This is a genomic window from Streptomyces sp. NPDC093984 (genome assembly GCF_044764595.1).
Taxonomy (GTDB): domain Bacteria; phylum Actinomycetota; class Actinomycetes; order Streptomycetales; family Streptomycetaceae; genus Streptomyces; species Streptomyces cynarae.
The window spans coordinates 57,143-101,010 of sequence record NZ_JBIWIM010000016.1 but is presented as its reverse complement, the minus strand read 5'-3'; the positions used below and the strand labels follow the sequence as shown (position 1 = coordinate 101,010).

The window sequence follows — 43,868 nt, the reverse complement described above, 5'->3', positions numbered from 1 at the left end:
GTCGGCGGGCTGGTCAGGTCCATGGCCACCGAGAGCGTGCCCCTGGCCTTCACCGCCGCGGGCAGCAGCTTCACCGCCTTCGCATCCGGCTTCACACCGACCGAGATGTCGTCGGTGTGCTCGGCCGACGAACCGGCACCCCCGCCCCGCGCCGTGCTCTTCGCCCCCACGCTCTGCGCGGTGCCGCCCGACCCGCACGCGGCGAGCGCGAGGGCCAAAGCCGTCGTGACGATCGAGACGCTCAAGTGTCTTGTGACTCGCATGAATGCTCCTTACTCAAGGGGAAAGCGCGCTGGGAGGCCGCTCAGATCCCGGATGGGTGGCTGTTTGGAACTGGGCTGGAGCGATCCGGAACTCGTCAGACTGGGCGTTCGTGCATCAGGGGATCCCGGATGCGGTCCAGCATCTCCAGGCCGTCCTGGTCCGCGGACTTGACGAGTTCCTTGTTCTAGGGGCGGGGATCCGCCTCGTCGGATCCGGCTCCCACGCCGGGCATCCGGAGGGTGTGCGTCGCCTGGTCGGGGTTCCGTGTGGTGGCGATGGCGGCCAGTTCGGCGCCGGTGGCGACGGTCAGACCGTGCATGCCGTAGACGACCCACCCGTCGGCCGGGGAGTAGACCTTGTGCTCCCGGCTGTCGGCTGGATCGATGATCCGGCCGAGGACCTCGCCCTCCGCCACGTTGTCACCGGCGGAGAACTCCGGGTACCACAGGCCGGCGGCCTCGGCCGTGACACCGGCGGCCCAGACCCATTCGCGGACGGTCGCCGGGGCCGGGTCGTCGGCGCCTGTCATCCCGTCCGGGTCCAGCACGCCCAGGTGGCGCAGCGCCCGGACGAGGCCGTCGACGCGGCGACGAGCCGTGGCCCCGTCACGCTGCCCGAGCGCGCCCACCTCGACGAGCACCGCCGAGATGCCCCGGCGGGCGGCGGCCGCGTGGCTGTTGCCGCCCTCGGGCGTCAGTCCGACGATGACGTCCTCGATACCGAAGGACCCTGCCAGCGCGGCGGTCGCCTTGTCGAGGTCCGGGTCACCGGTGAGGCGGTAGCCGACGAAGTCCCGCAGGACCTGGTCGATGCCGCCGCAGTGCAGGTCGACGAAGACGTCGGCGCCGTCGACGATGTGAGAGAAGAGCCAGGCGGCCAGCCGCTCGGTGGGGCTGCCGTCCGGGTCGCCGGGGAAGACACGGTTGATGTTCACACCGTCGAGCGGGGAGACGTTGAGCCGCCCCTGGTATACCGCCGGCGGGTTGGCGACGGGACAGATGATCACCTGCCCGCGCACCTCGCCGGCTTCCAGCAGGGTCGTCAGCCGCGCGGCGGCGTCGATGGGCGTGAACTCGCCGCCGTGCACCCCCGCGGTGATGACGACCCGGGGGCCGGGGCGGGTGCCGTTGACCAGGGTCAGCGGGATGTCCACGGTGAGGGTACCGAGGTCGGCCCGCACGGTGCCGCGCGCCTTGGTGCCGGGCTGGGCCTGAAGGGAGCCGACAGAGAGGGCTGTGTCGTTCATGCTCATGCCTCCGTGCGGCCGACGGTGGAGATGAAGTCGATGGGCTGCTCGGAGGTGCCGTCCAGCGCGAGGTCGGCCGCGATGTCTCCGAAGGCGGGCGATAGCTTGAAGCCGTGGCCGGAGAACCCGGCGAGGAGTACGACGTTGTCGGCGCCGGGCAGCGGGCCGACCAGCGGGCGGCTGCTCTCGGTATAGCCCTCCATGTAGACGGAGAGGCGGGTCGGGTCGGGGTGCAGATCCGGCATGTGACGCCCGATCAGCTCGGAGAAGATCTCCAGTTCCTGCGGCTGCACCGTACGGTCCAGCTGGTTGGGGTCGCCCGCGATCCGGTGCAGGGCGCGGGACAGGCCGAGCTTGACGGAGATGCCGTCCGGGGAGGGCAGGCCGTAGCAGTGCGTGGGGGCCGTACGGATGAAGGCGGGGCGCTCCTCGCCGAACCAGGCGTCGGGGGTGGTGGGCACGAACCAGGCGCTGACGAGGCGGCGGATCTCCACGTCCCACGGCAGATCGGGCAGCAGGTCGTTGACCCAGGGGCCGGGGGTGACGACGGCCGTGTCGAAGCACTCGCTGCCGGCGTCGGTGCGGATCTCGACACCGTTCGCGACGGGGACGATCTCGCGGACCGTGGTGTAGCGGTGGATCACGGCGCCCAGCTGCTCGGCGCGGCGGGCCGCGGTCTGGATCGTAAGCTCGGGACGGATGAAGCCGGCGCGGCGGTCGAGTACGGCCGCGTCGCCGTCCTCGATGCGGTACTGCGGGAAGCGCTTGGCGAGCGCCTCGGCATCGAGCACCTCGTGGTCGAGGTCGTGCTCCGCGATGGACTGAAGGACGGTGGCCATCTGCTGGTGCTCCGTGGGCCCCATCAGCAGGCATCCGGTCAGGCGGCGCAGCTCGCGGCCCGTTTCCTGCTGGAGCTGCTCCCACAGGGCGTCGGCGTGCTTGAGGAGCGGGACGTACCGGGAGTCCTCGAAGTGCGCACTGCGGAAGATGCGGGTCTCGCCGCCGGCGGCACTGCGGTCGTGGCCGGGGGCGAACCGGTCGTACCCGACGACCTCGGCGCCGCGGGCCGCCAGCCGCCAGGCGGCCTGGCTGCCCATCGTTCCGACGCCTACGACGGCGACGCGCTTCCTGGCAGCTGACACAGGACTTTCCTTTCGTATCGCCGGGGCGCATGCTGGGGCCCCTGGCGTGGGGCTGTTCGATTCCAGGTGGTTTGGACGGGGCCGGGCCCGGAGGAGGCCCGCGGCTCGCAGCCGCCCGTTGTCTCGGAGTTTCGGCTCGGGACCCCCAGAGCCGTGCCACATTGTGGAATGCTGTGCTAGAATCTGGCACAGAGAATGGCAGTGGCCCGGAGGGGAGTCAAGAGGGTGTCCAGCAGAAATTTCGAGGATTAACAGGGGGAAACCGGATGGAAATGAAGAGCGTCATCAGGTCGCTGCGGATCCTGGAAGCCGTGGCCCAGCATCAGCCGGTCACGGTCGGGGAGTTGACGAAGATCTTCGGCCTGCCGAAGTCGACGGTGCAGCGCACCCTGGTCACACTGGCGGAGGCCGGCTGGCTGCGCGCCAATCGCAAGGACACCACCCGCTGGGAGATCGGCGCCCGCGTCCTCGCCGTACGACCCGCCGCCCTGCAGGGCTCCAGCCTGTTCGCCGCCGCCCGCGAGCCCATGATCCGACTCCGGGACGCGCTGAACGAAACCATCCACCTGTCCGTGCCCGACACCCTGCAGTGCATGGTCGTCGTGGACCGCGTCGACTCCGACCACGCCGTACGGACCTTCCACAACGTGGGCGACACCTCTCCGCTGCACGCCACCGCTGTCGGGCGCGCCGTCCTCGCCCACCTTCCGAAGCAGGACGTCGAGGATCTCGTCGCGCGGGGACTGGAACGCTTCAGCGACACCACTCCCGCCGACCCCGAGGAACTGCGCGCCGAGCTGGACCGGATCCGCCGCGACGGCTACGCGGTCAACCGCAATCAGTACCGGCCAGGCGTCTGCGCCCTCGCCGCGCCCGTACTCAGCGAGGACGGAACACCGCTGGCCGCCGTGGCCATCTCCATGCCCGATTCCCGGTACGACGCGGACCGGGTGCCCGAGTGGGGACACCTCGTCGCCGGCACGGCCGCGGAGATCTCCGGGCGCCTGATGGCGGGCTGAACAGAAGGCGGTGACCCAAGAGCCCCACCGGTGAGGGCCGGCTCCACGCACCGACGTGGGAGCCGGCCCTCAGTGCATGCCGCGGCAGCGAGCACCTCGCGCCCGGCCCTTCCCTCGCCCCGGCGTGGGTCGACTGCACCACACATGCCGGAATGTGGAACACTGTGCTAACATCCGGCACGGCTCGGATCCAGGGCTCTGGGAGGGGGTCAAGAGGTGATCACACCAATCCACGCAACTGACGGGGGCACCGCATGGAGATGAAGAGCGTCACCAGGTCGCTGCGCATCCTGGAAGCCGTCGCCCAGCACCAGCCCGTCACCGTGGGAGAGCTGACAAAGCTGTTCGGCCTGCCCAAATCGACCGTGCAGCGGACCTTGGTCACACTCAACGAGGCGGGCTGGCTGCGCGCCAGCCGCAAGGACACCACCCGCTGGGAGATCGGCGCCCGCGTCCTCGCCGTACGACCCGCCGCCCTGCAGGGCTCCAGCCTGTTCGCCGCCGCCCGCGAGCCCATGATCCGACTCCGGGACGCGCTGAACGAGACCATCCACCTGTCGGTGCCCGACGCCCTGCATGGCATGGTCGTCGTCGACCGCGTCGACTGCGACCATGCCGTACGGACCTTCCACGCCATCGGCGACACCTCACCCCTGCACGCCACGGCCACCGGACACGCGGTCCTCGCTCATCTGCCGAAGTCCGAGATCGACGAGTTCACGGCGGGCACGCTCGAGGGTTACGGCGAGGAGACCATCACCGACCCGGTGGAGTTGCGCGCGGAGCTCGGCCGCGTGAGAGACCGTGGATACGCCGTCAACCACAACCAGTACCTCCAGGGTGTCTGTGCCATCGCAGCACCGGTCCTGGACGGTGACGGCGTACCGCTGGCCGCCGTGGCCGTGTCCCTGCCCGACTCCCGCTTCGAGCCCGGCCGACTCGCCGAGTTGGGGCAACTGGTGACCGACACCGCGGCGGAAATCACCGCCCGCCATCTGCGCTGAGGGCGGCGGACCCGGGCCGGACGACGGCCGCGTATTACCCGGGCAGGCCGATCCCCGTGCCGGCCTGGAGGACTGTTCGGCCGGGCACGGGGCGGCCCTCGCGGTGCGCGATGGGGCGTATGTCAGGGCAGGACCACCGCCCTCATCGCACGGGCACCGCGAGGTACTGGTACTCCAGGAACTCGTCGATACCGACCCTGCCGCCCTCGCGGCCGAGCCCGGACTGCTTGACGCCGCCGAACGGCGCGGCCGGGTTGGAGACGAGGCCGGTGTTGAGGCCGACCATGCCCACCTCCAGACGCTCGCTGACGCGCAGGGCGCGGTCCAGGCCCTCGGTGAAGACGTAGCCGACCAGGCCCCAGGGGGTGTCGTTGGCGTGGCGTACGACCTCGTCCTCGTCGTCGAAGGTGAGGATCGCGGCGACCGGGCCGAAGATCTCCGTGTCCATCAGGCGGCTGTCAGGGTCGACGTCGGTGAGCACGGTCGGCGGGTAGAAGCAGCCCGGGCCCTCGGGCGTACGGCCGCCGACGAGCACCCGGGCGCCGCGCCCCACCGCGTCGGCGACCAGTTCCTCCACTTTCGCGCGCCCGGCCCTGTCGATCAGCGGGCCGACATCGACCCCGTCCCGGGTGCCGGGGCCCACGACCAGCGCGCCCATGCGCTCGGCCAGGCGCCGCCCGAACTCCTCCGCCACCGAGTGGTGTACGAAGAAGCGGTTGGCGGCGGTGCACGCCTCGCCCATGTTGCGCATCTTGGCGACCATCGCACCGTCCACGGCCTTGTCCAGGTCGGCGTCGCCGAAGACGATGAACGGGGCGTTGCCGCCCAGCTCCATCGAGGTCCGTACGACCGTGTCGGCGCACTGGGCCAGCAGGAGCCGCCCGACCTGCGTGGAGCCGGTGAAGGAGAGCTTGCGTATACGCCCGCCGCGCAGGAGCGGTTCGCACACCTCGCCCGCACGGGAGGTGGTGACGACGTTCAGCACGCCGTCCGGCAGGCCGGCCTCCTTGAGGATCGCGGCGAGCGCCAGGCTGGACAGAGGGGTCTGCGGGGCCGGCTTGAGCACCATCGTGCAGCCTGCCGCGATGGCCGGGCCGATCTTGCGGGTGCCCATGGCGAGGGGGAAGTTCCACGGGGTGATCAGCAGGCACGGGCCGACCGGGCGGCGGGAGAGCAGCATGCGGTTGCGGCCGTCGGGCAGGGTGCCGTAGCCGCCGTCGATGCGGACGGCCTCCTCGGAGAACCAGCGGAAGAACTCGGCGGCGTACGCCACCTCTCCCCTGGCCTCGGCGAGCGGCTTGCCCATCTCGGCCGTCATCAGGTGCGCGAGTTCGTCGGTGCGCTCGAGGATGATCTCGTACGCGAGGCGCAGGATCTCGCTGCGTACCCGCGGTGCCGTACGGGCCCACTCCTCCTGGGCCTGCACGGCCGCGTCCTCCGCGAGCCGGGCGTCCTTGGGCCCGGCGTCGGCGACGTGGCAGAGGATCTCGCCGGTCGCGGGGTCGTCGACGGGCATGGTGGCGCCGTCCTCGGCGTCCACCCAGGCCCCGCCGATGAACAACTGTGTGGGTGTGTCGGTCATGAGGTCTCTCCTGGTCGGTCGGCGGCGGGGTCGAGAAGTTCCGCCAGGTGCAGGGCGCGGATGCCCCGGTCACCGGCGAGGTGGTCGATCTGGGTGGCGCAGCTGAAGCCGTCGGCCACGACGACAACGGGTGCGTCCTGGTCGATGCCGTCGAGGCGGGGTTTCAGGGCCAGGTCGGCGACGGCGATCGAGGTGTCGTAGTGCTGTTCCTCGAAGCCGAAGTTCCCGGCGAGTCCGCAGCAGCCCTCGGCCTCGTCGACCTTCCGTACGCCGAGGCGGCCGAGCAGGTCGCGAGGGTGGCGCCCCTTGAAGGTGGCGTACTCGTGGCAGTGGGTCTGCAGGACGACGCTCGTAGGCAGTTCCGGTGGGGTCCAGTCGGGAGCCGCCAGGTCGGTCAGGGCGCCGGTGAGGGTGTGGACGCGGGCGGCGACGCGGCGGGCGGCGCGGGTGCCGAGGAGTTCGGGCACGTCACGTTTGAGGGCGGCGGCGCAGCTGGGTTCGGCCACGACGATGGGGCGGTCGTCGCCGTTGTCCAGACGAGCCACCGTGCGGGCCATGATGCGGCGGGCGATGGACAACTGGCCGGTGCTGACCCAGGTCAGGCCGCAACACAGGTCGTCCTGCGCCGTGCAGGGGATTCCTGCGTCGACGAGAACACGGCTCGCGGCTCCTACCACCTCGGGGCGGAAGGCGCGGGTGAAGCTGTCGACGAAGAGCAGTGCCTTGGCAGGTTCGCCGGTCTGCGCGGCGCGCAGAACCTTGCGCAGCGTCCGCCGGGAGGCGAAGGCCGGGATCCTGCGCTTCGTGGTCACGCCTCCAAGGCGGGCCAGCAGCTTGCCGACCGGTCCGCGCAGCAGCGCGTTGACGGGGCGGGCGGCGTATCCGGCGAGGGCGGAGGTCAGGGGCAGCCAGCCCAGTGAGTAGTGGGAGCGGGGCCGGAGTCTGCCCTTGTAGTGCTGGTGCAGGAACTCCGCCTTGTAGGTGGCCATGTCGACGCCGACCGGGCAGTCACTGGAGCAAGCCTTGCAGGACAGGCACAGGTCCAGGGCGTCGCGGACCTCGGTCGAACGCCAGCCTTCCTGGACGGTCCCGCTCCGGACCATCTCCTGCAGGAGGCGGGCCCGGCCCCGGGTGGAGTCGTTCTCCTCCCCCGTGGCCCGGTAGCTGGGACACATCACACCGCCCGCGTCGCTGCGACATCGGCCGACACCGACGCAGCGGCGCACGGCACCCGCGAAGCCGTCCTCGTCGTGCGGGAAGGAGAAGAGCGTGTCGACGGGCAGCACGTCGGTGGGCGTGTGCAGCGCGAGGTCGGCGTCGAGCCGGGCCGGGGCCACGATGATGCCGGGGTTGAGCAGCCCCTCCGGGTCGAAGATCTCCTTGAAGGCGGCGAACGCCCGGATCATGCGATGGCTGTACATGACTTGAAGCAGCTCACCGCGCGCCCGCCCGTCCCCGTGCTCGCCCGACAGGGTTCCGCCGTGCTCGACGACCAGGGCGGCGGCTTCGGACAGGAAGCGGCGTGCGGCGGCCCGGCCGGTGTCCGTGGCCAGGTCGAAGTCGATGCGGACGTGGACGCAGCCGGCGCCGAAGTGTCCGTACAGCACGCCGGTCAACTCGTGGGCAGCGAGCAGCTCGCGGAAGTCGCGCAGGTATGCGGCCAGGTTCTCCGGTGCGACCGCCGCGTCCTCCCAGCCGGGCCAGGACTCCCCGCCGTCCACCAGGCGCGCGGCGAGACCGGCCCCGTCCTCGCGGACGCGCCACAGCGAGCGCCGCTCGGCCGCGTTCTCCACGACCCGCCCGCCGGTCATGCGGCCCTGGGCCTTGAGCACGTCGAGCAGTGCGGCGGCGCGGGCATTCACCGCGGCTTCGTCGTCGCCATCGAGCTCGACGTACAACCAGGCACGCCCCTCGGGCAGGCCGGTGACGGAGTCCGGGCCGCGGCGGGCACGCATGGTGGCGACGATCGCCTCGTCCATGCCCTCCACGGCGGTCGGATTCCAGCGCAGGATCTCCGGGACGTCCTCGGCCGCGTCGACGACGTCGTCGTAGCCGAGAGTGAGAAGGGCCGTAACCTGTGCGGTCGCCACCAGGCGGACCGTCGCTGCGGTGACGACCGCACAGGAGCCCTCCGTGCCCACCAGGGCGCGGGCCATGTCGAAGCCGTGCTCGGGCAGCAGGTGATGCAGCTGGTAGCCGGAGACCTGTCGGGGTATCCGGCCGAGCTCGGTGCGGATCGGAGCCAGGTTGGCGTCGATCAGACGCCGTACGTCCGCCTCCAGCCGGGCGACACGCTGGACCGCGTCCGTGTCGTTCGGGTCGGCGGCGCGCAGGCCGGTGCGGTCGGCGACGGCCCGCACGCCGTCGGCCGTCACGATCTCCAGCGCTTCGATATGGCCACTGGTGCGTCCGTGCCGCACCGACCGGTTGCCGCACGCGTCATTGCCGATCATCCCGCCGAGGGTGCAGCGGCTGTGCGAGGACGGGTCGGGGCCGAAGGTGAGCCCGTGCGGGGCGGTGGCGGACCGAAGCGCGTCCAGGATCACCCCGGCCTCGACACGCGCCGTACGCGACTGAACGTCGATGTCCAGGATCCGGTTCATGTACCGGGAGAAGTCCAGGACCGCGCCGGGCCCGACCGCGTTCCCCGCCATGCTCGTCCCGCCACCACGCGCGGTGACCGGCACGCCCGCTTCGCGGCAGGCACGCAGCACCGCGCACACGTCGTCGGCGTTACGGGGGAAGACCACGGCCCGCGGAGGGACCCGGTAGTTGGAGGCGTCGTAGGCATAGAGGCCGGTGGGACCCGGGCCGGTCTCCACCCGCAGGCCGGGAGCGGTCTCGGCGAGCCTCGCGACCACCGGCTCCAGGGCCGTGGTGGTGTCGGTCATCGCCGTGCCGCTCCGGATGTGCCGACCTCCACCGCGGTCGCCCACGCCTGAAGGCCCTCGTCCACCGCCGTTTCGTCGATCACGAGCGCCGGGATCATGCGCACGACCTGGTTCCAGGCCCCGCACAGCAGCAGGAGCAGGCCCTCATCCACGGCGGCGCGCTGCACCCGGGCGGCGGTCTCGGGGTCGGGGCTGCCGTCCTCGGTGACGAACTCGGTGGCCAGCATCAGCCCGAGCCCCCGCACGTCCCCGATGCCCGGCGTCCGGTCCGCCACCGCCTCCAGACCGTGGCGCAGCCGCTTGCCCATCGCCTCGGCGTTCTCGACGAGCTTCTCGTCGCGTACGACGTCGAGGGTGGCGCAGGCCGCGGCGCAGGCGACGGCGTTGGCGCCGTACGTACCGCCCTGCGAGCCCGGCCACGCCTTGGTCATCAGCTCCTCGGAGGCGGCAATCCCCGACAGCGGGAAACCGCTGGCCAGACCCTTGGCGGTGATCAGGATGTCCGGGGTGACACCGAAGTGCTCGTGCCCCCAGAACCGGCCGGTGCGGCCGACGCCCGTCTGTACCTCGTCCAGGATCAGCAGGAAGCCGTGCCGGTCCGCCCGCTCCCGCAGCCCTTCCAGGAAGGCCCGGGTCGCGGGCACATACCCGCCCTCGCCGAGCACCGGCTCGACGATGATCGCCGCCGTGTCGGCCGGAGAGGAGATCGTCTGGAGCGTGTAGTCCAGCTCCTTCAGGGCGAAGCGGGTCGCGGTCTCCTCGTCCCAGCCGTAGCGGAAGGCCGACGGGAACGGAGTGACGACCACACCGCTCATCAGCGGGGAGAAACCCGACCGGAAGCGGGTGCCGGAGGTGGTCATGGAGGCGGCGGCCACGGTACGGCCGTGGAAACCGCCGTGACAGACGATGACATTGGGGCGGCCGGTGGCCTGCCGGGCCAGCCGCAGCGCGGCCTCCACCGCCTCACTTCCGGAGTTGGTGAAGAACAGGCTGTCCAGGCCGGCCGGCAGTACCTCGCCCAGCTTCTCGACCAGCCGCCGCAGCGGCTGGTGCATGACGGTCGTGTACTGGCCGTGGACCAGCGTGCCCACCTGCTCCTGCGCGGCCGCCACGACCTTGGGGTGGCAGTGTCCGGTGCTGGTGACGCCGATGCCGGCGGTGAAGTCCAGATAGCGGCGGCCGTCCTCACCATAGAGGTGGACGCCCTCGCCCCGGGCCGCCACCACGGGCGTGGCCTGGCGAAGGTGCGGCGACAGTGCGGTCATGTTCGGCTCCCGGCCTCGGTCGTCGGTATGCGTCGGTCTCCCCGAGCATCTCCGCAGACCAGGGCTGCGCCAACGCGCGATCTGTCCAGCCGGAACGCGGTAACCGGACGTTGTGTCAACCGCATCGGGGCGTGCCGGGTGCCGGTGCCCGCCGGACGGCTCTTGCGCAGGTCAGCGACGCTTGTCACAGTGGCCGGGCACTCCCCGGAGCTCTGGGCTCCGCTCGAGCAGGGGACCCTGATGGAGACACCGTGAACGACAACAACCCCGCCGCCCAGGAGCCCATCCGTCCGCTCACCGTGGCCGACGTCCTGGCCCTTCCCGTGGTGGCCGCCGGGCAGCCCCAGGTCGTCACCGGCGTGCCCCACCTGGACCGGCCGGTGAAGTGGGTCCACATCACCGAACTGACCGACCCCGCGTCCTTCCTCAAGGGCGGCGAACTCGTCTTCACCACGGGCATGCCGCTTCCGGAGGACGCCGCCGGCGTGCGCCGGTACGTGGACGAACTCGCCGACGTCGGGGCCGCGGCGCTGGTCATCGAACTCGTCCGCCGCTACCACCGCCCGCCGGACGTGCTCGTCGATGCCTGCCGCGTGCGCGGCCTCCCTCTCGTCACTCTGGCCAAGGACGTCAACTTCCTGGAGGTCACCCAGGTCGTGCACGCGCTCCTGCTCGGCAACCAGGCGGACACGATGCGCCGCACCCAGCGCATCCACGAGGCGTTCACCGCCCTCACCCTGCGCGGCGCCGGACCTGAGGACGTGGTGCGCGCGGCGGCGGAGATGAGCGGCCGAACGGTCGTTCTGGAGAACCTGGTCCACCAGGCACTGATCTGCGAACCGTCCGGAAGCACGGTGGAGGAGGCACTCACCGACTGGGAACAGCGCTCCAGAACCACAAGGACCGCCGACCATACGGCGGTATGCGGCCCGGAGGGCTGGCTCACCGCACCCGTCGAGTACCAGGGCGAACGCTGGGGCCGTGTGGCCATGCTCCCGACTTGCACTGACGACGGGCCGGCCTTCGGACCGCAGGACATCACCGTCCTGGAGAGAACGTCGATGGCACTGACCGTCGCCCGCCTCATCCACCCCACCCCCTGGGAGCGCACCGCACACCGAAACGCCCTGCGCGACCTGGTCGAACAGCGCCACCGCTCCGCCGAGGACGCCCGCACCCGCTGCGCCGCACTGGGCCTGCCGACGGACCGAAGCCGTTTCGTCGCGACCCTCGTTGACTTCCGCACAGGGAATGGGGGAACCGAGCCCGAGACCCGTCTGTTCCACGAGCTCCGGACGGCAGGCATCTGGGCACTCGTCGGCGAACTGACCCCCGACCGCCTCGGCATCCTGCTGGCCCTGCGCCCCTCCCAACCCTGGCACCCCACCGTCGAACGCCTGTGTGGTGCCGTACTGGGCCTGGACCCGCAAGCAGTCGTCAGCGTCGGCTCGGAGGTCACGGATCTCCCCGAGGCCGCCCGCTCCTTCCGCGAGGCGGCCCGCGTCGCCGAGGCCACCCCGCCCGGCCAGCCCCTCCCCCCGGACCGCTCCTACCACGAACTGTCCGACATCGGCCTGCGCCGCCTGCTGCACGCCCTCCGCGAGGACACCCGGATCCAGGAGTACACCGAACGACAGCTCGGCCGGCTCATCGACCACGACGCCCAGCACGGCACCGACCTGCTGACGACTCTGCGCCACTACCTCGACGCGGCCGGCAACAAGACCGTCGCCGCACGCCGGGGCGGTCTCTCCCGCGAAACCATGTACCAACGCCTGCGCACCATCGAGCGCCTCCTCGACCGCGACCTCGAATCCGGCGAACAGCGCACCGAACTCCACGTGGCTCTCACGGCACTTGATGTGCTGCGAGCCCGATGACGAGGAGCGACCGCCACTCGACCGGTGAGTCTGCGGTGGGAGATGAGGGTTCAGGCGGTGGCGGCGAACGCGGGGAAGTACTCGGCCTCGCGTTCGTAGCTGCGGTGCAGGCGGCGCCAGCCTCCCAGCCGGGCACGGTGCGCTCGATCGTCCAGCGGATGCCGGCCCAGCCGCGTGGAGGACTCGATGCCGACGCTCTCTGCTTTGTCCGGGCAGCCCCGCGGGGCAAGTGTTCGTCCTGCAGATCATCATCGTGGTGTTGCTGGTCGTGGCCGCATTCATTGCCCTCGTGCTGTACGCGCGGCAGAGACTCAGCTCGATCGGCCGCCCGCTGCGCTCAATGGTCCCGGGCGTATGCGGCGATTTCCCGCTCGTGGTACGGGAAGAGCACTCAGTAGCGTGCCGTCCTTGATGCTGGCCGAGGCGGACAGCAGGTGGAGCTTGGTTGGCGCGGGTAGGTATGGGCCGGTGATTCCGGTTGGCGGCTGCGCCGGGAAGCGCGTGGAGCGCGCCGGCCGCAGCCGCTTGTCATGCCGGTGCGAGTCAGAGCGCCGTGAAGGTCCACAGCAGGTTGGTGCTGCTTCCGTACGCCCACTGCTTGGTGACGGAGCCGGAGGCGACGTTGCCGCCGCCGTCGAGGACCAGGCCGGTGGTGCGGTTGGCGATCGTGTGGCGGCCGTCGCCCCGGTGGGTGATGGTCCACTGCTGGTTCGTGCCGCCGTTCCACGGCGCCTGCCGGGCCGCTGAACCGTTGGCGGTGGCCCCCCAACCGTCGGCGACCATGCCGTTGGTGCGGTTTACCAGCTTGTAGTAGCCGCCGCCGACCTCGACCGCCTGCCACTGGAGGTTGGGACTGCCGTCCCAGGTCCACTGCTTGAGGTCGGACCCGGAGGCCACGTTGCCGCCGCTGTCCAGGACGAGGCCGTTGGTGACGTTGGTGACCCGGAGGTACGTCGACGGGTTGAACTGGACCTTCAGCGATGTGACCTGGTCGTTGTTGCCCGTCACCCTGAGATCGGGGTTGTCGGCGGTGAAGGTCCATGAGGTGCCGGTGAAGTTGTCTCCCGAGTAGCCGATCACCTGGAAGCCGGGAGCCAGGCGCAGGGACGAGACGGTGAGTGGGTCGATGCCTGCGAGCGTCAGTTGGTCCGCCGTGTAGTCGCCGACGGAGAGCACGCCGCTCGTGCCGGAGTAGTTGACGTCCTTGTAGAGCACGGCGCCTGAGAGGGGCCGCAGGCTGGGGATCTGCCCCGAGAAGGCGAGCTTCAGGACATACGCGTTGGCGCTGAACGGTGCCGACGACGGCAGGGTCACCTTCAGCCCGGAGGTGTCCTGTGCGGGCGTGGCGAGACCGATGTAGGTGCCGGCCGTCGAGTCGAGCAGCTTGACCGAGGCCAGCGAGGAGAGGTCGATCCGGTCGGAGCTGAGGGTCGTGATCGTCAGCGAGCTGCCTGGCCAGCCCAGGACGGTGGCGTACAGGACCGTGCCGGCCTTGTTCCGGGTGAAGCGTATGTCCTGGGCAGTGCCGGCCCTTGGTGTGGTGAAGGAGCCGCCGCCCATCTTCGTCGGGCCTTCGCCGTACGCCGTCCAGGGCCGGGTCGAGTAGACCGACTCGCCGAAGCGCTTCAGGTAGTCGCCGATGCCGAGCAGGATGTCCTTCTGTGCCTGTGGGATCGTGCCGTCGGCCATCGGCGCGATGTTCAGCAGCATGTTGCCGTTCTTGCTCACCCGGTCGATGAGCGAGTGCAGCATCTGCTGGGTGCTGTAGTAGCCGATGCCCTGCGTGTAGCACCAGCTCGAGCTGGAGATGCTGTCGTCGGTGAGCCAGTACGGGGCGGTCAGGTCGGCCGGGCCGCCGCGCTCGTAGTCGAAGACCTCGCCCTTGTTGTCGAGACCGTCCTTGTAGGTGGCGACGACCTCGCGGCCCCACGCGTTGGCCTGGTTGTAGTAGTACGACAGGAAGTTCAGGCGCTGCGTCTCATCGACCGCCCTGAGATCGAAGTCCTGCCAGAGGATGTCCGGTTGGGCGAGGTCGATGACCTCCTTCAGCTTGTCGTACCAGAGCTGGTTCTCCTGCGTCCTGCCCAACTGCCCGTAGAGCTTCTGCAGGCTGGGGTCCGACTGGGCGGGGACGTGGTCGTAGTAGCCGTTGAAGTTGTACGCGTGGTGCATGGCGACCAGCAGCTTGAGACCCTTGGCCCGGATCGCCGTGGTGAACAGTTGCAGCAGGTTGAGCTTGGGGCCCTTGGCGACCGAGTTCCACTCGTTGACCTGGCTGTTCCACATGGAGAAGCCGTCGTGGTGTTCGGCGACCGGTCCGGCGAACCGCGCGCCGGCGTCGACGAACAGCTGCGCCCACTCGTCGGGGTCGAAGGTGCCGCCCGCCGACTTCAGCTTCGGTGCGAACTGCACGAAGTTGCCCGCCAGGTCCTTCGCCCCGTTGATGAAGTTGTGGTACGGCCACACGGACGGGTCGCCGTAGGTCGCGATGTGGTGCTGGTTGACCGCGTCGCCGCTGATGTACATGCGGCGCGGATACCACTCGTTCCCATAAGCCGGAACGCTGAAGGCGCCCCAGTGGAAGTAGATGCCGAACTTGGCGTCCTGGAACCACTCGGGGGCGGGCGGGTGCTGGTCGACCGAGGACCACGCGGGGGTGTAGGTGCTCGGTGCCGCCTGTGCGACGCCGGTCCCGAGGACGCCGCCTGCGACGGCTGCCGCGGCGACGCATGTGGCGCCGGCCAGGACCTGGCGTCGGTTGAACGAGCTCGACATAAGGACATCCCTGGAGTGGGGGACAAAGGGAAGACACGACGTCCATGGCTCCGGAGCGCCGGACGTTACGCATGAAGTTCGCTCCTGTGACTCGCTGATGTCAACGGGCGTGCAGGGATGAAAGCACCTCTTGACTCGCGATTTCGTTCGTATATAGGCAGTTAAGTTCTGTTTGCGGGGTGCCAGACATGGAATGTCTGCGCGATGCGCGAAGGGTGCGACGCCACACCGGAGGTCTGCGGGCAAGCCGTCCGCACATCACGGAGGCACCTCGATTGATGGGATTGATTTAGCCCAACGGTCACTCCCTTGAGCCCCACGGCCACCTACTTTCCAGCGACTTCTCCCAGGACCTAGACAGCGAACCCAGTCGCCACCTATACATACATCCCATCTCTTCGATGCGGCGGCACACGGCTGTCGCCCTGCGAACCATCTCCCGCTCCGGGACCAGCGCGAGGAAGTACCGATGAGACTCAGAACCGCCCTGTGCTCAGCCGCCTCGGCCCTGTCCGCCCTGGCGCTGCTCACCGCCTGCAACAGCGGCTCGGGCAGCTCGGCGTCGTCGAGCGACGCACCGCTGGTCGGCGTCGACTACCCGCGTTCCGACACCGACTTCTGGAACTCGTACATCAAGTACACGCCGGAGTTCGCCAAGCAGCTCGGCCTCTCGCTCAAGACCACCAACTCGCAGAACGACGTCGCCAAACTCACCGCCAACGCCCAGACGTTCATCAGCCAGGGCGTCAAGGGCATCGCGATGGCCCCGCAGGACACCGCCGCCATCGCGCCGACCCTGGCGCAGCTGGAAGCGAAGAAGATCCCGGTCGTCACCGTCGACACCCGCCCCGACACCGGCAAGGTCTACATGGTCGTCCGCGCCGACAACCGCGCGTACGGCGAGAAGGCGTGCACCTACCTCGGCACCAAGCTCGGCGGCAAGGGCAAGGTCGTCATGCTGCAGGGCGATCTCTCCTCGATCAACGGGCGTGACCGCACCGAGGCGTTCAACGACTGCATGAAGAAGAACTACCCGGGCATCAAGGTGTTCGGCGAGGCCACCAACTGGGACGGTGCCGTAGCCGCGCAGAAGCTGCAGACGGACCTGACCGCCAACCCGGACATCAAGGGTGTCTACATGCAGTCCAGCTTCGCGCTGTCCGGGACGCTCCAGGTCCTCAAGCAGAAGGGCCTGCTGGTCGGCCCGAAGGACAAGAAGCACGTGTTCGTCGTGTCCAACGACGGCATCCCCGAGGAGCTGAAGGACATCGCCGCCGGGCAGATCGACGCCACGGTCTCCCAGCCGGCCGACCTCTACGCCAAGTACGCCCTGTACTACTTGAAGGCCGCCATCGACGGGAAGACGTTCCAGCCCGGCAAGACCGACCACGACAGCACCATCGTCAAGGTCCGCGACGGACTGCTCGAGGACCAGCTCTCGGCCCCGCTCGTCACCGCCGACGGCGGCACCTACGGCGGCATCCCCAGCCTCAAGAGCGACGACAAGTCCCTGTGGGGCAACAGCCTCGGCTGACACCACCTTCCGATGACCAACGGCGAACAGCACCAAGGCGGTTGAGATGAGCGACGGGGAACGAGCAGTCCGCCCCGCACCCGCCCCGACGGACGACGGACGGATCCCGGCGGATCCGCCCGTCGTCGAGGCGACGGGCATTGTCAAACGATTCGGTCCGACGGTGGCCCTGAACGGCGCCCGGATCACCATCAGGCCCGGTGAGACGCATGCCCTCGTCGGCCGCAACGGAGCCGGCAAGTCGACCCTGGTCTCCGTCCTCACCGGCCTGCAGGCCCCGGACGAGGGGACGGTGACCTTCGGCGGCGACCCGGCGCCCCGGCTCACGGACCGAGACGCCTGGCGCCGGCGTGTGGCCTGCGTCTACCAGAAGTCGACGATCATCCCCACACTGACCGTCGCCGAGAACCTCTTCCTGAACCGGCACGACCGCGGCCGCCACCGGCTGATCAGCTGGCAGGGCGTACGCCGCCGCGCGAAGGACCTGCTGTCGACCTGGTCCGTGGACGTCGACCCGCAGACCCCCGCCGCCGATCTCAGCGTGGAGCAACGGCAGTTCGTGGAGATCGCCCGCGCGCTGTCCTTCGGCGCCCGGTTCATCATTCTCGACGAGCCGACCGCCCAGCTCGACGCAGCCGCGATCAACCGGCTCTTCGACCGCATCCGCGATCTGCAGCGGCAGGGCGTGACCTTCCTGTTCATCAGCCACCACCTGCAGGAGGTCTACGAGATCTGCGACATGGTGACGGTGTTCCGGGACGCCCGCCACATCCTGACCTCGCCGGTCGCCCAACTCCCCCGCACCGAACTCGTCGCCGCCATGACCGGTGAGGCGGCGGCCGACCGGCGCGAGGAACGGGCGAGCACCCTCGACGCCGACGCCACGGCCGCGCTCAGCGTCCGCGGTCTGAGCAACGAGACCTACGAAGACATCACCTTCCAGGTCGGCGCCGGGGAGATCGTCGGGCTCGCGGGGGCCGCGGGCAGCGGACGTACCGAAGTGGCCGAGACCGTCGTGGGACTGCGGGCCGCCGACACCGGCGAGGTGCAGATCGCCGGCAACCGCCCCCGTCCCGGCAGCGTGCCCGCCGCGCTCGCCGCAGGCGCCGGGTTCGTCCCCCAGGACCGGCACCACCAGGGCTTCGTGCCCGACATGTCGATCGCGGACAACTCCACACTGTCCGTTCCCCGCAGGGTCGCAAGGAACGGATTCCTCAGCCGCAGCCGACGGGACCGGCTCGCCGAGGGGATGATCGAGCACCTGGCGATCAAGACGCCCGGCCCGGAGCTGCCCGTCTCCTCCCTCTCCGGCGGCAACCAGCAGAAGGTCGTCATGGCCCGCGCCCTCGCCGACAACCCCCGGCTGCTGGTCCTGATCAACCCGACCGCGGGCGTGGACGTGCGCTCCAAGGAGTTCCTCCTCGGCAAGGTCGAGGAGACCGCGGAGACCGGTACCGGAGTGCTCATCGCCTCCGACGAACTCGACGACCTGCGCATGTGCGACCGGGTCCTGGTGATGTTCCAGGGCCGTGTGACGACAGAGATCTCCCGCGGCTGGCACGACCACGACCTCGTGGCCGCGATGGAAGGAGTGGACCTCCATGCCTGACACCGTCCTCGCGGACACCCCCGCTCCCGGGACCACCGAGCCGAAGGGCAAGCGGAACGGCCTGTTCGGCGGCCGGATACCGCTGGCCCGGCTGCGCGACCTCGCCCTCGTCCCCGCCATCGTGGTCATCGCGATCGTCGGCCAGATCGTCAACCCGGTCTTCCTGCAGACGGACAACCTCATCAACGTCCTGCAGACCATGTCCGAGATCGCCCTGCTGGTCCTCGCCCAGACGATGATCCTGATCGTCAAGAAGATGGACCTGTCACTGGAGTCCACCATGGGCCTCGCGCCCGGCGTGGCAGCCTGGCTCGTGGTGCCGACCGGTGCCGGTCACGGCCTCGGCCTGCTGCCCGGTGCCTGGGCGATTCCCGTCACGCTCGCCGTGGGCCTGCTGGTCGGCGTGATCAACGCCCTGCTGATCATCCGCTTCGGTCTCAACGGGTTCATCGTCACCCTCGGCATGCTGATCGTCCTGCGCGGCGTCCTCACCGGCATCTCCGGCGGCCAGACCTTCTTCCAGCTGCCGAAGTCGATGCTCTACCTGGGCACCGCGGAATGGTTCGGGGTGCCGGCCTCCATCTGGATCTGCCTGGTGCTGTTCGCCGTCGCCATCGTCGTCCTGGGCTGGACCAGCTTCGGCCGCTCGCTCTACGCCATCGGCGGCAACGTCGACGCGGCGAAGGCGGCCGGCATCCGCACCGACCGGGTGCTGTGGATGGTCATCGTCACCGGCAGCGTGCTCGCGGCCCTCGCCGGACTGCTGCTGTCCGGGAGGCTCGCCTCGGTGGCCTCGGCACAGGGCAACGGTTATATCTTCACCGTCTTCGCCGCCGCAGTCATCGGCGGGATCAGCCTCAACGGCGGCAAGGGCACCATGTTCGGGGCGTTCAGCGGCATCCTCCTGCTGTTCATGATCCAAAACGTGCTTACCCTCGCGGGCGTCCCCGCGCAGTGGATCGGTGCCCTCAACGGCTTGATCATCCTGGTCGCCCTGACCATCTCTCGCATCACCGGCGGCAAGGTCCAGGAGTGAACCAGGCGGCCGTCGCCGCCGCACACCGCTCGCCGCTGCCCGTTCCGTCGCAGGGGGCCCGTGTTCCCACCTGCTCTCACAGGAGTTGCCGTCATGTCCTCTGCCGTGTCCCCTTCATCGGCATCTGCCCGTATCACCGCCCTCGACGTCCTGGACGTGCGGTTCCCGACGTCCGAGCACCTGGACGGGTCGGACGCGATGAACCCCGAACCCGACTACTCCGCCGCGTACGTGATCCTGCGCACCGATGCCGGCGACCAACTGGAGGGCCACGCCCTGGCCTTCACCACCGGACGTGGCAACGACGTGCAGGCCGCTGCCATCGCGGCCCTCGCCCCGCACGTGGTCGGCCGCTCCGTGGAGGAGGTCTGCGACGACCTCGGGGCGTTCTCCCGCTCCCTTGTGCACGACCCCCAACTACGCTGGCTGGGACCGGAGAAGGGCGCCATCCACATGGCCACCGGGGCGGTGGTCAACGCCGCCTGGGACCTGGCGGCCAAGCGCGCGGGCAAGCCCGTGTGGCGCTTCCTCGGCGAGATGTCGCCCGAGGAGCTGGTCGCGCAGGTCGACTTCCGCTGGCTCAGCGACGCCCTCACCCCCGAGGAGGCTCTGGACATCCTGCGCCGCGCCGAACCGGGCCGCCAGGAGCGCATCGTCCGCCTGCTGGAGCGCGGCTACCCCGCCTACACCACCACTCCGGGATGGCTCGGCTACTCCGACGAGAAGCTGGCTCGCCTGGCCCGTGAGGCCGTCGCCGACGGCTTCACCCAGATCAAGCTGAAGGTCGGCGCTTCCCTGGAGGACGACGTACGGCGCATGCGCACCGCCCGCGGGACGGTCGGCGACGGCATCCGCATCGCCGTGGACGCCAACCAGAGATGGGACGTCCAGGACGCGATCGACTGGATGCGCGCCCTGGCGCCCTACCAGCCGTACTGGATCGAGGAACCCACCTCCCCGGACGACATCCTCGGCCACGCCGCCGTCCGCAAGGCCGTCAGCCCCATCAAGGTCGCCACCGGCGAGCACATCGCCAACCGAGTCGTCTTCAAGCAGCTTCTCCAGGCCGGCGCGGTCGACATCGTGCAGATCGACTCGGCACGGGTCGGCGGCGTCAACGAGAACATCGCGATCCTGCTGCTCGCCGCGAAGTTCGGCGTGCCGGTGTGCCCGCACGCCGGCGGCGTCGGGCTGTGCGAGATGGTGCAGCACCTGTCGATGTTCGACTACGTGGCCGTCTCCGGCAGCCTCGAGGACCGGGTCATCGAATACGTCGACCATCTCCACGAGCACTTCGTCGACCCGGTGCGCATCGCCGACGGCCACTACCTGGCGCCGGAGCTTCCCGGGCTGAGCGCGCAGATGCACCCGGAGTCCCTCAAGGAGTACGTCTATCCCGACGGACCCGTCTGGACCGCCCGTGTCTGACGTCGAAGCCCTCATCGACGCCCACCACCACGTGTGGAACCTGGACGTCCGGCCGCAGCCGTGGCTGGACGAACCCGGGCACGAGCCGCTCCGCCACAGCTTCAGCTCGCACGCCCTCCGCTCGGCCGCGACCCGGTCGATCGCCGGACGGCGGCTGACGAGCACGGTGCTCGTCCAGTGCATCACATCCGTCCCCGAGACACGCGACCTCCTCGCCCTGGCCGAATGCGACCCGCTGATCGGCGCCGTCGTCGGCTGGGCGGACCTGACGTCCCCCGCCATCGGCGACGTACTCGACGACCTGCGAACTGGGCCGGCAGGCCGGCACCTGCGGGCCGTACGGCACATCGTGCAGGGCGAGTCCGACCCGCACTGGCTCCAACGACCGGACGTGGAGCGGGGGTTGCGAGCGGTCGCGGAACGCGGGCTCGGATATGACGTGCTGATCCGCAGCCACCAGTTCCCGCAGGCGATCCGTCTCGCGGAAAGGCTGCCGGAGCTGCCCCTCGTCCTCGACCATGCGGGCAAGCCGCCTCTCGTTCGGCGGGAACTGAGCGACTGGGCACACCAGGTGCGGACACTGGCCGGGCATCCCCAGGTGCGCTGCAAGGTGTCGGGACTTGTCACGGAGGCCGACCACGAGAAGTGGACCGTCGCCGACATGCGCCCGGTGTGGGACGTCCTGCTCTCCGCCTTCGGCCCCGACCGGCTGATGTTCGGCTCCGACTGGCCGGTCTGCGTCCTCGCCGGCGGCTGGAACCGCTGGGCCGCCGCCGTCGAGGAACTCCTGGACGGCTGCTCCGGCACCGAGATCCACGCGGTGCTCGCCGGCACCGCGACGGACTTCTACGACCTGACGCCTGTCCCGACGAAGGAGGGGACGCCGTGCTCCTGACGGAACTGCTGCACCCGGGCATCCTCGAGGCGCTGGCCGGTGCCGGCCACGGCGCCCGTGTCCTGCTCGCCGACGGCCACTACCCCGCCGGTACGGCCACCGGCGAGCGGGCCAGAACGGTTTACCTCAACCTGAAGCCGGGCGTGCTGGACGTCACCACGGTGCTCGACGTCCTCCTGCGGGCGATCCCCGTGGAGTCGGCACAGGTGATGGTGCCGCCGCAGGGCGAACCGGAGCCGCCGGCCGTCGCCCAGTACCGCGCCCGGCTGGCGCCCGTCCCGGTGGAGACGCTGGGCCGTTTCGAGTTCTACGACGCCGCACGATCCTCCGACCTCGCGCTGGCGATCGTCACCGCCGACATCCGTACCTACGCCAACCTGCTGCTGACCATCGGCGTCCGCGCTGAAGGGACCCTGACCCCACGATGACACTCGCAGTCCGCTACACGTCCGCCCGCACCCTGGACACGGCGCCCGCCGAGACCCGCTCCCCCGGCCCCGGCGAGGTGGAACTGGCGCCCGCCTACGTCGGCATCTGCGGCACCGACCTGCACATCTTCCACGGCGACATGGACGCCCGGGTCGCCGCGCCCGTCGTGCTCGGACACGAGATGTCCGGCCGCGTCGTACGCGTCGGGCCGGACGTGGAGGGCTGGCAGCCCGGTGACGCGGTGACCGTGATGCCGCTGCGCTGGGACGGCACCTGCCCGGCGTGCACCTCCGGTCACCGGCACGTCTGCCAGAACCTCGACTTCATCGGCATCGACTCGCCGGGCGCGATGCAGCAGCGCTGGACCGTGCCCGCCGCCACCCTCGTCCGCCTGCCCGGGTCCCTCCCCCTGGACCGGGCCGCGCTCGTGGAGCCCACGGCCGTGGCCGTGCACGACGTCGGCCGGGCCCGGGTGCGGGAGGGTGAGCGGGTCGTCGTGGTCGGCGGCGGACCGGTCGGGGTGCTCATCGCGCTGGTGGCGCGGGCCGCCGGTGCCGACGTCCGCGTGGTGGAGCCGAGCACCCACCGGCGCCTGCTCGCCGAGGAGTTGGGCCTGACCGCCTGGGACCCGGCCGCCGAGGACGTTCCCGAGCTCGTCCGGCAATGGACCGGCGACGCGGGCGCGGACGTCGCCTTCGAGGTCTCCGGCGCGGCGGGCGGTGTCGACACCGCCGTGGAGGTGCTGGGCGTACGCGGCCGTCTGTGTCTGGTGGCGATCCACCCCCGGCCCCGCGAGGTGAACCTGCACCGCTTCTTCTGGCGCGAACTCACCCTCGTCGGTGCCCGGTTGTACGACCGCTCGGACTTCGAGCAGGCGGTGACGCTGGTGGCGGACGGCACGATCCCCGCCGAGCGGCTGATCAGCAAGGTCGTCCCCCTCACCGAGGCGCCCTCGGCCTTCGAGGCGCTGGAGGCGGGCGGGGACGTGATGAAGATCCTGGTGGACTGCGGCAATGACACGACGGGAGCCTGAGATGCCTCTGTTCGACCTGACCGGGCGGCTCGCCGTCGTCACCGGAGCCCGGCGCGGCATCGGCCGGACCATGGCCCGTGCGCTCGCCGAGGCCGGCGCGGACGTCATCGGCGTCAGCGCGTCGCTGGAGGAGTCCGGCAGCGCGGTGGAGAAGGACGTCGCCGCCGCCGGACGCACCTTCGAGGCGATCCGGACCGACTTCGCCGACCCCGACGCCGTACGGGCGCTGGGTGCGGACCTCGCGGGCCGCGAGCGGCCCGTGGACATCCTGGTCAACAACGCGGGCACGATCCGCCGACACCCTGCGGCCGAACACTCGGACGTCGACTGGGAGTTGGTGCTCCAGGTCAACCTCAACGCCCAGTTCGCGCTCACTCGGGCGGTCGGCGCGACGATGGTGGCCCGCGGCCGAGGGAAGATCATCTTCACCGCGTCGCTGCTCAGCTTCCAGGGTGGCATCACCGTCCCCGGCTACACCGCCGCCAAGCACGGCATCGCAGGCCTGACCAAGGCCCTGGCCAACGAGTGGGCCCCGCACGGCGTCAACGTCAACGCCATCGCGCCCGGCTACATCGCCACCGACAACACCCAGGCCCTCCAGGACGACCCGGTGCGCAGCAAGGCGATCCTGGACCGCATCCCCGCCGGACGCTGGGGCACCGCCGACGACCTCGCGGGCGCCACCGTGTTCCTGGCCTCCGACGCCGCCGCCTATGTCCACGGCACCGTCCTGCCCGTCGACGGCGGATGGCTGGGACGATGATGATCACCGATCTCGCCTCCGTGCTGGCGGGAGCCCGGATCCTGCCCGTGCTCACGGTTGCGTCCGTCGCGCAGGCCGGCCCGCTCGCCGACGCGCTCACAGCGGGCGGAGCCCGGTGCGCCGAGGTCACCTTGCGTACCCCGGATGCCGAGCAGGTGGTGAAGGCGATGTCGGCCCACGGCGGGCTGGCGGTCGGCGCTGGCACCGTGCTCACCTCCGAGCAGGCGAAGCGGGCCGTGATGGCCGGGGCCCGCTTCGTGGTCTCCCCCGGTTACGACGCGGACGTCGTCGCCACGTGCCGTGAGCTCGAGGTACCCGTCGTGCCGGGCATCGCCACCGCCACGGAGCTGATGCGCGCCCTGCGCGCGGGCCTCGACACGGTCAAACTGTTCCCCGCCGAGCCGCTCGGCGGCATCGGTATCCTCAAGGCGCTCGCGGCTCCCTTTCCCCGGGCACGCTTCCTGCCGACCGGAGGCATCGGCCCCGCGCAGCTGCCCGTCTACCTTTCCCATCCGGCGGTCCTCGCCGTCGGCGGCAGCTGGATGGCGACCACCGGCCACCTGCGGCGCGGCGACTACGAGGGGATCCGGCGGCTCACCGCCGAGGCCGTCCGGAGGAGTACGGGATGAGCGTCCCCGAGGTCATCGCCCTCGGCGAGGTGATGCTGCGCTTCGACCCCGGCGAGGGCCGTATCCGTACCGCCCGCACCTTCCAGGTCTGGGAGGGCGGCGGCGAGTACAACCTGGTGCGCGGACTGCGCCGCTGTTTCGGCCTGCGCACGGCCGTCGTGACCGCCCTGGTCGACAACGCGGTGGGGAGACTGGCCGAGGACCTGATCCTCCAGGGCGGTGTCGACACGTCACTGATCCGGTGGGTGCCCGACGACGGCATCGGCCGCACCGCCCGCAACGGGCTGAACTTCGTGGAGCGGGGCTTCGGCATCCGGGGCGCGCTGGGTGTCAGCGACCGTGCGAACACGGCCGTGTCCCAGCTGCGCAAGGGGGACGTCGACTGGCACGCGCTGTTCGCCGCGGGCCCGCGCTGGTTCCACACGGGCGGCATCTTCGCCGGCCTGTCGGACACCACGGTGGACGTGGCGGAGGAGGCGATGGACGCGGCGCGACGGCACGGGGTGACCGTTTCCTACGACCCGAACTACCGCCCGAGCCTCTGGGCCGACCGCGGCGGTGCCGAACGGGCCCGCGAGGTGGACCTGCGGCTGGCCCGGCACGCCGACGTGGTGGTGGGCGCCCTCGGCCTGACCGGACCGTACCCCGGGGCGGTGCGCGTCCGCGCGGAAGAGGTGCCCGATGCGCTCGCCGAGGTCGCCGACCGGCTGCCCGGGGTGAGGGTACTGGCCACGACGCTCCGCGGCGTGCCTTCGGCAGGTGTGAACGACTGGTCCTCGGCGGCCTGGTCACGGGCGACCGGCTTCGTCGCGGGTCCGGAGATGCCCGGCCTGCACGTCCTGGACCGCATCGGCTCCGGCGACGCCTTCGCGGCCGGACTGATCTACGGGCTGCTGACATCGGCGCCCGGTCCCGAGGACGAGCCCACGGACGTCTCCGGGCCGGACCACGGACGGGGCGGCGACGACGCGCCGGGGCACGGCCCACTGGGGCGGGCCGGGTCGGAGCACGTATCGCTCCGGCGCACCGCTTCCGGGCCGCTCACGGGTACCGGGCCGACCGGTGGCCCGCTCACCGCCGACTGTCTGAAGCGAGCCCTCGCCTACGGCACGGCGCACGGCGCACTCGTCATGACCACGCCCGGCGACGTCTCCATGGCCTCGCTCGCCGAGGTCGAAGCGCTCATGACGGGCGGCTCGGCCGCCGTCAGGCGCTGAACGGCGCCCCTTTCCCACCCGTAGGCCCGTCCCGCCCAAAGGACCCGAGGAGCATGCCATGCGAACCCGGAAGATCACGAACACCACCGTCGACGTCACCGAGCTGGGCTTCGGTGCCTCCGTCATCGGCAACCTCTACCGGGTCACACCGGCCCAGGACGCGGCGGCCGCGATCGAGGCGGCCTGGGAGAGCGGCATCCGGTACTTCGACACCGCGCCCCACTACGGGCTCGGCCTCTCCGAGCGGCGCCTGGGGGCCGCCCTGCGCGATCGGCCCCGCGAGCAGTACGTCGTCTCCTCCAAGGTGGGCCGGCTGCTCGTGCCCAACGAGCAGCCGCGGGGCGTCGACATCGAGGGGTTCGTCGTCCGGGACGACCTGCGCCGCCAATGGGACTTCAGCCGGGACGGCGTGCTCCGCTCCATCGACGCCACCCTGGAGCGTACGGGTCTGGACCGCCTCGACATCGTCTACGTGCACGACCCCGACGATCACTGGCAGCAGGCCGCCGAGGAGGCCCTGCCCACCCTCGCGGACCTCCGCGACCAGGGGGTGATCGGCGCGATCGGCGCCGGTATGAACCAGTCGGCCATGCTCGCCCGCTTCCTGCGGGAGACCGCCGCCGACGTGGTGATGCTGGCCGGACGCTACACGCTCCTCGACCAGACGGCGCTGGACGACGTGCTGCCCGCCGCGCGGGAGCACGGCAAGAGCGTGGTCGCGGTCGGCGTGTTCAACTCCGGTCTGCTCTCCCGGGACCGCCCGACGCCGGGTATGAAGTACGACTACAAGGTCGCCCCGCCGGACCTCGTCTCCCGTGCCCTGGCCATCGCCGAGGTCTGCGAACGTCACGGCACCACCCTGCCCGCCGCCGCGATCGCTTTTCCCTTCAGCCATCCCAGTATCATCAATGTCACCCTGGGGATGAGGAATCAGGAGCAAGTCGGGCGCAACGTGGAACTCCACCGTCGGCATGTGCCGGAAGCTCTCTGGCAGGACCTTCGCACCCAGGGTCTGATCAGGCCGGACGTACCCACGCAGAACAGCGCGGAGAACACTCCGGGGGGAGACGGAAGGGGTGGCCCGCGATGTCGCTGACGGACAAGGCCATTGAGCAGATCCGTGAGCTCATCCGCACCGGGGCGCTGCCACCGGGCTCGAAGCTGCCGCCGGAGCCGGAGCTGGCGGCCCAGCTCGGTCTGTCCCGCAACCTGGCCCGCGAGGCGGTCAAAGCGCTCGCCGTCGCCCGCGTGCTCGAAGTCCGACGGGGCGACGGCACCTATGTGACCAGCCTCCAGCCGAGCCTGCTGCTCGAGGGCCTCGGCGGGGCGGTGGAGCTGCTGCAGAGCGACTCGGCGGCGTTGCTGGATCTGATGGAGGTTCGTCGGCTCCTCGAACCGGTCGCGACCGCTCTCGCCGCCACCCGGATCTCCGACGACCAGCTGGCAGAGGTGAAGCAGCACCTGGACGCCATGCGAGGGGCGCGCGACGACGTCGAACAGCTCAACGCGCACGACGCGGCGTTCCACCGCGCCGTGGTCTCGGCAACGGGCAACGAAACGCTGCTCACCCTGCTGGAGGGCATCTCTGGCCGTACGCTGCGCGCCCGCATCTGGCGCGGCCTGGTCGACGACCAGGCCGGGGGGAGGACCCTCGCGGAACACGAGGCCATCTTCGATGCCCTGTGCACCCGTGACGCCGCCCTCAGCCAGGCCGCCGCACTGATGCACGTGAGTCACACCGAGCAGTGGCTGCGAGAACATCTCAGGAGCACAGCCCTCCCGCAGGGTGTCGCTCCGGCGACCGGGAAACGCACCTGAGACCAGTCCCCCATCCATTCCCGCCACGGCGGGACACGGGTTGGGCCGGAGACACCCGTCGGTTCCGGCGGCGCGTAGGCCCGGTGAGGCAGTGCCGAATCCGTGCGGAGTCGGCGGGCATGGTGAACCGGGCAGTCGCAGCGGATTACGCCGGCCAGAGCCGTACCCACAGCGCCTGCGGCGCCGGGACCCAGACGATCGGAAACCGGATCCCCTGACGCTTGGCACGGCGGTCCATACGACCGTCCACCACGTGCGTCCGCGAGACGTGGACGATGATGTGCGACGTCGCCGCCGCACTGACGGCGGCACGGCGTGGCGGCCCGACGCCGGCCACATGCAACCCTTTGCGAGACCGCTTCTTCGGGTTGCCGTCCACGCCGTCAGCCTCTCGGCTGGGCGTATCCAAGTCAAAGGCCGCCTTCGATCCCGGTTCGGAGCCTGGCGCTCGGCACCCCTGCAAAGGGGCCAACAGGTGATCTCACCCGATCTGCTCACTCCACGGAGCGTGCGTGGATCAGAGAAGGCTGGCGTCAGTGGGGCACGGGGGTGAGGCTAGAGGCGAGTAAAGAAAGGCACTGACGTGCCGTTCATCATCGCCAGCCCCGCCCGCGCCTGTCCGTCTGACCATACGGCCACGATGATCAGCCTCGCCGAGGGCTGGAAAGGCGGAACAGATCTCCGGCTCGCTGACCTACCGACTACCAGAGAAGGCCACCGGCGAGCGCACCGTCACCCCGCTGCGTCCGCGCGCACCTCCTGTTCCCCGGCCGGTAAGCAAAGAGCGAGCGAGGGGCTGGAGGTAGTCGTGGCAGTCCTCGCATTTCTTCTTCTTGTCACCGCCACGATCTTGGTCTTGGTTGGCGCCCTGGTGCTCTTCCTCGGCGCCCTCCTGGCCCTGGTCGCCGTACTCCTGGCCGCCATCGGCGGATTCCTGATCTTCCTGGGCATGGCCATGCTCGCAGGAGGGGCCCTCTTCCTGATTCGAAGAGCGCTGAGGCGGATACTCAGGCGCGACAAGGCGCATTAGGAGACGCGGTTGTTCGGGCAAGTGCTCGGCGAGCAGCCAGTCCGCCTTGACCTGGGTGGCGGATCTCCGGATGTCCCGGCCGGTGGGTCGTTGGTGCCCTGCCCTTCGGTCAGCGGACGGCGTGGGTGCCGACGGGGCTCTGGAGGGAGACGCCGGTGTTCTCGTCCTGCGTCCAGCCGGTGATGTCCTGGTGGCCGCCAGCGCGACACCGAGCGGGATCTGGCTGCTGTCAAAGTCATGATCAGGCAGCTGCCCCGCCCCCAGGCGAGGGTGTTGCCGGCATGTGATCCGGACTCCTGGTCACACCACGGGGCCGGCCATGTCACCGACCTGGTCATCGGCGAGAGCGATGACTGCCTTGACGCGCTTGCCCACCGGCTCACGATGCACTTCGAAGTCCCGGCAGACGGCCGTGACGATCTCCAGGCCGTGTTGCCCCACACGCTGCGGATCTGCTGCCCGCACCACGGGCATCCTCGGCTCGGTGTCCCACACGGTGATCTCGACGACGTCCTCGTCGAGTTCGAACGTCAGCAGGGCAGGGCCCGGAGCGTACTTGCGGGCGTTGGTCACCAGCTCGCTCACCACCAACTGCGTCATGCCCACCGCGCGGTCGGACACCGGTAATCCGTGCCGGGTCCGCAGATGCGTGAGAAAGGCCCGGGCAAGATGCCGGGCCTGGGCTATCTCCTCGCTGCCCTCGAGTGCGGCAGACACCGCTATCCGCCCTCCGGGCAGCACCGGGCCGTCACTCATTGCAGCCTGCTTCATAAGCCGCCTCGTACCCAAGCGCTCTGTCTGACTCCAGACGATTACCCCGAAAGCGCCCTTGCAGGCCTGACCGGCGAGGTGATCCCGGTTACTCAGAAGTAGCGGCCGCGGGCAGCCGCTCGGGCTGGTTCCGGGCCGACTGCATGAGGTCGGCGACGAGTCCGTGGCTGCGTCCTGGCAGCGGTGGCCGGCCCAGGCATGAAAGGGTCGCTGATCGTGATCGTGACCGGGGCTCCCGGGCTGCAGAAGCACCCTGGCCCTCCCGCTGTCGGAAGAGTTCGGCAACGTGCCGGTGGCCATCGCCCGCTGCCTCCCCCATCCGCGGTAGGCCGTTTACCGACGGCAACCTGCCCTGCTGCACGGGCAGCCGGCTTACCGACGGCAACCTGCCCTGCTGCACGGGCAGCCGGCGTCGTGCAGGGTATGGGAAGAGCGACTCCGCAGCACAAGAGCGCGGTTACTCGACGGAGTCGAAGCGGTCGGTGCCTCCGTGGGTTTCGTTGCCGACCTCCAGGCTGCCCCCGGCGGCGTCCTTGGGGGTGAGCGTGAAGGCGATTCGATGCGTACGGCTCTTGGAGGCCTTGGCATCGGCGTCGGCGTTGACCACCCATGCCTTGACGCCGCCCTTGGCCCCGGCCTCCCGACGCAGCTCGACCGTGAACTCCATCTGGATCGGGCCGACGTCGAAGCGCACCGCTTCCCCGGCCCCAGCCGTTGCCGCCTGCATCAACCCGTCCCTGATCGCCCTCACCGCGGCGGCGAGTTCGATGTCCTGGAAGTCCGGCACTGGCTCTCCTGTCGTCGACTGGTGATCGACGGTAGGGCATCATGCCCGGTCCCGTCTTCGTCACCGGCCGCTGAGGCGGCGCCACCAGGGAGACGGTGGCTTCGGCGCATCGGACGTGGGGTGGTACGTCAGCACCTGGCGTACCGAACCAGGCGGCAGGCATTCGGCTCCGGTGACCCGCAGATCGCCTGAGGATGCCCAGCTCAGAGTGACCGAGACATCGGCAATGCCGGCGAGCGCGGAGAGGTCCACGGTCGCCGACCTGCGGCCTGCATGCGTGAACTGCACGTGCAGGCTCAGCTCCTGAACCGAAGGAAGCATCCGGGAAAGAAGATCTGCGGTGCAGAGGTCTCCGGTCGCATAGGTGCTCACCTGCGCGCTGGTGACACCGGGCAGACGGACCACCTGGGAGAGGTCGGACGGGCAAAGGTCCTCGATGGTGAGGTCCACGTCCTTCAGCGAGGGTAGCCGGCTGAGCGCGGCCAGCTCTTCGGCCGGCACCGGTGCGCCGGACAGGGCGAGCGAGGTGAGGTGCGGCCAGCGACGGATGGAATGGAGGTCGGCGACGACCAGGTTGCCGAGGACCCGGAGGCGTCGGAGACTCGTCGGAAAGGGGACGTCTGTCAGCGTGAGGCGGCGTGCCGCCCCGCCCCGGTCCCATCGAAAAGTCGCATTGTGGAGTGTCTCCACGTCCTGCAACGGGGACAGGTCGGGGCCGCTGGGCACGTTCCGGAGTATGACGGTGTTCATACCGAGGCGACGCAGCGCCGAGTAGTCCGTGAGGCCGCCGCAGTCGGAGAGGCACAACGCGGAGAGCTCCGGCAGGTCCACCGCAAGGAAGTCCAGGTCGCGCAGGACGTCGTTGGCATCCAGGGTGAAGTCGTCCGGACGGGCGCGGCGGAGCACGGGCGAGAGTGCCTCTGCCGGGAAGTCGCCCACGCAGGCGAGCACGGGGACCGGACCCATCGTGGAAAGCGCGGAGAGCTGCGCCGCACTGCTTACGGTGAGGCGTACTCCTGCAAGCGGTGTGTGGACGAGGATGCCCTCTGCGTATGCCCGGGCGTCGAAGCCGTCCCAGGCGTCGGCGAGCTCCTGTCGGACGTTCTGGTCCGGATGTGCCCGGAAGGAGTGCAGCACCTGATAGGCGTGCTCCCCGCCCAGCAGGCGGGCGGTACGGACGACCGCGCCGGCCTGCCCCACCGTGAGCCCCTCGGGCGAGGGGAGCAGGTCCAGTACCACCGTTCCGGCCTGAGCGAGCAGCTCGGCGTCCGCCGGGCTCTCGGGCGGGACCAGAGCTGCCGCACGCCTCTCGACCTCGGCGCGAACGTCAGGGGCTAGTGCCGTCGCGTGCTCCAGGCACGCTGCGGCAAGCAGGTGCAGCCGCTCGCGCTGCGGGGAGGCGGCCGTGTCGCCGAGTTCCAGCAGGCGGCGCAGCAGTATGGCGCGTTCGTCCGCGCGGGCGTGCCCGACCGCCATCCGCACCACGTCCTCCCACTGCGGCTCGTGGGCGTGCGCGGCCACCAGGTGGAGGTCCTGACCCTCCACAGCGGCCTTGGATCCGAGGTAGTCCTGGAAAGTGCGGTGGATGAACTCGACGGTGTCGGGGGACGGCGCGCGCAAAATTCCACTGCGAAGCAGCAGGTGGTCCAGGACGTCCGCGGCCTGCTCGGGGGCGGCGACCTGGGGCATCGAGCGCAGGGCATCGGCGACGACCCGCAGCACGTTGGAGCGGTCGGCCTCGGCATGGCCGTTGCGGATCATCCAGTAGGCGAGCTGCTGCAGCAGCCACAGTTGTGCGCTCTCGTTGATCTGCAGGTGCGTGGCGACCCTCCGCTGCACGTCGCGACGGACGAGCAACATGCTGAGCGCGGCCTCGTAGAGCTCCAGCCGGTTCTGCGGCAGGTAGGAATTGCGGTCGCGGTGCAGTGCGCAGATCATCGCGCACATCAGGGGGTTGGTCGCAAGGCGGCCCAAGTCGTTCTTGCGGGGCAGGGCATCGGCCAGTACCTGCTCGTACTCCGCCAGCTGGGCCCGTTCATCTGAGCGCTCGACGGTCCGGGCGGCTGCCTGGTGCCAGCGGTGCATGAACGCGGTGACGTCCTGACGGTTCATCGGCAGCAGGTTCAGCTCGGTGAACTGCTGACTGCTCAGCCAGCCGTCGTCCACTGCCGAGGGCCGGGTCGTCACCAGGAAGACGCAGTCGGGGTAGAGGGTGATCAGCTGCTTGAGCCAGTCCCGGGTTCGCTGTCGGTCGCTTTCCTGGATCTCGTCCACGCCGTCGATGAGCAGGAGCCCGCGCCCGGACTGGAGGACCTGGTCGGCCCAGCCTTCTGGCTGCAGGGAGTGCAGCGGATTGCCGACGGCGGAGAGGAAGTCCTGTGGTTCCGGCAGCGCATCGCGCCGGGTGAGGGTGCGCAGGGGCAGAACGAACGGCAGGCAGCCCTGAAGGTGCCCGAGCGCCAGGGGAAACTCCCGCCGGGCGGCGGTCACGGCCAGCCACTGCACCAAGGTCGTCTTGCCGGAACCGGCGTGGCCGCGCAGGAGGATGCGGGTCCGGCGTGCGAACGCCGTCTCGACGCGCTGCCGGCCGCCGCCGACCGGATCGTGGAACCGGCCGCCCGGCTCGCCGACGGTGTCCTGCGATCCGAACCTTCGCCTGTGGTGGGGCGCCAGCTCCAGGCTCAGATACGCCGTGTCCAGCGGCCACTGCGCGTGTTCCTGACGGCTGAAGTCGAGCCCGAAAATCCTGAGTTCGTTGTAGAACTCGGCCACGTACGCTGCGTACCGGCGCTCGAACTGGGCGTGCGGGTTGTGCTCGGGATCCGTGAGTTCGTCCACGGTCGGCTGATGACCGGTGTGTTTCACCAGCCGCTCCACGAACTCCGGATCCCCGAAGAGGACGCGGCTCCGTACGGCTTCAAGGCGACCGTGCTGCCAGTTGACGGGGTCGGTCACCACCACACCGATGATCGTTCCCTGCGCGAACAGAGCCGCACCGGACATGCCGGCCCACGGCGAGAGGCCTTCCGCCCGCGCGAGAGGCGGCGTGTACGGGCTGTCGAGTACATACCGCGAGCGGACCATGCGCGAACCAGGCTTGAACGTGCCCACCACCTGCTCCGTGTCGAGTCCGTCCTCGCCGTCGCGCTGCATCTGCGGGAAGCCGATGGCTTGGCAGGATTCCATCGGCGCGAGTCCGGAGGGCACGCCCCAGCGCACCGGCTCCAGTTGCTCGGCGAGTTCGGCAGGGATCAGGTCTCGCTTGGCCAGCAGCAGCGCGGCATCGCACTCGCGGTCGTGCCGCGACCACACCACGCGGCATTCGACCTCGCCGACACCGCCGAGCGTCGCGACCTTCGCCAAGTAGCGGTTTTGCACCAGGTGTCCGGCGGTGAGGACGAGACGGGGTGTCAAGAGATACCCGCTGCCCTGGCGGGTGCCGAGCACGGCGGCGATGCGGAAGCGTTCCGGTCCCACGGTTCACATTCTCCGCAGAAGTAGTGTTCGGTGGCTGCCTGCTGTGGTGGAGTCGCCCGAGCAGCCGGCTGGGCCCGCCGTGGTCCCCGCCACCGCTTTCGTTGCTGTCCGCCCGCTATCACCCTAGGACATCGACTACCGTCAGGTCAGCGATTTAGGCAGTCCTCAGGGGCAGTTGCGGCACTTGGGGAAGTACCGCGCCACCCCGTCCGGAGCTGCTCCGGACATGCTCGGTGTCGCCGAACGTGACCGCGTGGAGTTGGCGCCGCGCAGCCTACGCGTGAACGCCATCGCCCCGGGACCCGAGGCACCCCGTTCCGGACCGCTCCCGGAGGCTTCGCCGCCGTCGTCACCGCAGATACCGTTTCGTGCGTACCGGGCAGATGCCGGTGGTGCCGATCATGTATTTCGGCGCGTCGACGTGCGCGACGTCGTGGATCTGCATCTGCGCGCCATGCTGCACCCGAAAGCGGCGGGCGAGCGCTTCATCGCCGTCGGCGGACCGGCGATCAGCCTTTTCGGCATGGCGCAGATCCTGCGTGAGCACTTCCCCGCCGCGGCCGATCTACTGCCTTCCGCGGAACTGACCATCGAGCAGGTACGCGAGGCCGCGAAGACCGAACCGGCTCTGCGGGACGCCGCGGCCCTGCAGGGGCGGATCCCCCTCATCAGCAATCAAAAGGCCCGTTCGACGCTCGGCTGGAACCCGAAACGTCGTTGAGACCATAGTGGCCACCGCGGACAGCCAGATCCGGCTCGGTCTGACCCTGTCCACCGGCGGCTGAGCCGCACGGACCCGTTCCGCGCCTGTGGAGGCCGAGCGCCGTAGGCTCCACTGTGTGGTGAGAGGCGCTCGGGCATCGCCCGGTACTCGCCGAAGCGCCGGGCGCCACGGCAGCCAGTCTCCGCGCCGTCGGTACCATCGCGATCGGCCCGGGTACGCCGCTCAGCACCTGACCCGCGAACTCGTGGAACTGCGTCGCCCGCAGGAGGGTCCACGGCACCGCACCGCGCCGGACCGGCGATCAGCAACTTCTTTGAGAACCTGAGCGTCGAGACCGGTGTCCCGTTCGGCCACCACCACTACACCGGCGGCCCGCGGCTGCTTGAGACATCAGCTCGTGTCTGAGTCGGGCAAAAGATCGAGAACCGACGGCGCGGGTCGTGTCAGGATGCTCGGCATGTCTGGTCGCGCGCTGAGCTTCGGAGTGGTGGCGGAAGCATACGAACGGTTCCGGCCGGGGTATCCCGTTGAGCTGTTCGACATGGTGATGGCGTACGCGGGTCATCCCGTTCGGACTGCCCTCGAGATCGGCGCTGGGACAGGCAAAGCAACTCGCCTGTTCGCTCAACGGGGGGTCATGGTCACTGCGACCGAGCCTGACGGGTCCATGCTCGCCGAGCTGCGCAAGCACGTGCCGGGAAACGTCAGGACGGTGCAAGCTGCGTTCGAGGACTTGCGACCGGGCGAGCGGTACGGCCTGGTTTATGCGGCAGCAGCACTGCATTGGACGAATCCCGAGGGCCGGTGGTCACGCATGGCCGCGCTGCTGGAGCCGGGTGGTGTGTTCGCCTCGTGCGGCGGGCCATTCCGACTGGCTGACCCGGCAGTGGAGGAAGCTGTTCGCGCGGCGCGAGCACCGTTTTTGGAGAGCGACGAGATTCCGTCCCCAGACGGGACACCTCCGGGGCATGAAATGCAGTGGCCGGGTACGGAGCTGCAACGGTCCGAGTGGTTCACCGGTGTTGAACAATCCATTATCGAACGGCGCTTGACCATGAGTGCTCGTGACTACGTTGGGCATCTCTCAACCATTTCGGCTTATCTCGTCCTGCCGGCCTTGGAACGAAAGCAGGTGTTCAGCGACATAATGCAGGTCCTCCCGGACAGGGTAGAGATTTCCGCCGACATTACCGTCCATCTCGCGCGTCGACGCTCCGAGAGCTGACGAATGAACGACGCCTCGGCAGCTGACCCGGCGGGACATCCGTTCTGCCTTGTCCGCCACTGAGGAACGAACGGCCGTGAGTTGCGCAAGTTTGTCCAGGCTGACGGAAGAGTCTTTCAACTCCGCGGAAGCAGTTCGCACGTTGCGCCGGGGGCACTGCCCGTTCGGTCCGCGGTCACGTGATCCGGCCCGCGCCACGCGATGTGAGACTGAAGGCATGCTCAGCCGGCGCACACAGGCGCAGGCCGTGGACATGCCCCCTGCCGCACCTGCCGGCAACCCCTGGCGGACCGGCCTGGTCAGCAACGTCTTCAACCCCAAGATCGCCGTCTTCTACACCGGTCTGCTGCCGATGCTGGCCCCGTCCGGGCTTTCCCCCCACACCGGTATGGCGCTGCTGGTCCCCGCCATGCGGCGCTGACCGCTGTGTGGCTCGGCGGCTACGTGATGCTGCTTGCCAGGGCACGCGTGTTCTTCCAGAAGCCTGCCGTGCGCCGGGCCATGGACCGTGTCATCGGCGTCGTCCTGATCGGGTTCGGCCTGAACGTCGCCACGACTCAGCCCTGACCATCAGCGCTGCCGATCGCCCCGGGGCGAGCAGACTGGTCAGCTCGGAGATCCCCTCCGGCCGAGGCTCGAAGTAGCGGCGGACGTCTCCGGCTTCTCGCGCCGGGACTTCGCCATCAGAGCAGGGCGCGGGCTGCCCGTCGTAGGCCAGGCGGGCCAGGCCTGTGTCCGGGCAGACGTCGTGGGGGCTGTCGGCCTTGCCCGGCCCCAGGGGCACCCGGCTCGATGGCGGCACAGCCCCCACCCGTACAGGGGTCGGGGGCTGCGCGCTGCGGCACGAGCGAGGCGGTCGCGGCGGGTTGATGGTGAAATGCAGCGGGTCTTGCCATGTCGGAAAGCGCTTGCCACGATCTGCGGGTGCACAGTGCCACCAAGCGACACATGGACAGATCCGAGATCCAACGGGTGATCACCGCAGCGCTCGGCCCCACCGCAGAGATCATGTCGCTGCACGAGTTCACCGACGGGTTCTTCAACGCCGTCTACGGCGTCGATCTCGCCGACGGCGCCCGCCTCGTCCTCAAGGCCGCCCCGCCCCCGGAGCTGAGGCTGCTGCGGTACGAGGTCGACCTCATGCGCACCGAGCACGAGTTCTTCCAGCGGGCCGCCGAGGCAGGCGTACCACTGCCCACCATCCGCTACGCCGACCTCGACGCCGGCTACCTCCTGCTCGACCGGCTGAACGGCACCACCCTCCATGCCCTGGCTCCGCAGCTCACCCCGGAGCAGCTGTACGCGATCCGCCGCGACCTCGGTCAGATCGGCGCCAGGATCACCACAGTCACCGGCGAACTGTTCGGCTACCCGCGCCGCGACGGCCGTACCCGCTCCACCAGTTGGCGCACCTCGTTCCTGGACCTCATCGACGACATTCTGGCCGACGCGGTCGAATACGACAGGGTGCTGCCCATGGCGGCAGACGACGTCGCCGCACTGATCCGCCGCCACGCGCCGCTGCTGGACGATGTCGGACGCCCGGCGCTGGTCCACTTCGACCTGTGGGACGGCAACGTCTTCGTCAACGACGACCTGCACATCGAAGGGATCATCGACGGAGAGCGGGCGCTGTACGCCGACCCCATCGCAGAGCTGGTGTCCCTGCTGATGTTCCGCGAGCCTGACACGGTGCCCGGCGTGCTCGACGGGTTCCTCGGACGAGCGCTCACCGACCGGGAGCGGGTACGCCTGACCATGTACAACGTGTACCTCGGACTCATCCTCGTCACCGAGGCGGCGGTACGCGCCTACGATCCCGTGGAGTACGAGCCGATGTACCGCTGGGCCACCAGCCGGCTGACCGAACAACTGCAGCGCCTGCAGCAGCTTCCCGCCTGAGCAAATCCTCTTAGCCGTCACCAACCCCATGCGGATCCAGCCCCACAGACCGTTCGGGAACCGACTGCCCGCCCATCGGTGCGGAAGTGGCTCCCCTTGTGGGGCATCACGGCCGGCGTCCTGCGCAGTGCACGTGTGCAACCGGTCGCGAAGATCGCTGGGGCGCCGTAACGGTGGTGAACCCCACGATCCAGGGCAGACGGGAAGTGATCTTCGTATCGGTCCCGTTGGGGGGAATAAACCTCGTGGCAACACCCGTCCGCCGTAGGCGACCAGTGAACCCTCGGCGCGCCTTCGACCTGCGCTACACGGCCCTGTTCTTCGGTCTCCTGGCCGCTGTCGTCAGCCTTGTGGGCTTGACCGCCCGCACGGCGATCAGTGTCGCCGAGCAGCGCCCCGTCTGGGCCGTCGTCCTCGGAGTTCTCGTGCTGACAGCCGCCCTGCTCCTGCGGCGGCGTCGGCGCCATCCGTTCTCCGTGGCACGGACCGCGCGCACGGCCACCGCCGCGCTGGACGAGGCGACCAGGACGGCACTCGACGTGCTGGATCACGAGCCTTCTCCCGGCCGGGCCCCCGCCGCATCCGCCACGGCCGACGGACCGCTCGTCGTACCCGCCGGGCGGTCGGATCCCCACGAGGCACCCGCGGCCTCCCGTAACGCCGAGGAGGCCGTCACGCTCACGCCCGACGTGGCGACCGCCCCTCCGACAACCGGGCCCGTCGACCTCGAGACCCTGGATCCCGATGAGTTCGAGCAGGCGACAGCCGCCCTGTGCGAGCGCGACGGGTGCACGGATGTCGAGGTCGTCGGCGGAGCCGGGGACCTCGGCGCCGACGTGGTGGCCACGGCTCCGGACGGAAGGCGTGTCGTCATCCAGTGCAAGCGCTACGGCGATACCAATCGGGTCGGTTCCCAGGACCTCCAGCGCTTCGGCGGCACGTGCTTCACCGTCCACGGGGCGGATGTCGCGATCGTCGTCACCACCAGCGGTTTCACCGCCCCAGCACTGGAGTACGCCGAGCAGTGCGGGATCGTGTGCTGGGACCGTGAGGACCTGCAGGCGTGGAGCGACGGCACCGGGCCGGAACCCTGGCGGCCACGGACGCCGGACACGGACGTACGCTGATCTTCGACGAGTGGCTTTGACCAGCAACCGCCGTAGGCACCCGCCACGCAGCCGGACGCCCGCGCGGTGGCGCCAGGCACACGGCCACATGGCCACGACGGCCACGAGCCACGACGGCCACGACCAACAGCGGCAGCCCGACCTGCCCTAGCCGTCGATGTCGAGCGCCGTTCCATACAGCCGGTCCACCTTCAACCGGATGACCAGTCGCCGCTCGGCAACCAACTGTTCCAGGAACGCATCCTCGTCCTCCGGCCTTGCGTCCTGCGGGATCATTCCGAGCAGTTCTCGACCAACCTCGTCGCCAGGAACCCTCGTGATCTCGGAGACCTCGGCCTCTCCTTCTGCGACGGCGAACGACCACACGTCACCGCCCTGCACATGCAGCGCGGCACGCGGGTCGCGCCGCAGGTGCCGGACCTTGATGCGGTCGGCCGTCGTCGAGAACCGCACAATGCGGGCCTTGGAGTCCCAGCTGTACAGCATGGTGGTCAGGTGAGGATGGCCACTGCGCTTGACGGTGGCGAGCGTACCGAACCGCTGATTGCCAAGCAGTTCAGAGAGGGATTCGTCGGACAGTGGGCGAGGTGCTGGTCCTTGAGTCATGATCTGATCAACGCCCGTGGCTGTCCAGCAATTTCATCAACGCTGTGAGTCCAAGCCGCCACTTCGACAACACCGCCCGCCGCGGCACCGAGCACGGTTCCGGCCTCGGCACCCAACGCTGGGTCGTGCACCGCGTGGCGCCCACACCAACGAACAGCCGGTGCCCTTGGCGGCGGACATCGTGGCGGCCCGGCACGCCATGACCGGTATCCCACTCACCGGCGCCAACCCGGCCCCGTCCGCCGCGGCGAGAAACGCGGCTCGAGGCCGGCTCTCAGCCGAGTTGCCGACCACGGCCACGTCGTCGCCCGATGGACGCCAAGCTGTACGAGGGTGTTCGTCACCGCTTCGTGCCGGCGCTCCACCCGGTCGGGGGCGGACAGCGCCGCGGTCGTAGAAACACAGAGATTGATCTTCGCTGGAAACTCCAGGAAGAGCGGAGGAAGAATCGTCGCAGGGCCATGACTCCCGGGCAGAAGAGCCGTCACAGAGGAGTCGGGCCCAGCACGCACCCGGTTGGACTCAAGCTGAGTTCCACCCGAGGGCAGGCAGCGCCTCGCCGCGTTGAACGATCGCGCCACCAGGACGCAGCTCCAAGATCAGGCACTCGCCGCATCAGGCCAAAGGCCGGTCGGTGGGCAGCTGGTCCGCGTGCTCACCCGTGACCAAGTAGACGACGCGCTGAGCCACCGACACCGCGTGGTCGGCGAACCTCTCGTAGTACCGGCCGACGAGCGCGACGTCCACGGCTGTCTCCACTCCGTGCTGCCAGCGTTCGTCCATCAGGTGCTGGAAAGTCGTGCGGTGGAGCTCGTCCATACGGTCGTCGTCCTGTTCCAGCTGGAGGGCCGCCTTGACGTCCTGGGTGAGGATCACTTCGGCTGCCTGCGCCATCAGGCGCTGCGCGAGCTGGCCCATCTCCAGGATCGTGCGGCGCAGATCGCGGGGCACGGCACGTTCGGGATAACGCATCCGGGCCAGCTTGGCCACATGCTGGGCAAGGTCTCCGGAACGTTCCAAGTCCGCGCTCATGCGCAGCGAGGTGACCACGGTCCGTAGGTCGGTGGCGACCGGCTGCTGTCGGGCCAGCACCGCGATCGCCCGGTTCTCCAGGTCACGCTGCAGGTCATCGACCTTCCGGTCGGCGGAGATCACGCTCTCGGCAAGCTGGAGATCGGCGTCCAGGAGCGCGGTGGTGGCAAGGCCGATGGCCGAGCCGACCAGGTTCGCCATCTCCACCAGCGCATCGCTGATCGCACCCAACTCCTCGTGATAGGCGTCCCGCATCGCGTCCTCACCGTCCGATCGTGTGTTCGCCGGCCTTTCGCCCCGTTATCCCGTCTTCGCGTGTCCCTTGTCCCGTGTCCCCTGTCCCGTGTCCCGTTGTCAGACTCGCGCACACCGGGCACGGCACCGCGCCACCTCAGATGCGACCGGCCTGGGCCAGCGCCCGCCGTTGACGCGGTGTGAGCCCGCCCCACACGCCGTCCGTCTCGCCGTAGCGCAGCGCCCACCTGCGACATTCACGCAAGACGGGGCAGCGGTGGCAGACCTGCCTGGCTCGTTCGACCTGGAGAAGAGACGAGCCGACGTCGCTGACGGGAAAGAACAGTTCAGGGTCTTCAAAGCGGCAGGCGGCCATCTCACGCCAGTTCACAGCACCTCCACTTGCCGGCATCACGCGAGCGTGGTGCAGTGCGGCACCGATGAGGTCCCGCTCGTGATCACCCCTGCAAGGCACCGTCCAAAATAAGAGGGAATTGAGGCTTTCGTCTATATGCCGACCTTTTCACCGCCGGGCGACCCGCCGCAAGGTGTGATTGGACAGGGCAGCGGTGCCCTGGCCTGGGCCATCAGGGGCCCAGGTCGGATGCGGATGCGAATCGACGTACGGTGTGATGGAAACAGCCGGCCCAAGCTCGCCGTGCCGCAAGCGGCTCTCAAGCCCCGCGGACCGAAGCGATCCGAGCAACAAGCTCAGGAGAGAAACCCATGACCACCCGACTCCGCCGGCCGGGAAGGCGCCGCTCCCCCTCCCTGCGCACCATGACCCCGCTGATCATGCTGGCACTGACCGCCACCGCCTGCGGCCCGTCGGCCACGCAAGGGGGACCGGCCGACTCCCCCCGGCCTCTCGCCACCAGCCCTGGCACGGAAACCCCCGGTGCCGGTCCCCTGCCCAGCGGCACCGCGACCAGTGCCGCCTCGGCCACCACCGGGGCCACCTCCTCGGCCGCCACGAGTACCGCACCGCCGACACCCGCTGCCACCTGCACGGACCGGTACTTCTCCGGCATGACTCCCGCTCAGCGGGTCGGACAGCTTTTCATGGGTGGAGTCTCCGCGGCCCACCCGGACGAGACCCAGCTGCGCACTCTGCGTGACCATCACGTGGGATCCATCATGCTCACCGGGCGCAGCAGCGCCGGCACAACGGTGACCAGAAGGGTGGTCGACGGTTTTCGCGGTCAGGCGGACCAGGTAGCCGGTAAGCGCATCGGGCTGATGGTCGCCACCGACCAGGAGGGCGGCCGGGTGCAGGTGCTGAGCGGCGCGGGATTCTCGGCCATTCCCAGCGGGCTGACCCAGGGCAGCTGGCCGGTCACGACACTGCGTACGCGGGCCGCGGGCTGGGCCAAGGAGCTGAAGGCAGCCGGAGTCGACCTCGATCTGGCCCCCGTCGCCGACGTGGTCCCGGCAGGCCTGGGCACCCGCAACGCCCCCATCGGTTACTTCGGCCGTGAGTACGGCCACACCGCCGGCACCGTGACCTCCCACAGCAACGCCTTCGCCGCCGGCTTCGCGCAGTCGGGCGTGATGACGACACTCAAGCACTTTCCGGGACTCGGCCAGGTGATCGGCAACACCGACGTCAGCGCGAACGTCGTGGACTCGGTGACGACCGCCGGCAGCTCCGGTCTCATGCCCTTCCGGGCGGGGATCCGTGCCGGTTCGCCGTTCGTGATGGTCTCATTGGCCACCTACACCAAGATCGACTCCAAGCACCTGGCGGTCTTCTCGCCGACTGTCATCGGTCAACTGCTGCGCCGTGACATGGGCTTCAAAGGCGTGGTGATCTCGGACGACCTCGGGAACGCGGTCGCGGTACGGTCCTTCACCCCGGCGCAGCGGGCGCTGAACTTCCTTTCGGCAGGCGGAGACATGATCCTGACCGTGCGGCCGAGCACGGTACCGGCGATGGCGCAGGCGGTCCGGACCCGGATGCAGCAGGACGCCTCCTTCCGAGCCAAGGTGGACGACAGCGTGCATCGGATCCTCGCCGCGAAGCAGGCTGCGGGGTTGCTCGTCTGTCGCTGAGCGCGTATACGTCCGCCGTGGGACAAGGACGGAGCGCCGTCCGCCCCACCGGGGAACGTGCCGGAGGGATGGTCACCGGAATGTGGCGGAGGCCACGCGTTGCCGGGCCGTCGAGGACAACCCCGCCCTCGGGGATGGGTGTCGGTGGTGCGGTCCGGCAAGCGGTACGGCCGGTTCAGGCTTCGCGTGCTCTGCCCGTGCTTTGCCGGACGATCAGCTCTGGCAGCGGCACACGTACCGTCCGCGCCGGTGAACCGTCCAGCAGGGAGGTCAGCTCACGCGCCGCGGTACGCCCGAACTCGACGCTGTCGCGGGAGAGCGCGGAGAGCCACGGCTTGACCATGCGGCACAGCACGGAGTCCTCCCAGGCGACCACCGATACGTCGTCCGGGACGGAGAAGCCGAGCTCGGCCGCGGCGGCGACCCCGGCGACCGCCATCACGTCGTTGTCGTAGATCAGCGCGGTCGGCGCGGCGGGACCTGAGAGGACCGAGCGAGTGACGGCGGCTCCTTCCACGTCCGAGTAGTCGGTGGTCACCGAGCGGACCTCCGTCAGGCCGTGCCGTTCGGCCTCCGCGCGCAGACTGCGCATACGGCGCTGGGTGTGCGCGAGCCCGGGGAGGCCTGCGATGTGCACGATCCGGCGGTGGCCGAGAGCGTGCAGCTCGCCCACGACCGCCGCCATCGCGCCGGCGTCGTCCGCCCACACCGTCGACATCCCGGAGTGGCGCTCGTCCGGGGCGCCGCCGATCACCACGGCGGGCAGGCCGAGTTCGTCGAGGAGGCCGGGGCGGGGGTCGTCGGTGCGCGGGTCGACCGCAAGGACGCCGTCCACCCGGCGCTCGGCCCACCACCTCCGGTAGACCGCGCACTCGTCCTCGATGTCCTCCACCACCTGGAACAGCAGGCCCAAATGCCGCTCGGCGAGCACCTCCTGGATGCCGGAGACGAGTTGCAGGAAGAAGGAGTCGACGCCGAGGGTGTGCGCGGGGCGGGCCAGCACGAAGCCGACCGTGGCCGCGCCCTCGCCGGACAGTTGGCGTGCTGCGGTGCTGGGACGCCAGCCCAGCTGTTCGGCCACCCTGCGCACCCGGGCACGGGTGACCTCCGAGACGCCGGGGCGGCCGTTGAGGGCGAAGGAGACGGCACTCTCGGACACCCCGGCGCGCTCCGCGATGTCCCTCATCGTCGGCCGGCGCGCGGGTGAACGCTTGCCTGACAACACTTCCCCCATTCCACGGAACCTCAGCACTAAAGCGGTTGAGTGGAACTACTCTAAAGCGCATTAGCGATCGAGTGCAAGAGGCCCAGCAACCGGACCTGACCTGCGACTTTATCGAGCCGAAGCCAAAGATCCGTCGGAATCCATTGACTTTTTCCCGGAGAAGGATGCAAGGTCTGCCTCTGTACCCGGGCCGGCACCGTCGCCGTGGCCCGCCATG

At 69.8% G+C, this 43,868-nt stretch carries 35 protein-coding genes and 2 pseudogenes; 22 read left to right on the top strand and 15 right to left on the bottom strand.

Annotation, left to right across the window (positions count from 1 at the left end; translation table 11 throughout):
- The 3 genes and pseudogenes from ACIRC0_RS34960 to solA form a co-directional block, all read right to left on the bottom strand.
- Positions 1 to 263: pseudogene (locus ACIRC0_RS34960) on the bottom strand (ABC transporter substrate-binding protein); the annotation flags it as partial.
- A 185-nt stretch (positions 264 to 448) separates the two neighbouring features.
- Entirely contained in the window at positions 449 to 1,510 is a 1,062-nt protein-coding gene (locus ACIRC0_RS34955) for a succinylglutamate desuccinylase/aspartoacylase family protein (protein ID WP_403624637.1), read from the bottom strand.
- A gap of 2 nt (positions 1,511 to 1,512) precedes the next feature.
- Positions 1,513 to 2,652 carry an N-methyl-L-tryptophan oxidase gene (gene solA / locus ACIRC0_RS34950; RefSeq protein ID WP_403624634.1) on the bottom strand — a complete coding sequence of 380 codons (1,140 nt, stop codon included), beginning with the start codon at positions 2,650 to 2,652 and terminating at the stop codon, positions 1,513 to 1,515.
- Between the two features lie 272 nt (positions 2,653 to 2,924).
- Between solA and ACIRC0_RS34945 the strand changes: the two genes are divergently transcribed.
- Both ACIRC0_RS34945 and ACIRC0_RS34940 read left to right on the top strand, forming a co-directional pair.
- Positions 2,925 to 3,671 (top strand): IclR family transcriptional regulator, encoded by a 747-nt coding sequence (locus tag ACIRC0_RS34945; protein ID WP_403624657.1) that lies wholly within the window; start codon positions 2,925 to 2,927, stop codon positions 3,669 to 3,671.
- Positions 3,672 to 3,931: 260 nt separating this feature from the next.
- The gene (locus tag ACIRC0_RS34940; RefSeq protein WP_403624654.1) at positions 3,932 to 4,675 is read left to right on the top strand and encodes an IclR family transcriptional regulator; all 744 of its coding nucleotides are present in this window, start codon (positions 3,932 to 3,934) and stop codon (positions 4,673 to 4,675) included.
- Between the two features lie 142 nt (positions 4,676 to 4,817).
- Here ACIRC0_RS34940 and ACIRC0_RS34935 read toward each other — a convergent pair whose 3' ends face one another.
- The 3 genes from ACIRC0_RS34935 to ACIRC0_RS34925 are packed head-to-tail and all read right to left on the bottom strand — an operon-like array spanning position 4,818 to position 10,413.
- Positions 4,818 to 6,257: an NAD-dependent succinate-semialdehyde dehydrogenase gene (locus ACIRC0_RS34935; protein ID WP_403624631.1), complete on the bottom strand. Its 1,440-nt coding sequence runs from the start codon at positions 6,255 to 6,257 to the stop codon at positions 4,818 to 4,820.
- On the bottom strand, positions 6,254 to 9,148 hold the full coding sequence (locus ACIRC0_RS34930) for an FAD-binding and (Fe-S)-binding domain-containing protein (protein WP_403624628.1): 2,895 nt from the start codon (positions 9,146 to 9,148) through the stop codon (positions 6,254 to 6,256). The genes ACIRC0_RS34935 and ACIRC0_RS34930 overlap by 4 nt, the downstream gene beginning before the upstream one ends.
- A complete protein-coding gene (locus ACIRC0_RS34925; protein ID WP_403624626.1) occupies positions 9,145 to 10,413 on the bottom strand; it encodes an aspartate aminotransferase family protein in 1,269 nt (422 codons plus the stop codon). The genes ACIRC0_RS34930 and ACIRC0_RS34925 overlap by 4 nt, the downstream gene beginning before the upstream one ends.
- Positions 10,414 to 10,664: 251 nt before the next feature.
- Between ACIRC0_RS34925 and ACIRC0_RS34920 the strand changes: the two genes are divergently transcribed.
- Positions 10,665 to 12,293 (top strand): PucR family transcriptional regulator, encoded by a 1,629-nt coding sequence (locus tag ACIRC0_RS34920; protein ID WP_403624623.1) that lies wholly within the window; start codon positions 10,665 to 10,667, stop codon positions 12,291 to 12,293.
- Between the two features lie 543 nt (positions 12,294 to 12,836).
- On the opposite strand, the gene ACIRC0_RS34915 is transcribed toward ACIRC0_RS34920, so the two are convergent.
- A complete protein-coding gene (locus ACIRC0_RS34915) occupies positions 12,837 to 15,068 on the bottom strand; it encodes an alpha-L-fucosidase (RefSeq protein ID WP_403624620.1) in 2,232 nt (743 codons plus the stop codon).
- A 469-nt stretch (positions 15,069 to 15,537) separates the two neighbouring features.
- Between ACIRC0_RS34915 and ACIRC0_RS34910 the strand changes: the two genes are divergently transcribed.
- The 12 genes from ACIRC0_RS34910 to ACIRC0_RS34855 all read left to right on the top strand — a co-directional run bounded on the left by ACIRC0_RS34910 (position 15,538) and on the right by ACIRC0_RS34855 (position 27,459).
- A complete protein-coding gene (locus ACIRC0_RS34910; RefSeq protein ID WP_403624617.1) occupies positions 15,538 to 16,602 on the top strand; it encodes a sugar ABC transporter substrate-binding protein in 1,065 nt (354 codons plus the stop codon).
- 46 nt (positions 16,603 to 16,648) lie between these two features.
- Positions 16,649 to 18,211, top strand: coding sequence for a sugar ABC transporter ATP-binding protein (locus ACIRC0_RS34905; RefSeq protein WP_403624614.1), 1,563 nt, complete (start codon positions 16,649 to 16,651; stop codon positions 18,209 to 18,211).
- Complete coding sequence (locus ACIRC0_RS34900) at positions 18,204 to 19,247, top strand: ABC transporter permease (protein ID WP_403624611.1); 1,044 nt, start codon at positions 18,204 to 18,206, stop codon at positions 19,245 to 19,247. The genes ACIRC0_RS34905 and ACIRC0_RS34900 overlap by 8 nt, the downstream gene beginning before the upstream one ends.
- 93 nt (positions 19,248 to 19,340) lie before the next feature.
- Positions 19,341 to 20,675: an L-fuconate dehydratase gene (locus tag ACIRC0_RS34895; protein WP_403624609.1), complete on the top strand. Its 1,335-nt coding sequence runs from the start codon at positions 19,341 to 19,343 to the stop codon at positions 20,673 to 20,675.
- Entirely contained in the window at positions 20,668 to 21,570 is a 903-nt protein-coding gene (locus tag ACIRC0_RS34890; protein ID WP_403624606.1) for an amidohydrolase family protein, read from the top strand. Before ACIRC0_RS34895 ends, ACIRC0_RS34890 begins: the two co-directional genes overlap by 8 nt.
- Positions 21,561 to 21,998, top strand: a complete 438-nt coding sequence (locus tag ACIRC0_RS34885; RefSeq protein ID WP_403624603.1) for an RbsD/FucU family protein — start codon at positions 21,561 to 21,563, stop codon at positions 21,996 to 21,998. The genes ACIRC0_RS34890 and ACIRC0_RS34885 overlap by 10 nt, the downstream gene beginning before the upstream one ends.
- The gene (locus ACIRC0_RS34880; RefSeq protein ID WP_403624600.1) at positions 21,995 to 23,032 is read left to right on the top strand and encodes a zinc-binding dehydrogenase; all 1,038 of its coding nucleotides are present in this window, start codon (positions 21,995 to 21,997) and stop codon (positions 23,030 to 23,032) included. Before ACIRC0_RS34885 ends, ACIRC0_RS34880 begins: the two co-directional genes overlap by 4 nt.
- Before the next feature lies 1 nt (position 23,033).
- Positions 23,034 to 23,795: an SDR family oxidoreductase gene (locus ACIRC0_RS34875; RefSeq protein ID WP_403624597.1), complete on the top strand. Its 762-nt coding sequence runs from the start codon at positions 23,034 to 23,036 to the stop codon at positions 23,793 to 23,795.
- On the top strand, positions 23,795 to 24,424 hold the full coding sequence (locus ACIRC0_RS34870; protein WP_403624651.1) for a bifunctional 4-hydroxy-2-oxoglutarate aldolase/2-dehydro-3-deoxy-phosphogluconate aldolase: 630 nt from the start codon (positions 23,795 to 23,797) through the stop codon (positions 24,422 to 24,424). The genes ACIRC0_RS34875 and ACIRC0_RS34870 overlap by 1 nt, the downstream gene beginning before the upstream one ends.
- Positions 24,421 to 25,641: a sugar kinase gene (locus ACIRC0_RS34865; RefSeq protein WP_403624594.1), complete on the top strand. Its 1,221-nt coding sequence runs from the start codon at positions 24,421 to 24,423 to the stop codon at positions 25,639 to 25,641. The genes ACIRC0_RS34870 and ACIRC0_RS34865 overlap by 4 nt, the downstream gene beginning before the upstream one ends.
- A gap of 58 nt (positions 25,642 to 25,699) precedes the next feature.
- On the top strand, positions 25,700 to 26,737 hold the full coding sequence (locus tag ACIRC0_RS34860; RefSeq protein WP_403624591.1) for an aldo/keto reductase: 1,038 nt from the start codon (positions 25,700 to 25,702) through the stop codon (positions 26,735 to 26,737).
- Positions 26,728 to 27,459: a FadR/GntR family transcriptional regulator gene (locus ACIRC0_RS34855; protein WP_403624588.1), complete on the top strand. Its 732-nt coding sequence runs from the start codon at positions 26,728 to 26,730 to the stop codon at positions 27,457 to 27,459. Before ACIRC0_RS34860 ends, ACIRC0_RS34855 begins: the two co-directional genes overlap by 10 nt.
- A gap of 145 nt (positions 27,460 to 27,604) precedes the next feature.
- Here ACIRC0_RS34855 and ACIRC0_RS34850 read toward each other — a convergent pair whose 3' ends face one another.
- Positions 27,605 to 27,838, bottom strand: a complete 234-nt coding sequence (locus ACIRC0_RS34850) for a hypothetical protein (protein ID WP_403624586.1) — start codon at positions 27,836 to 27,838, stop codon at positions 27,605 to 27,607.
- A 477-nt stretch (positions 27,839 to 28,315) separates the two neighbouring features.
- Between ACIRC0_RS34850 and ACIRC0_RS34845 the strand changes: the two genes are divergently transcribed.
- Positions 28,316 to 28,489: a hypothetical protein gene (locus ACIRC0_RS34845; protein WP_403624583.1), complete on the top strand. Its 174-nt coding sequence runs from the start codon at positions 28,316 to 28,318 to the stop codon at positions 28,487 to 28,489.
- A gap of 300 nt (positions 28,490 to 28,789) precedes the next feature.
- Here the strand turns inward: ACIRC0_RS34845 and ACIRC0_RS34840 are convergent, their stop codons facing one another.
- From ACIRC0_RS34840 to ACIRC0_RS34830, 3 genes are all read right to left on the bottom strand, one after another.
- On the bottom strand, positions 28,790 to 29,245 hold the full coding sequence (locus ACIRC0_RS34840; RefSeq protein ID WP_403624580.1) for an ATP-binding protein: 456 nt from the start codon (positions 29,243 to 29,245) through the stop codon (positions 28,790 to 28,792).
- Between the two features lie 472 nt (positions 29,246 to 29,717).
- The gene (locus ACIRC0_RS34835) at positions 29,718 to 30,047 is read right to left on the bottom strand and encodes a trypco2 family protein (protein WP_403624577.1); all 330 of its coding nucleotides are present in this window, start codon (positions 30,045 to 30,047) and stop codon (positions 29,718 to 29,720) included.
- 60 nt (positions 30,048 to 30,107) lie between these two features.
- A complete protein-coding gene (locus ACIRC0_RS34830) occupies positions 30,108 to 33,524 on the bottom strand; it encodes an NACHT domain-containing protein (RefSeq protein ID WP_403624574.1) in 3,417 nt (1,138 codons plus the stop codon).
- 226 nt (positions 33,525 to 33,750) lie between these two features.
- Between ACIRC0_RS34830 and ACIRC0_RS34825 the strand changes: the two genes are divergently transcribed.
- The 5 genes and pseudogenes from ACIRC0_RS34825 (at position 33,751) to ACIRC0_RS34805 (ending at position 38,502) form a co-directional block, all read left to right on the top strand.
- Entirely contained in the window at positions 33,751 to 34,245 is a 495-nt protein-coding gene (locus ACIRC0_RS34825) for a hypothetical protein (RefSeq protein WP_403624572.1), read from the top strand.
- A gap of 460 nt (positions 34,246 to 34,705) precedes the next feature.
- Positions 34,706 to 35,473 carry a class I SAM-dependent methyltransferase gene (locus ACIRC0_RS34820; protein WP_403624569.1) on the top strand — a complete coding sequence of 256 codons (768 nt, stop codon included), beginning with the start codon at positions 34,706 to 34,708 and terminating at the stop codon, positions 35,471 to 35,473.
- A gap of 259 nt (positions 35,474 to 35,732) precedes the next feature.
- Positions 35,733 to 36,040 (top strand): annotated as a pseudogene (locus tag ACIRC0_RS34815) (LysE family translocator); the annotation flags it as partial.
- Positions 36,041 to 36,421: 381 nt separating this feature from the next.
- The gene (locus ACIRC0_RS34810) at positions 36,422 to 37,375 is read left to right on the top strand and encodes a phosphotransferase family protein (RefSeq protein ID WP_403624566.1); all 954 of its coding nucleotides are present in this window, start codon (positions 36,422 to 36,424) and stop codon (positions 37,373 to 37,375) included.
- A gap of 275 nt (positions 37,376 to 37,650) precedes the next feature.
- Positions 37,651 to 38,502 carry a restriction endonuclease gene (locus ACIRC0_RS34805; RefSeq protein WP_403624563.1) on the top strand — a complete coding sequence of 284 codons (852 nt, stop codon included), beginning with the start codon at positions 37,651 to 37,653 and terminating at the stop codon, positions 38,500 to 38,502.
- A 147-nt stretch (positions 38,503 to 38,649) separates the two neighbouring features.
- Here the strand turns inward: ACIRC0_RS34805 and ACIRC0_RS34800 are convergent, their stop codons facing one another.
- The 3 genes from ACIRC0_RS34800 to ACIRC0_RS34790 form a co-directional block, all read right to left on the bottom strand.
- A complete protein-coding gene (locus ACIRC0_RS34800) occupies positions 38,650 to 39,108 on the bottom strand; it encodes a PPOX class F420-dependent oxidoreductase (RefSeq protein WP_403624560.1) in 459 nt (152 codons plus the stop codon).
- 615 nt (positions 39,109 to 39,723) lie between these two features.
- Positions 39,724 to 40,395 (bottom strand): phosphate signaling complex protein PhoU, encoded by a 672-nt coding sequence (phoU, locus tag ACIRC0_RS34795; protein ID WP_403624557.1) that lies wholly within the window; start codon positions 40,393 to 40,395, stop codon positions 39,724 to 39,726.
- Between the two features lie 136 nt (positions 40,396 to 40,531).
- Complete coding sequence (locus ACIRC0_RS34790) at positions 40,532 to 40,765, bottom strand: WhiB family transcriptional regulator (RefSeq protein WP_403624554.1); 234 nt, start codon at positions 40,763 to 40,765, stop codon at positions 40,532 to 40,534.
- 335 nt (positions 40,766 to 41,100) lie between these two features.
- Between ACIRC0_RS34790 and ACIRC0_RS34785 the strand changes: the two genes are divergently transcribed.
- Positions 41,101 to 42,426: a glycoside hydrolase family 3 N-terminal domain-containing protein gene (locus ACIRC0_RS34785; RefSeq protein ID WP_403624551.1), complete on the top strand. Its 1,326-nt coding sequence runs from the start codon at positions 41,101 to 41,103 to the stop codon at positions 42,424 to 42,426.
- A 175-nt stretch (positions 42,427 to 42,601) separates the two neighbouring features.
- On the opposite strand, the gene ACIRC0_RS34780 is transcribed toward ACIRC0_RS34785, so the two are convergent.
- Positions 42,602 to 43,648 carry a LacI family DNA-binding transcriptional regulator gene (locus ACIRC0_RS34780; protein ID WP_403624648.1) on the bottom strand — a complete coding sequence of 349 codons (1,047 nt, stop codon included), beginning with the start codon at positions 43,646 to 43,648 and terminating at the stop codon, positions 42,602 to 42,604.
- Between the last annotated feature and the right edge of the window lie 220 nt (positions 43,649 to 43,868).

What these genes read in the sequence shown, in the direction of transcription:
- ACIRC0_RS34955 (WP_403624637.1), bottom strand. Translation starts at nt 1,510, where the DNA reads ATGAACGACACAGCCCTCTCTGTCGGCTCCCTTCAGGCCCAGCCCGGC.
- ACIRC0_RS34945 (WP_403624657.1), top strand. Translation starts at nt 2,925, where the DNA reads ATGAAGAGCGTCATCAGGTCGCTGCGGATCCTGGAAGCCGTGGCCCAG.
- ACIRC0_RS34940 (WP_403624654.1), top strand. Translation starts at nt 3,932, where the DNA reads ATGAAGAGCGTCACCAGGTCGCTGCGCATCCTGGAAGCCGTCGCCCAG.
- ACIRC0_RS34935 (WP_403624631.1), bottom strand. Translation starts at nt 6,257, where the DNA reads ATGACCGACACACCCACACAGTTGTTCATCGGCGGGGCCTGGGTGGAC.
- ACIRC0_RS34930 (WP_403624628.1), bottom strand. Translation starts at nt 9,148, where the DNA reads ATGACCGACACCACCACGGCCCTGGAGCCGGTGGTCGCGAGGCTCGCC.
- ACIRC0_RS34925 (WP_403624626.1), bottom strand. Translation starts at nt 10,413, where the DNA reads ATGACCGCACTGTCGCCGCACCTTCGCCAGGCCACGCCCGTGGTGGCG.
- ACIRC0_RS34915 (WP_403624620.1), bottom strand. Translation starts at nt 15,068, where the DNA reads ATGTCGAGCTCGTTCAACCGACGCCAGGTCCTGGCCGGCGCCACATGC.
- ACIRC0_RS34910 (WP_403624617.1), top strand. Translation starts at nt 15,538, where the DNA reads ATGAGACTCAGAACCGCCCTGTGCTCAGCCGCCTCGGCCCTGTCCGCC.
- ACIRC0_RS34905 (WP_403624614.1), top strand. Translation starts at nt 16,649, where the DNA reads ATGAGCGACGGGGAACGAGCAGTCCGCCCCGCACCCGCCCCGACGGAC.
- ACIRC0_RS34900 (WP_403624611.1), top strand. Translation starts at nt 18,204, where the DNA reads ATGCCTGACACCGTCCTCGCGGACACCCCCGCTCCCGGGACCACCGAG.
- ACIRC0_RS34895 (WP_403624609.1), top strand. Translation starts at nt 19,341, where the DNA reads ATGTCCTCTGCCGTGTCCCCTTCATCGGCATCTGCCCGTATCACCGCC.
- ACIRC0_RS34880 (WP_403624600.1), top strand. Translation starts at nt 21,995, where the DNA reads ATGACACTCGCAGTCCGCTACACGTCCGCCCGCACCCTGGACACGGCG.
- ACIRC0_RS34875 (WP_403624597.1), top strand. Translation starts at nt 23,034, where the DNA reads ATGCCTCTGTTCGACCTGACCGGGCGGCTCGCCGTCGTCACCGGAGCC.
- ACIRC0_RS34870 (WP_403624651.1), top strand. Translation starts at nt 23,795, where the DNA reads ATGATCACCGATCTCGCCTCCGTGCTGGCGGGAGCCCGGATCCTGCCC.
- ACIRC0_RS34865 (WP_403624594.1), top strand. Translation starts at nt 24,421, where the DNA reads ATGAGCGTCCCCGAGGTCATCGCCCTCGGCGAGGTGATGCTGCGCTTC.
- ACIRC0_RS34860 (WP_403624591.1), top strand. Translation starts at nt 25,700, where the DNA reads ATGCGAACCCGGAAGATCACGAACACCACCGTCGACGTCACCGAGCTG.
- ACIRC0_RS34855 (WP_403624588.1), top strand. Translation starts at nt 26,728, where the DNA reads ATGTCGCTGACGGACAAGGCCATTGAGCAGATCCGTGAGCTCATCCGC.
- ACIRC0_RS34840 (WP_403624580.1), bottom strand. Translation starts at nt 29,245, where the DNA reads ATGAGTGACGGCCCGGTGCTGCCCGGAGGGCGGATAGCGGTGTCTGCC.
- ACIRC0_RS34825 (WP_403624572.1), top strand. Translation starts at nt 33,751, where the DNA reads ATGCTCGGTGTCGCCGAACGTGACCGCGTGGAGTTGGCGCCGCGCAGC.
- ACIRC0_RS34820 (WP_403624569.1), top strand. Translation starts at nt 34,706, where the DNA reads ATGTCTGGTCGCGCGCTGAGCTTCGGAGTGGTGGCGGAAGCATACGAA.
- ACIRC0_RS34810 (WP_403624566.1), top strand. Translation starts at nt 36,422, where the DNA reads ATGGACAGATCCGAGATCCAACGGGTGATCACCGCAGCGCTCGGCCCC.
- ACIRC0_RS34800 (WP_403624560.1), bottom strand. Translation starts at nt 39,108, where the DNA reads ATGACTCAAGGACCAGCACCTCGCCCACTGTCCGACGAATCCCTCTCT.
- phoU (WP_403624557.1), bottom strand. Translation starts at nt 40,395, where the DNA reads ATGCGGGACGCCTATCACGAGGAGTTGGGTGCGATCAGCGATGCGCTG.
- ACIRC0_RS34785 (WP_403624551.1), top strand. Translation starts at nt 41,101, where the DNA reads ATGACCACCCGACTCCGCCGGCCGGGAAGGCGCCGCTCCCCCTCCCTG.